The organism is Pseudoalteromonas sp. NSLLW24 (assembly GCF_015864725.1).
GTDB classification, from domain to species: Bacteria; Pseudomonadota; Gammaproteobacteria; order Enterobacterales; family Alteromonadaceae; genus Pseudoalteromonas; species Pseudoalteromonas arctica.
On record NZ_JADYWQ010000006.1, the window covers coordinates 1 to 57,671 of the forward strand.

The 57,671-nt window shown below is 39.4% G+C and carries 44 protein-coding genes and 1 pseudogene; 25 read left to right on the forward strand and 20 right to left on the reverse strand.

Features of this window, described 5'->3' with window-relative positions; genetic code table 11:
• Positions 1-431 precede the first annotated feature (431 nt).
• A pseudogene (locus I6E72_RS07750) lies at positions 432-3,366 on the reverse strand (TonB-dependent receptor).
• A 492-nt stretch (positions 3,367-3,858) separates the two neighbouring features.
• On the opposite strand from I6E72_RS07750, the gene I6E72_RS07755 reads away from it, so the two are divergent.
• Entirely contained in the window at positions 3,859-6,156 is a 2,298-nt protein-coding gene (locus tag I6E72_RS07755) for a hypothetical protein (RefSeq protein WP_197111712.1), read from the forward strand.
• A 350-nt stretch (positions 6,157-6,506) separates the two neighbouring features.
• On the opposite strand, the gene I6E72_RS07760 is transcribed toward I6E72_RS07755, so the two are convergent.
• Both I6E72_RS07760 and I6E72_RS07765 read right to left on the reverse strand, forming a co-directional pair.
• Entirely contained in the window at positions 6,507-7,208 is a 702-nt protein-coding gene (locus tag I6E72_RS07760; RefSeq protein WP_197111714.1) for a metallophosphoesterase, read from the reverse strand.
• 214 nt (positions 7,209-7,422) lie between these two features.
• Positions 7,423-7,671: a YfhL family 4Fe-4S dicluster ferredoxin gene (locus tag I6E72_RS07765; RefSeq protein WP_010554958.1), complete on the reverse strand. Its 249-nt coding sequence runs from the start codon at positions 7,669-7,671 to the stop codon at positions 7,423-7,425.
• 217 nt (positions 7,672-7,888) lie between these two features.
• Between I6E72_RS07765 and I6E72_RS07770 the strand changes: the two genes are divergently transcribed.
• On the forward strand, positions 7,889-8,782 hold the full coding sequence (locus tag I6E72_RS07770) for a LysR family transcriptional regulator (protein ID WP_197111716.1): 894 nt from the start codon (positions 7,889-7,891) through the stop codon (positions 8,780-8,782).
• 44 nt (positions 8,783-8,826) lie between these two features.
• On the opposite strand, the gene I6E72_RS07775 is transcribed toward I6E72_RS07770, so the two are convergent.
• Entirely contained in the window at positions 8,827-9,699 is an 873-nt protein-coding gene (locus I6E72_RS07775; protein WP_197111718.1) for an EamA family transporter, read from the reverse strand.
• A gap of 625 nt (positions 9,700-10,324) precedes the next feature.
• On the opposite strand from I6E72_RS07775, the gene I6E72_RS07780 reads away from it, so the two are divergent.
• A complete protein-coding gene (locus tag I6E72_RS07780; RefSeq protein ID WP_197111720.1) occupies positions 10,325-10,705 on the forward strand; it encodes a GreA/GreB family elongation factor in 381 nt (126 codons plus the stop codon).
• Positions 10,706-10,935: 230 nt separating this feature from the next.
• Here the strand turns inward: I6E72_RS07780 and trhP are convergent, their stop codons facing one another.
• Positions 10,936-12,321 carry a prephenate-dependent tRNA uridine(34) hydroxylase TrhP gene (gene trhP, locus I6E72_RS07785; RefSeq protein ID WP_197111722.1) on the reverse strand — a complete coding sequence of 462 codons (1,386 nt, stop codon included), beginning with the start codon at positions 12,319-12,321 and terminating at the stop codon, positions 10,936-10,938.
• A gap of 229 nt (positions 12,322-12,550) precedes the next feature.
• On the opposite strand from trhP, the gene ndk reads away from it, so the two are divergent.
• From ndk to der, 9 genes are all read left to right on the forward strand, one after another.
• Entirely contained in the window at positions 12,551-12,982 is a 432-nt protein-coding gene (ndk, locus tag I6E72_RS07790; protein ID WP_007377442.1) for a nucleoside-diphosphate kinase, read from the forward strand.
• Positions 12,983-13,149: 167 nt separating this feature from the next.
• Entirely contained in the window at positions 13,150-14,280 is a 1,131-nt protein-coding gene (locus tag I6E72_RS07795; protein WP_007583420.1) for a bifunctional tRNA (adenosine(37)-C2)-methyltransferase TrmG/ribosomal RNA large subunit methyltransferase RlmN, read from the forward strand.
• A gap of 126 nt (positions 14,281-14,406) precedes the next feature.
• Positions 14,407-16,245, forward strand: coding sequence for a type IV pilus biogenesis/stability protein PilW (gene pilW, locus I6E72_RS07800; RefSeq protein ID WP_165736002.1), 1,839 nt, complete (start codon positions 14,407-14,409; stop codon positions 16,243-16,245).
• The gene (locus I6E72_RS07805; RefSeq protein WP_197111724.1) at positions 16,242-17,111 is read left to right on the forward strand and encodes a RodZ domain-containing protein; all 870 of its coding nucleotides are present in this window, start codon (positions 16,242-16,244) and stop codon (positions 17,109-17,111) included. Before pilW ends, I6E72_RS07805 begins: the two co-directional genes overlap by 4 nt.
• 5 nt (positions 17,112-17,116) lie before the next feature.
• A complete protein-coding gene (gene ispG, locus I6E72_RS07810) occupies positions 17,117-18,235 on the forward strand; it encodes a flavodoxin-dependent (E)-4-hydroxy-3-methylbut-2-enyl-diphosphate synthase (RefSeq protein WP_007583427.1) in 1,119 nt (372 codons plus the stop codon).
• Between the two features lie 398 nt (positions 18,236-18,633).
• Complete coding sequence (gene hisS, locus I6E72_RS07815) at positions 18,634-19,914, forward strand: histidine--tRNA ligase (RefSeq protein WP_007583429.1); 1,281 nt, start codon at positions 18,634-18,636, stop codon at positions 19,912-19,914.
• Positions 19,915-19,933: 19 nt separating this feature from the next.
• On the forward strand, positions 19,934-20,554 hold the full coding sequence (locus I6E72_RS07820; RefSeq protein WP_007583431.1) for a YfgM family protein: 621 nt from the start codon (positions 19,934-19,936) through the stop codon (positions 20,552-20,554).
• A gap of 10 nt (positions 20,555-20,564) precedes the next feature.
• A complete protein-coding gene (bamB, locus tag I6E72_RS07825) occupies positions 20,565-21,743 on the forward strand; it encodes an outer membrane protein assembly factor BamB (protein WP_007583433.1) in 1,179 nt (392 codons plus the stop codon).
• A 74-nt stretch (positions 21,744-21,817) separates the two neighbouring features.
• Complete coding sequence (gene der, locus I6E72_RS07830) at positions 21,818-23,284, forward strand: ribosome biogenesis GTPase Der (protein WP_024592997.1); 1,467 nt, start codon at positions 21,818-21,820, stop codon at positions 23,282-23,284.
• Positions 23,285-23,557: 273 nt separating this feature from the next.
• Here der and I6E72_RS07835 read toward each other — a convergent pair whose 3' ends face one another.
• From I6E72_RS07835 to I6E72_RS07850, 4 genes are all read right to left on the reverse strand, one after another.
• A complete protein-coding gene (locus tag I6E72_RS07835) occupies positions 23,558-24,316 on the reverse strand; it encodes a hypothetical protein (protein WP_010554973.1) in 759 nt (252 codons plus the stop codon).
• A complete protein-coding gene (locus I6E72_RS07840; protein ID WP_010554974.1) occupies positions 24,303-25,061 on the reverse strand; it encodes a hypothetical protein in 759 nt (252 codons plus the stop codon). The genes I6E72_RS07835 and I6E72_RS07840 overlap by 14 nt, the downstream gene beginning before the upstream one ends.
• A gap of 100 nt (positions 25,062-25,161) precedes the next feature.
• Complete coding sequence (locus I6E72_RS07845) at positions 25,162-25,665, reverse strand: TFIIB-type zinc ribbon-containing protein (protein WP_197111726.1); 504 nt, start codon at positions 25,663-25,665, stop codon at positions 25,162-25,164.
• A 40-nt stretch (positions 25,666-25,705) separates the two neighbouring features.
• The gene (locus tag I6E72_RS07850) at positions 25,706-26,293 is read right to left on the reverse strand and encodes a DUF4202 domain-containing protein (protein ID WP_197111729.1); all 588 of its coding nucleotides are present in this window, start codon (positions 26,291-26,293) and stop codon (positions 25,706-25,708) included.
• 226 nt (positions 26,294-26,519) lie between these two features.
• Here I6E72_RS07850 and I6E72_RS07855 point away from each other — a divergent pair, with 226 nt between their 5' ends.
• Positions 26,520-28,247, forward strand: coding sequence for a DUF885 domain-containing protein (locus tag I6E72_RS07855; RefSeq protein WP_197111731.1), 1,728 nt, complete (start codon positions 26,520-26,522; stop codon positions 28,245-28,247).
• Positions 28,248-28,379: 132 nt separating this feature from the next.
• Positions 28,380-29,699 carry a DASH family cryptochrome gene (locus tag I6E72_RS07860; RefSeq protein WP_197111733.1) on the forward strand — a complete coding sequence of 440 codons (1,320 nt, stop codon included), beginning with the start codon at positions 28,380-28,382 and terminating at the stop codon, positions 29,697-29,699.
• A gap of 29 nt (positions 29,700-29,728) precedes the next feature.
• On the opposite strand, the gene I6E72_RS07865 is transcribed toward I6E72_RS07860, so the two are convergent.
• Positions 29,729-30,811, reverse strand: a complete 1,083-nt coding sequence (locus I6E72_RS07865; protein ID WP_197111735.1) for a YeiH family protein — start codon at positions 30,809-30,811, stop codon at positions 29,729-29,731.
• A 121-nt stretch (positions 30,812-30,932) separates the two neighbouring features.
• Between I6E72_RS07865 and I6E72_RS07870 the strand changes: the two genes are divergently transcribed.
• The gene (locus I6E72_RS07870) at positions 30,933-31,811 is read left to right on the forward strand and encodes a LysR family transcriptional regulator (RefSeq protein ID WP_197111737.1); all 879 of its coding nucleotides are present in this window, start codon (positions 30,933-30,935) and stop codon (positions 31,809-31,811) included.
• 326 nt (positions 31,812-32,137) lie between these two features.
• Here I6E72_RS07870 and I6E72_RS07875 read toward each other — a convergent pair whose 3' ends face one another.
• The 4 genes from I6E72_RS07875 to I6E72_RS07890 form a co-directional block, all read right to left on the reverse strand.
• Positions 32,138-32,629 carry a hypothetical protein gene (locus I6E72_RS07875; RefSeq protein ID WP_197111739.1) on the reverse strand — a complete coding sequence of 164 codons (492 nt, stop codon included), beginning with the start codon at positions 32,627-32,629 and terminating at the stop codon, positions 32,138-32,140.
• Between the two features lie 423 nt (positions 32,630-33,052).
• Positions 33,053-33,511, reverse strand: coding sequence for a thioredoxin family protein (locus I6E72_RS07880; protein WP_197111741.1), 459 nt, complete (start codon positions 33,509-33,511; stop codon positions 33,053-33,055).
• A gap of 71 nt (positions 33,512-33,582) precedes the next feature.
• The gene (locus I6E72_RS07885; RefSeq protein WP_197111743.1) at positions 33,583-35,541 is read right to left on the reverse strand and encodes a hypothetical protein; all 1,959 of its coding nucleotides are present in this window, start codon (positions 35,539-35,541) and stop codon (positions 33,583-33,585) included.
• A 159-nt stretch (positions 35,542-35,700) separates the two neighbouring features.
• Positions 35,701-36,627 (reverse strand): LysR family transcriptional regulator, encoded by a 927-nt coding sequence (locus I6E72_RS07890; protein ID WP_197111745.1) that lies wholly within the window; start codon positions 36,625-36,627, stop codon positions 35,701-35,703.
• A gap of 174 nt (positions 36,628-36,801) precedes the next feature.
• Here I6E72_RS07890 and I6E72_RS07895 point away from each other — a divergent pair, with 174 nt between their 5' ends.
• The 3 genes from I6E72_RS07895 (at position 36,802) to I6E72_RS07905 (ending at position 39,612) form a co-directional block, all read left to right on the forward strand.
• Positions 36,802-37,479, forward strand: coding sequence for a glutathione S-transferase family protein (locus I6E72_RS07895; RefSeq protein ID WP_197111747.1), 678 nt, complete (start codon positions 36,802-36,804; stop codon positions 37,477-37,479).
• A gap of 107 nt (positions 37,480-37,586) precedes the next feature.
• Positions 37,587-38,714 (forward strand): zinc-binding dehydrogenase, encoded by a 1,128-nt coding sequence (locus tag I6E72_RS07900; RefSeq protein WP_197111749.1) that lies wholly within the window; start codon positions 37,587-37,589, stop codon positions 38,712-38,714.
• Positions 38,715-39,126: 412 nt separating this feature from the next.
• Positions 39,127-39,612, forward strand: a complete 486-nt coding sequence (locus tag I6E72_RS07905; RefSeq protein ID WP_197103418.1) for a hypothetical protein — start codon at positions 39,127-39,129, stop codon at positions 39,610-39,612.
• Positions 39,613-39,649: 37 nt separating this feature from the next.
• Here the strand turns inward: I6E72_RS07905 and I6E72_RS07910 are convergent, their stop codons facing one another.
• Entirely contained in the window at positions 39,650-40,855 is a 1,206-nt protein-coding gene (locus I6E72_RS07910; RefSeq protein WP_197111751.1) for an anhydro-N-acetylmuramic acid kinase, read from the reverse strand.
• Between the two features lie 149 nt (positions 40,856-41,004).
• Here I6E72_RS07910 and I6E72_RS07915 point away from each other — a divergent pair, with 149 nt between their 5' ends.
• The 4 genes from I6E72_RS07915 (at position 41,005) to I6E72_RS07930 (ending at position 45,216) form a co-directional block, all read left to right on the forward strand.
• Complete coding sequence (locus tag I6E72_RS07915) at positions 41,005-41,505, forward strand: GNAT family N-acetyltransferase (RefSeq protein WP_197111752.1); 501 nt, start codon at positions 41,005-41,007, stop codon at positions 41,503-41,505.
• Between the two features lie 181 nt (positions 41,506-41,686).
• On the forward strand, positions 41,687-42,715 hold the full coding sequence (locus I6E72_RS07920; RefSeq protein ID WP_007377416.1) for an NADP-dependent oxidoreductase: 1,029 nt from the start codon (positions 41,687-41,689) through the stop codon (positions 42,713-42,715).
• Positions 42,716-42,765: 50 nt separating this feature from the next.
• Positions 42,766-43,383: a glutathione S-transferase family protein gene (locus I6E72_RS07925; RefSeq protein WP_010554991.1), complete on the forward strand. Its 618-nt coding sequence runs from the start codon at positions 42,766-42,768 to the stop codon at positions 43,381-43,383.
• A gap of 213 nt (positions 43,384-43,596) precedes the next feature.
• The gene (locus tag I6E72_RS07930) at positions 43,597-45,216 is read left to right on the forward strand and encodes a methyl-accepting chemotaxis protein (protein ID WP_197111753.1); all 1,620 of its coding nucleotides are present in this window, start codon (positions 43,597-43,599) and stop codon (positions 45,214-45,216) included.
• A gap of 71 nt (positions 45,217-45,287) precedes the next feature.
• On the opposite strand, the gene I6E72_RS07935 is transcribed toward I6E72_RS07930, so the two are convergent.
• Positions 45,288-45,596 (reverse strand): YkgJ family cysteine cluster protein, encoded by a 309-nt coding sequence (locus I6E72_RS07935; protein ID WP_010554993.1) that lies wholly within the window; start codon positions 45,594-45,596, stop codon positions 45,288-45,290.
• Between the two features lie 45 nt (positions 45,597-45,641).
• Entirely contained in the window at positions 45,642-47,570 is a 1,929-nt protein-coding gene (locus I6E72_RS07940; protein ID WP_197111754.1) for a RecQ family ATP-dependent DNA helicase, read from the reverse strand.
• A gap of 514 nt (positions 47,571-48,084) precedes the next feature.
• On the opposite strand from I6E72_RS07940, the gene I6E72_RS07945 reads away from it, so the two are divergent.
• From I6E72_RS07945 to I6E72_RS07955, 3 genes are all read left to right on the forward strand, one after another.
• The gene (locus I6E72_RS07945; protein WP_007583476.1) at positions 48,085-49,389 is read left to right on the forward strand and encodes an NAD(P)/FAD-dependent oxidoreductase; all 1,305 of its coding nucleotides are present in this window, start codon (positions 48,085-48,087) and stop codon (positions 49,387-49,389) included.
• Between the two features lie 131 nt (positions 49,390-49,520).
• Positions 49,521-51,617: a cupric reductase gene (locus I6E72_RS07950; RefSeq protein ID WP_197111755.1), complete on the forward strand. Its 2,097-nt coding sequence runs from the start codon at positions 49,521-49,523 to the stop codon at positions 51,615-51,617.
• A gap of 110 nt (positions 51,618-51,727) precedes the next feature.
• Positions 51,728-53,227 (forward strand): phospholipase effector Tle1 domain-containing protein, encoded by a 1,500-nt coding sequence (locus tag I6E72_RS07955; protein ID WP_197111756.1) that lies wholly within the window; start codon positions 51,728-51,730, stop codon positions 53,225-53,227.
• Positions 53,228-53,606: 379 nt separating this feature from the next.
• On the opposite strand, the gene I6E72_RS07960 is transcribed toward I6E72_RS07955, so the two are convergent.
• The 3 genes from I6E72_RS07960 to I6E72_RS07970 all read right to left on the reverse strand — a co-directional run bounded on the left by I6E72_RS07960 (position 53,607) and on the right by I6E72_RS07970 (position 56,636).
• On the reverse strand, positions 53,607-54,701 hold the full coding sequence (locus tag I6E72_RS07960; protein WP_197111757.1) for a Fic family protein: 1,095 nt from the start codon (positions 54,699-54,701) through the stop codon (positions 53,607-53,609).
• 313 nt (positions 54,702-55,014) lie between these two features.
• Entirely contained in the window at positions 55,015-56,148 is a 1,134-nt protein-coding gene (locus tag I6E72_RS07965) for a DUF1570 domain-containing protein (protein WP_197111758.1), read from the reverse strand.
• Between the two features lie 2 nt (positions 56,149-56,150).
• Entirely contained in the window at positions 56,151-56,636 is a 486-nt protein-coding gene (locus I6E72_RS07970; protein ID WP_197111760.1) for a hypothetical protein, read from the reverse strand.
• Positions 56,637-57,671: the final 1,035 nt, after the last annotated feature.

A 57,671-nucleotide genomic window follows, 5' to 3' on the forward strand; every position in this document is an offset into this window, starting at 1 on the left:
ATTGCTTTATATTGTTAAAGAACGTTTTGAGTCGCTTTAGCGTCTCAAGGGATGCGAATAATACACCCTTTATTTTTCGAGTCAACACTTAGTTTTAAACTTTCTTTTTAGATAATTTAAAACCGAAGTTTTATTTAACTCTCTGATTAGTTCGTGCCTCGCTATGCGTTGGCGTTTCCTGTCTCAGTGGGGTCGCATTATAGGGAGATTCGAGCGGGGGTCAATGTTTTATTTCAGCTTTTTGACAATTAAATGAATTTAGTATGAAAGCTATACAAACAAAGGGCTACAGAGCTTTTATTGCCTATTAAACAACCAACACATGAGCAGTTAAACTATGTGCATAGATAAAACTACAATATTAGGTGCGTTAGGCTAAGCCAACTACAGTTTTTAGTTGGCGTTTAATAAAGTCTTACGTATGCCGTTAATTAAAAACTATAATTAAAGCCTGCGTAATAGCGTCGCCCTGAATAGCTTGAATTAAGTAATCGTGCATCTGTATCATCACCTAAACGCGTTACCGATTCCGACTTAGTTAAATTAATAACAGCAGCGGTTAAGCTTAGTCCTTCGTATAAGTTAACCGATGCATTAACATCAATCTGTTCGTATGGATCTTGATATACATTTAACCCACTATTAAGGCCTAATACTGTCTCCCCTCGTTTGTTATATGAAGCGCGCACATTAAAAGCGTCACCTTCATAATAAACAGAGGTGTTATACTGGTACTTTGCACTACCTATTAATGCCGACTGACCAAACTCTTCACCATTTACTGTTACATCTGCTTTATTGGTTTTGTTATAGGTGTAGTTTGCATAAAAACCAAAGCCATTATCAAACGCATGCTGGATAAATACTTCCGCGCCTTTAGATACTGCATCGGTACCATTACCTACAGTACTGTACGGAGCTATATTAATGGTTCCTGCATCTACTATATTATTTTTACCGGCAAAGTTTTGCTCTACATCAATTATCAGTGGCACAACAAAGTTATCTACTTTCTTATGAAAAAGTGCCAATCCAACCGCAGAACCCTTTGCATAATAATACTCAATAGATAAATCAGCTTGCACCGATTCAAATGGCTTCAAGTTTTTATTACCACCACTACCGCTAAAACCTGGCTGTTCATTAAATGCAGCTCTATCATTTGCCCATTCATCCGATACGAACGTAATACGCTGCTGCGCACCTAAATCGCTGTAATCAGGACGAGACATTACTTTTGCTATTGCCCCACGAATAACTAAATCGTCAGTTGCATCCCACGCTATATTAAAGCTTGAGTATTTGAGTGTCTTCGTTTTGCTGAGTGACTAATTGATAGTCTTCTACAAAGCGTGCGTCACCAGTTACTGGCTCGCCTGTTTCGTCATTTGTGTGGTCTAATTGGTAGGTATATAAGTCAGTAGATGAAGTAAGTGTTTTTGTTTGCACAACACGCACGCCCAAATTACCTCTTACTTCACTAAACTCAAAATCGCCTTGAATATAAAAAGCAGATATTTTCTCTTCAATGTCGTAAACAAAGTTATCTTCAATACGTGTATAAGGTACATAGCTAGCAGTGACCATATCGCGATATTTATCCCAGTCGATACTTGGCATTTGGTTTATATCAAAACCACCAACAATATTACTCTCACTAGTAAATACATTTTGAGCTAATGGCATTCCACCATTCCATTGGTAGCTGTCGAAACGCGTAATACCTTGCTCGCTTGCTTCGCCCGCAGCAATATCAAAATTAGGATCTAAAAAGAATGTATTGCCAGTTTCACGATGAAGCGTGGAGTTACGGTATTTAACACCGGTTCTAATTGTTTTTAAAAAGCCCCAATCAACATAAAAATCCACATCAGCCTGGTAGTAATCTTCCTCAAGCTCACTGCGTACAAAACTTGAGTTTGAAGAGCCCGCATCACGACCGCCTCCAATTCCACTTTGCAAGTTAGCTAGTGTATTTGGGTCAATATTAAGTGATACATTATTTTGATTGAGTGACCAGCCAGCCGTTTGAGCAGCATTTTGAATAGCAATGGCGTTTTCGCCCGCGTTTGAACTTTTATATGCAGCTTCCCAACTTTCTTCTGGTCCTCCTTCTGATTTTGTATTACCCACGACAAAACGCGCTTTAAAATTATCGCCTTCATAAGTTAAATTAAAATCAAAGGTATCGGAGGTGGATTCTTCACGTACATAACTGCCGCGCATCCACGGAAACTGCATATCACTTTCAATACCGCTTGTCATCGCATCGTATTGCATACCAGTAACAATACTCCCCGACTCATCAAGATTTACATCAGTTAAAAAATCAGAATTTAAAGACCACTCAGGTATATCAATCACAGATTCAGTTCTGTCTTGGCCGAGTGTAAAGCCAAAGTAATTAAATCCAAGCTCTAAACGATTTGTTGGTCGCCACTGCGTACTAAATTGAATTCCTTCGCGCTCACGTTTTTCGTTAAGGACTGAACCTCGCACAACTTGTGGAAACCAAACGCCATCGTAACTGTTACCGTTTGCATCATTAATAGCATCCCACCCATTATTGTTATCAACTGCGTTACCGTTTATATCTGTAGGTTGCCCAGTACCAGTATAGCGCCATATATTTGCATCAGTTCCGCCCGAAAGTGTTCTGTTTGTTCGCTCCTGATACGTATAGCCAACTAATACACCAAAGTTTTCGTTGTCGTTTTTCCATGAATATAAACCCGTAAACTGCGGTTCGTACTCTTTTGTAACATCAGCGTAAGTACTCTCTACATTAAATACACCTGAGTTTGCATCCATACTCAAAGGCTTTCGGCTGTGCATTAATACAGTACCACCAACCCCTCCTTCATCTAAGCGTGCCTCTGGCGATTTATAAACCTCTACACTTTCAATCATCGAAGACGGTAACAAAGCATAATCAAACGAACGCGAAGGCTCCCCTGGAGAAGACGCAATAAAATTACCATTAAGCTGTGTAAAAGTTAGCGCCGACGACAAACCACGAATACTGACTGATGAACCTTCTCCGCCGTCACGCTCAATTACCACACCAGGTACACGCTGAAGAGAGTCGGCAACGTTTTTATCAGGGAATTTTCCAATATCTTCAGCGGTAATTGCATCAACCACAGAGCCTGACATACGTTTTACATCTAAGTTTTCGGCCATGCTTGAACGGATACCACGTACTTCTATTACTTCTATATCTTTTTTTATTTTTGCTTCCTCGGTTATTTCTGCACTAAATGCATTGGCGCAACCTATCGCGGATAAAATAGAAAGACACAATGTTGATTTTGAAAGTTTAGACGAAGCGTGTACTGAGTTATTATTATAGCTAAGTGCTGTCATAGGAAGTGCTATTCCGTTTAAAGCTGCTTATGTTGATTCAAGCAAGTTAGTTAATCATTCTGCAGCAATCAAATTGACGCAAAGAAAAAAATTTTGCTAATTTTATACAACCAAACTTAATCTTTTATTAACGAGAGCTTAAAATTAGATGAGCTGCTTTCAGGCAACAGTGAATAAAAAGCTCATGTAGACAGCACCTTTAATACCTAAGCTAATATTTATTTTTAAGGTGTATTAGGTAGATTTTCAAAGAATATAGACTAAAGTTATTTAAAGAACTTTATAACTATAAAAAATATTTAACGCAACCATAAAGAATTAGTTGGTGACAGAGGGAGATATTTACTTTTAATTATCGTATAAATCTAGTCATATGCTAAAACACCACTAAATATAACTGGTTTATATATCGTTGTTTATTCAATATTTTGTATTTTAATACTCGCTTGGATGAATATTCCTAATAAATTAACCTTGAATAGGAGCTTATTTATGAAAAGTAATATTAAATTAATCATTGCTGTATGTTTTATTATTTGGTTTATCAATGACAGCAACGCCCACAGTGCAAAATCTAACTTTGATCTAGATGACAATGGCTTATATGATGACTACGAACGTAAATTGTTACTTGATTTTCTTGGGGGAAAATATCCAGAAATCAACGCTAATTACGACACTAATGATGATGGTAAGGTAACAGTACTAGAGCAAACCACTGGTCGACTTCCATTATCGCTGCGTATTCCCAAACGCGCAATTGATAGCACAACCAAAGTTCCTTGGGCTTTAAACCTTTTTCCTGAGTGGCTTATGTCTGCTTATTTTCAAGAAGACACTGTAATAGGTAATGTAATAAATCATTCTTCTCGCGGAACTATTATAGCTAATGCAACACAAGCAAATCTCTCCCTTCAACCAGCCAAAACAAGAAAAAATAATGGTATTGAATTTACGGAGAATTCTGGGCAATATTTAATAATGCCTGGTCAGCGCGATGCTAGATGGAATTACAGATGGATGCTTTTTACTTTTAGGATCGATGCTAATACAGGTAATAATTCTGAAACGGTTTTATTAGATATTAACCATGGTAAAGGTTCAAATAAGTCATCTCCTAAAATCTGGTATAACAAAACAAACGGTCTAAGTATTCAGTATGTCGGTCTAAATAATAATGGTCTTGATAAACGAATTATGACCACTAAAAATGGCGTGGTCGCAGATGGTAAAACATGGAATGTTATTGTTGCCGGGATCCGCTATGGTCAGATGTTCGCCTCCGTAAATGGTACATTAATATCTAGTGAAACAGTCCAACCAGATCGCTTTTCAGGCGAGTGGATTAGTAATACTTCCTCATACATTGGCGATAAAGATATTGGTAATATGGCTTGGGCATATGATTCATTAGTATTTGGTTTAACTGAACCATCAGAAGCTATGGTTCAAAAAATGACTGGCTGGGCTGCTTATCGTCTTAGTACTAATAAAGCGTTATTTAGTAATGGAATATCTTCAATTGATCTGCCAAACAAGCATCCATATAAAAATATTAGACCTATAATGGATGCTGAAGACTTCCCTTATCGTTATATTCATAATGAAAAAGAATGGACGGCTTGGGGGAGCTCTATTAATAGCTCTGAAGTACGCATTAATGGTGGTGGGGAACGTGTATCTACAGACGACTTTGAAAGAGTATTTTATGATGACTTTCGTAATAATCGAGTAAAAGCGAGTTTTAGTGGTGAATCTGACCTTTGGTCTGCACCTGGGTTTAATCCGGCAGTTGGCGCGAGTGCTCAGCTGATGCCTCCTAGTGAAACATTTAATGTTTATCCCCATGATGAAGATGAAAAAAAACAATCTCTTTTGCTACGAAAACAAAACGAAAGATGGAAAGCGAGTGCTTTTTATAGCGTGAATGATCTTGGACATGGATATACTTGGACTGGGCCAAAAATTTTTCGAATTCGTAGTATGCTTCCTAAAATAAACAAAAATGATTTGCCTGGGGGGTTATTTCCAGCATTTTGGTCTTATAATCCTGATTTTTTGTTTTGGCGAACAGCAAACCGCATCGAAGTAGATTGGTTTGAATTCGATGGAAAAAATGGAGCTTGGTTGAACGGGCTTTCTTCTCATTACCACTATGCTCATGTACCAAACATATTTGCAAAAGATGACTCTAGTTATAAAAGTTACAAAGCATATTGGGGAGAACTGACGGAGCAAAAAAGTAAAATTGAAGGTGGTCTTGAATTTTGGGATGGGCAATACCACACCTGGGAATTTGTTATTGATAATGACATGACTTATATAAATGTGACTATTAAAGATGAAGCTGGGAATGAAAAGTGGGTTGAAGTTGGTCGTGTACCAACCGCACCAACTTATCTTGAAAGGCTTGATTTGCAACTTGACTATGCGCTCAGATCTTACGATGGCAATCCGACGAGCGATCAAGAAAGCTTCACCATAGACTCTATTGAAGTACTACAAAAAACATCAAACATAATAAAAATCCCAAAATCCTTTATCAGTAAACCAATTATTACAGGAGAAAAAGTAGTTGGTGGCACCATAATCTGCCAAGCTAATTTACAAGATATTACAGATATTCGTTATTATTGGTTTGCTGATGGTTATCCGTTAACATACACCGCAACTAATACCTACGATATTACGAGTGAAGAATCTGGGAAAGAAATTCGCTGTATGGTAAAAGCGGTTGGCGCACTTAACATGCCAGAAGCTTGGACTGAGAAAGTAGCTATAGCAGAATAATATAGATGATCTATGGGTTATAACGGAGCTTGTATATTTACTTACACAAAATAAACAGCTATTTACTCCGTAATTTAAAATCTACATAGCTCCTTCAGTAAAATTTAACCATTAAAGAACTGCTATTCTTTAATGGTTAAATTTTTCAAACTGGGGATAATTTAATCTCTGTAAAAAGTAGAAATCGCCCCAAAAAAGTTTATACCGCAGCTATTCAGTATTTATATAGTTATAATTTTCTGATCATTTGTTTAAAGCACATATCCACGCTTAGCATCCTTAGTATTGTGCAAAAAAAGTACTTTACTGAAAATTAACTTATATGAGGTCAACAACCAACGAACTTTATACTACTTCTCTAATTTATTAATAACATCAGAGAGTTCTAAGAGTGTAGGCTTTCCACCATAATAATTGGTATCTATATGATAGCTATTACCCACCCAGAAAGGTACTTTAGTTGAGTTATGTCCATGTATTGAAAAGTCGACTCCATGACTTTTAACTACCTTATTTTGTTTAACTACTTCGCGATCCCACAATAGAGATTGCACAATCACCGATTTATCATCAGGGTAATTTTCCCAATCCCACGATTGGGCAAATGTATGAGACAACCCAATTTTATAACCGCGATATTCAAGTACTATTGAAAGAGGTTTAGTTAGTAACTCATCGCACATAACATTGAGCTTTTCACTCGATACCGACTTGTGCCAATTGCCACCATTGTCAGTCCATAATTTAAAAGCCGCTTTATCATTACTTAATAATGATTCCAACATTAAATGCTCATGATTACCTAATATCATACATGCCCTAATGGCTTGTAAGTATGTAAATAAGTCATATGTTTTATCCCCGCGATCAACAAAATCGCCTAGGCAAAACAAAGTATCTCTTTCAGGGTTAAAATTTACGTTATTAAGTGCGTTTTTTAAGGCAGGTAAATCACCATCAAGATCGCCAATTACAAATACTCGGCACTCATCATTAATAAATATTGCTTGTTTTGAAGATACAGCCTGAATAGCGTTAATACCTATATGCAAAATAGACTCCTATAGAATGCAATCTAAAACTTAGATTAATACTTGAGTTTATAAAGCCTTAAGGTAACACAATATAATTGATAATTAATGAAGGTAATAAGATTTGATTGAAACTAAAAATGTATGACAGCGGACTTTAACTACAAGCTAAATAAGTAATGTAGATAGTTTTTAACCAATAGTAAAAAGCGGCTTAGCAAAATACCTGAACAAGTTATAAGTTCGTTAGCAGCACAAACTTATCAGCCAGCTCATCTAAACTTTCACGCTTATTAGGATCGGGCTTTATACAGTCAATAGGGCATACACTTACACAAGTAGGTTTATCATAATGCCCTACACACTCAGTACATTTATTCGCATCTATTTGGTATATCTTCGCGCCCATATAAATAGCCTCATTAGGGCACTCTGGGTCACACATATCGCAGTTAATGCATTTACTATTTATGAGTAGAGCCACTTTTTAGCCTTTCTAATTAAAGTCCTATAAAACAAAAAATGAAAAAATAGAGCATTTACTGCTTTATTTTAAATTATATGATTAACAGCGTTAGATTATGCATTTTATTGACTTTTTCTTTGTTGATCTTTATCAATAAAAACTTCTGGCTTCTCTAATGAAATTTTAAAGCGTCGCTGTTAATATTGTCTACATCCTAAACAATAAAGTAGTTCTGATGGCAGCTAGTTATTCTCTCGATGATTTACGTTACTTTTGCACCATAGTAAAATTAGGTAGCTTTAAAAAAGCATCAATAAGCCTTGATATGTCACTATCAACTTTAAGCCGTAGAATACGTTTATTAGAGCAAGCACTTCAATTAACGTTACTAAATCGAGATGCCCATCGAGTTACACTTACGCATACTGGCGAGTTATATTACGATCGCTATCGTAAACTGTTCGATAAAGTAGAGTGTATAGAGCAAGCACTTTGTGATGAGAAAGACCAACCTAAAGGGAAAATTAGGATCTGCGCACCCATTTACATGGGTAAACATTTTTTAAGTGCTATTTTTTGTAATTTTTTACTGCAGTATCCCGATATTCAACTAGATTTACGCTTTTCAAATAACCTTATTGATATTGAAAAAGAAGGGATTGATATAGCGTTTAGAGTAAGAAACCCTGCTATTGATAATTGGGTTATTAGAGAACTAAAGCTTACTCATAATGTATTGTGTGCTCATCCTGACTATGATTATCAATCCATCACTCATCCTGAGCAATTAGAAGAGCAATCAAAAGTTACGTGCGTTGGGTTGGTACCGTGGCAATTAAAAAATCAGCAAACGAGTGAAGAGTACAGTTTTAATCCAAACACACATGTTCGATTAGAAGTTGATGAAATTCAAATGATGAAACAAGCAGTTGAGTCTGGTGTGGGTATTAGCTACATCCCTGATTATATAGCATTACCACTTATTAAAGCCGGAAAGCTTAAACACATTCTTCCTGATTGGCAAAGCAAAGGGCAGCCATTTTCTATGCTTTATCGCGACAGAAAACAAATCCCTTATCGAGTGCGATTACTTATAGAGCATACACTGCAACACTTTACTAAAATGTAGCAGTGTGGGTTTTTATCATTGAAATAATTAAGCTAATTCGACCGTTAAAAACTAAGCCTTAGTACAATTACACCTAAAAACGCCGTTGTTAATCCTATAACCTCTTGGCGTGTAAAAGACTCTTTTAGAACGATGCGTGAGTACAACAAAATAATTAAAATATTCATACCTGAAATCGCTGAAATTAGCCCTGTATTACCAATTGCAAAAGCCGATATTATTGCAACCATGCCTGCTACATTTGTTAAACCAATAAGTAACCCGCATGAAAATGTTTTACTCGCAGACCAATACCCTTGAGAAGTGCCTTGCTCTGCTAACATTTTTTTACGTTTTACTAACCAACTAACAGCAAAAAGAAAACTACCAAACCCGAACATAGACGTTAGCGTTGCAAACGTATCAGCTTCAAGAAGTGTTGATTGCTTACCCATTAAATCATTAAATGCAAAGGCAAGTGCAGCGAGTAATCCCCATTGTGCACCTTGTAGGTTATTCAACGAAATATCGCTTGAATAACGAATGATATAAAGGCCACCAAAAATAATAAAAAAGCCAATTAATTGAATAGCAGTTAAGGTTTCTTGCCATAATAAAAAGGCAAATAAAAGTACAAATAAAGGCGTTAACCCCGACAGGATGCTAATTAAAGACGCTTTCCCAACCGAAAACCCTTTGTGCAAAAACCCATTAGCCGCAAAAGATCCAAAACCTAAAGCGAGCCCAACAGTAATATCAGCCCAGCCGTACCACGTGTGCTCAAACACCACAGTACCTAGCGCACTAATTATAAACCCCACAAAAAAAACACCGAATAATAATAGATTACGATTAATCTTTTTTTGTGACGTCCATTGGTACATTATTCCTCGCGCACCAAAAAAAATAGTGGCGAGTAATGCAAAAATTATCCACATATAAATGAGACCCTTTATAATTTACTTTGATAAACCCGAATGAAAAGTGGTTATTTAACATTGTTGAATGCAATGACTATTACATAAAGGTTCAGCTGTAAAACACGTAGCCACTACAAAAGCGTTACCCGATACCTAGCTTCTACTCTATAAAATAAACAGCTTAAGCTTCACATAATAAAATACTAGCCACACAATTACACTTTAATAAACAACAACACCAGTATATTTAATCTATAAATATTATAAATAGGCATAAATGGCACTATAGTTCCCATAAATAGTATTTAACTATTTAGTCGTTTAAATTTAATCACATAGTGACCAACTAACACACAGAAATAACAACAACTTAGTGAAAAAAACGAATTTATAAAAACATAAAAAACATTTTTAAACTGTAATTTTATCGCCAATATATTTTTAACCTAAAACTCAATTGACTTTATTTTTAAACTCAATATGATTGATTTAAACAAAGAGGATAATATGTTTACTTTAATCACATACCTGCTAAAAACAAATACCACCTTCGGAATTTAAGCCGAGTGTAACCCTTACACTCGGCAGTTACACTGTACCTTTATATATTTAAATTCGATTCAGTTTTTGTGGGGATAAGTCCATGCTTTCTTTTATGTTCGAGCGTAAAAAACCTTTCCTGTCTAAAAATGACTTCACAGACGCAGCGATACTATTACAACCGCTGAAGCTTGCGTATTTACTACAAGAAGTCGAGTATTCACAGCGGCCTTGGTCAAAATTCAATCCGCATGTACAAATTAATAGCACGGTGGTTATTAAAAATATAACCACCGGTTTTAAGCGCCGTATAACTTTAGTGCCTCCAAGCCAACGAAAGCACTTTATTAGTGACGTATCATTTCACTCTTCTCTTGGGGTCGCTCTTTTAGGGCATAAAATAAATCATATTATTGAATATAAAGAAGCTGGGGAATCCCACCTTTGGGAAATAATAGCCATTAATATTAAGGAGAAAATATAGAGTAAATTATTTCAATTTTTATTTATTAATTTTATATATTTAATTGGAGTTATTTGTAATGAGTAAAGAAAAACCTAAAAAACATGCAAGCAAAACATTAAAACAAAAACGTAAAGAGCGAAGAGATAAGCTAAAGCAACTTGAAAAATAATCAATATTATTTTAAATAAAGTCGTAAACTCGGGGTTTTATAACCCCGAGTTTTTTGAAAAAACTATATTCAGCTGTAGCTAAACAGCTTGTTTAAATGGATTACGTGTATCTTGGTGCTCATCAAGGTTACGCATTAAAATAGCGTGTTCTAAGTTAATCCCCTCATCTAGTCCGATTTTTACAATGTGGCCAGAGCCCTTAGCATCGCTAATAATTTCACCCTTTTTGTTTTCCATATATTCAAGCTTAAAAGTAAAGTTACCTTGTGGTGTCATAAGCTCTAAAGAGTGGCCTGTACAAAATTTATTTTTAACGTCTATTTCAACTAATCCATTTTCGCAGCGCCCAAGTACTTCACCTACAAATTGCTGTTTAGTTGATACAGAATGACCGTACTCATAGTTTTGATAATCTTGATGGGCATGGCGTTTTAAAAAACCTTCGGTATAACCACGATGCGCTAGATTTTCGAGAGTTTTAAATAAGTTAGTATCAAATGGTTTACCCGCAGCTGCGTCGTCTATTGCTTTGCGATAAACTTGTGCTGTGCGCGCTACATAATAAAATGACTTAGTACGCCCTTCTATTTTTAAACTATGTACACCCATTTTTGTTAACTGCTCTACGTATTGCACTGCGCGTAAATCTTTTGAGTTCATAATATACGTGCCGTGTTCATCCTCAAATGCAGGCATATACTCACCAGGGCGACCTTGTTCCTCTAGCATAAATACATCGTTGCTTGGCGCGCCTTCACCCAGTGTAGGAATCACCTGTTTGGGGTCGATTTTATGCACCATTTCTCCGGTTTCGTTCTCAACACCAGGTTTTACATCGTAATCCCAACGACATGCATTAGTACACGTACCTTGGTTGGGATCGCGCTTGTTAATATAACCCGAAAGCAAACAACGCCCTGAATACGCCATACAAAGCGCACCATGTACAAACACTTCAAGTTGGGTGTCTGGGCAGAGTGTGCGTATTTCAGTTATTTCTTCGAGCGACAGCTCCCGTGATAAAATAACGCGTTCAATTCCCTGCTTTGCCCAAAATTGTACACTCGCGTAATTTACCGCATTTGCTTGTACCGATAAGTGAATTGGCATGGCAGGCCACTTTTCACGAACAAGCATAATCAAACCAGGATCAGACATAATCAGCGCATCAGGTTTCATCGCTATAACTGGTTCTATATCACGTAAATACGATTTAACTTTGGCATTATGCGGCGCAATATTAGACACCACATAAAACTTTTTATTTTGCGCATGGGCTTCACTAATCCCGACTTGCAGCGTGTCTAGGTCAAACTCATTATTACGTACACGCAAGCTATAACGAGGTTGTCCAGCATAAACCGCATCAGCCCCATAAGCGAAAGCGTAGCGCATGTTTTTTAAACTGCCTGCTGGGCATAATAATTCAGGAATAAATAGCGTTGAAGAAGTAGCTGGTATCATGTGCGCTCCATACATCGAACTGGGTTTAAACCAGTTGCATGACTTGTCATTAACAAATAAGTAAACAGAAGCGCGGCAGTATAAATGCGGTTAATAATTTACATTTGATCGAGATCACAAAACTGCAATCAAATTGGTTTTTAATATAATTAGGATTTTTTACGTAAAACGCGTATAATTCGCGCCCGTTAATATTCACACTTTTACTTAAAATTATTGGAGCATAAAGATGGCTTTAGAACGTACTTTTTCAATCGTAAAACCTGATGCAGTTGCTAAAAACCACATTGGCGCTATCTACAACCGTTTCGAATCTGCTGGCCTTAAAATCGTTGCAGCTAAAATGGTTCACCTTTCACAAGAGAAAGCTGAAGGTTTCTACGCTGAACATAGCGAACGTCCTTTCTTCGGTGCTTTAGTATCTTTCATGACATCTGGTCCAGTAATGGTTACAGTTCTTGAAGGCGAAAACGCTGTTCTTAAAAACCGTGAAATCATGGGTGCTACTAACCCTGCTGAAGCACTAGCTGGTACTTTACGTGCAGACTACGCTGATAGCATCGACGAAAATGCTGTTCACGGTTCTGACGCTGTTGAATCTGCTGCTCGCGAAATCGCGTACTTCTTCGCTGACGAAGAGCTTTGTTCACGTACTCGTTAATTCGAATTCGTTAACATATTGAAAAGGGCTTTCGGGCCCTTTTTTAGTCATTACGTAAAGTATTAATCAGAAACTCATGATGTTTTACTTAATGATTAAAGTGAGTGAATTGTGTACAATTCGTCCTCGTAAATTTTATCTCCACCGTCACCGATTGAGGTTGTTTCATGACCGAGCAAAAAAAGATTAACTTATTAGATTTAAACCGAGAAGCAATGCGCGAGCTATTTGCATCGTTCGGTGAAAAGCCGTTTCGTAGTGACCAGGTGATGAAATGGATTTATCATTTTGGCGTAGATAACTTCGACGATATGAGCAACGTAAACAAAAAGCTTAAAGAAAAACTTAAAGCTGAGTGCGAAATTGTAGCGCCAGAAATCACTGTGCGCCAACAAGCAAGCGACGGTACTATTAAGTACGCACTTATTCTGGAAGGCGGCCAAGAAGTAGAAGCCGTTTGGATCCCTGAAAAAGAGCGCGCTACGTTATGTGTATCATCACAAGTGGGTTGTGCTCTTGAATGTACTTTTTGTTCTACTGCTCAACAAGGCTTTAACCGTAACTTAAAAGTATCTGAAATTATTGGTCAAGTTTGGCGTGTAGCTAAAGATATAGGCCTTGATGGTCATAGCGAAAAGCGCCCAGTAACTAACGTTGTAATGATGGGTATGGGCGAGCCTTTACTTAATCTTAAAAACGTAGTGCCAGCAATGGAACTAATGATGGACGATTGGGGCTTTGGTTTATCTAAGCGCCGCGTAACATTAAGTACTTCAGGCGTTGTACCTGCTCTTGATTTACTAAAAGAGAAAATTGACGTAGCACTGGCTATTTCACTTCACGCACCCGATAACGCACTGCGTGACATTTTAGTGCCAGTTAATAAAAAGTACCCTATTGAAGAATTTTTAGCCTCATGTCGTCGTTATATCGATGGCTCAAAAGCAAATAAAGATGTAACGGTTGAATACGTGATGCTTAACGGTATTAACGACAGCACCGATCAGGCGCATGCATTAGTGCAAACGTTAAAAGGCACACCTTGTAAGGTAAACCTTATTCCGTTTAACCCGTTCCCGGGTAATGAATACACGCGCTCAAGCAATAGCCGTATTGACCGTTTTTCAAAAGTATTACAAGCAGCAGGCGTTACCTGTATTGTGCGCCGAACTCGCGGTGACGATATTGACGCTGCTTGCGGACAGTTAGTAGGTGATGTAGTTGACCGTACTAAACGTTTAGCTAAAAAGAAAATGCGTGACGATAACGCAATTAGCGTTAATATCCACCAAGCATAATCTGTAACCACCCTATGTTAATTAGTCATGTAGGGTGGTTAAGTTGTTTATTTTTAAATAAATGATGCAACAACAAAGGTTTTAGGTAAGATAGGCGCCATGGACTAAAAATAAAGAGATAAGGTAATGCGATCTATACTTGCTATAACACTATCAACACTTGCCTTAAGTGGCTGTGTTAGCGAAAGTAGTTATAACGGCAGTAATAAGCCCGTCGTCGAAAATAAAATTAATAATACTGGCGCAGCACGAACACGAATTGCTTTAGCCCTACAGTATTTAAAAACGGGTAATAACTCTCAAGCCAAATACAATTTAGAACGTGCAGCTGCATTTGCTCCTGACCTACCTGAAGTACATTACTCTCTTGCTTATTACTATCAACAAGTAGGCGAAAACCCGCTAGCTGATAAAGCCTACCAAAAAGCACTCGAAATAAAGCCTGACGATCCTAATACCCTTAATAACTACGGCGTGTTTTTATGTGGTATTGATGAATACGATCGTGCAACTGATCAATTTTTAAAAGCCATTGAAGTACCAAGTTATATTCGCGTTGCCGAAAGTTACGAAAATTTAGCCTTGTGTGCTATTGAATTTGATGATTTTGAAAATGCAGAAAGTTACTTTCAACAGGCACTTAATCACAGCTCTCAGCGTACATCTACGTTAATTAGTTTAGCAGCGCTGTATTACGCAAAAAGTGACTTATACAAAGCCAGTGAACTTTTAAAACGCTACGAAAGCACAGGTCGAGTATCTTCTCGCGCATTAATGCTTAGCTACCTTGTAAAAAACAGAATGGGCAGAATAGAAGAGGCTGAAAAAATTTCCAGCACTATTTTACAAACTTACTCTAGCAGTAACGAAGCCTATGCATTAAAAGAGAAAAGAACACGTTTTAATGAGTTTGAAATACTGCGAGAAAAATACCGCAAAGCGCAGTTAAAAGAACTAAAAAATGACGAAAGCGGCGCGCACGTTAGTTCAAAACCAAAAATAAAAGTAATCAGAAAGAAACGTTCACCACAAGACGGTTCAACAAGCTTGGTAACAAACAACGAACAAAAAACAGATAAAAAGATCGCAACAGCAAATAACCAAGATGTAAATCCAGTTATAGTAAGAGAAAAGCAAGCTAAGGCGGTACAAAACACGGCCAGTAAGCAAGCCGACGAAGCAACCGTAATAGCAAAACAAATAACAACTCAAAAAGAAGAAGTTCCTAAAGTCGTAGCGCCAAGCAAACCTACCGATACATCGGCTGTTATGCTTGCACTTACTACTGAGCACGACTCTGCAGATTCCGTAGTAGCTGCACCTAAAAAAGCTAAGCCCGTTTACGAACCTCAAAAAGAAGCTATAGCAGCAAAGCAACCAACTAAAGCTGATGACGAAGTTACAATAATTTCGTTTGGCGCACCTAAAACAGGCCAGTTTAATTCGCAGCAAACTAGTAACTATAGTAATTCAGTTCCTGCAGTTACCGCTCAAAAAAATAATAGTGACGTGGTATTCTACGAAGCGACTAAAAATACAACTGTATTTGAAAATAGCAGCTATCAAAATGATGCAGATATTGAATTTAAAAGTTACGAAGCAGTACAAAAAACAGAGCTCCCAATGCTTAACCCTAAAGTATCGCCTTTACGCGTGCCATTTCACGTAATTGCTGTTGGCGAAAACCTATTTAGCATTTCGGTGCGATACAATGTTAAACTACAAAAGCTCCTGCAATGGAATGGTCTAAAAGAGTCGGATCGGGTAATGAATGGAAGTAAAATATACCTAAACGATCCAAATATTTATTACGAAATTAAAGCTGGTGATTCCCTTTACGATATAGCTACCCAGCGGCATGTATTAATTGATGAATTAATGCGATGGAATAAATTAAGTCCTGATATAGCACTAAAACCAGGGCACAAACTTTTACTAGTGGATCCAGACTCATACACATTATGAATGAAGAAAATACGCAAACACAGAGCGAACAGCCAACTGTAGGCCAAATATTAAAAAATCACAGAGAACAAGCGAACGTTAGCATAGCGACTATTGCTGCACCGTTAAAGCTGTCTGAACTTCAAATTAAACGCCTTGAAAATGATGAATTTACATTACTCGGCCCTATTACTTTTGTTAAAGGCTATATAAAAAACTATTGCCGTGAATTAAAAGTAGATAGCGCACCTATATTAGCAATGATGCCAGCCCCACCGGAGCCGGCTAAACCCGCTAATATGCAGAGTTTTTCACGCCGTACAGAAAAAGAAGCAAACGACAGTCGTTTAATGTTTTTTAGCTATTTAATTTTAGCGATTGTTATTGGCTCATCTGCTTTATGGTTTTGGCAAAACGCGACACCTATTGAAGAGCAAACGAGTAACATAAACGTTGCCAACTCAAAAATGAGCGAGCGCCAAGCCGCTCAACCCAGTATTTCAGAGCAACAGCAACAAGCCGAAATTGACGATGAATCATTATTAGAATCACAAAGCACGTCTAGTGAAACATCAACAAGCCCAGAAATAGTTAAAGAAACGGCTCCTATTGTTTCTAACAGCGCAAGTCAAGAAGATGCTAGCAGTACAATTGTCATGAACTTTACTGGCGAAAGTTGGGTTGAAATTTACGACGGCGAAGGCGAAAAAATAGCATTCGGCGTTAAAAAAGCAGGCTATATTATGACCGTAAGCGGTACGCCTCCTTTTTCAGTTGTGCTTGGTAAGCATGACGCTGTAGACATTACTTTAAACGGTGAACCTGTAGATGTTTCTGCATTTCCTCAAAACCGTTTAGCCAAATTTACATTACCACTAGCAGAGTAGTCGCTATGTTTTCAGAATCTCCAATTAAACGCAGAAAATCCACCCGAATCAATGTAGGTAACGTCCCTATTGGTGATGGTGCCCCTATTGCAGTGCAATCAATGACCAACACCGACACCATGGATGTTGATGCAACTGTTGCACAAATACAGGCAATACAAGATGCAGGTGCCGACATAGTCCGTGTATCAGTACCAACAATGGATGCAGCCGAAGCGTTTAAAAGTATAAAAGAGCAAGTAACGATTCCGCTAGTTGCAGATATTCATTTTGATTATCGTATTGCCTTAAAAGTAGCAAAATACGGTGTAGATTGCCTGCGTATAAACCCGGGTAATATAGGTAGTGAAGAGCGTATTAGAGCCGTAGTAGACTCAGCACGCGAGCACAACATTCCTATTCGTATTGGTGTAAATGGCGGTTCACTAGAGCGCGACTTACAAGAAAAATACGGCGAACCAACACCAGAAGCCTTATTAGAATCAGCAATGCGCCATGTAGATATATTGCGCCGCCTTGATTTTGACCAATTTAAAATATCAGTAAAAGCGTCTGACGTATTTTTAGCTGTAGGTGCATATCGCTTACTCGCTAAAGAAATAGACCAACCACTGCATTTAGGTATTACCGAAGCGGGCGGCATGCGCTCAGGCTCTGTTAAATCTGCAGTAGGTTTAGGTATGCTTCTTGCCGAAGGTATTGGCGATACCCTGCGTGTATCACTTGCTGCCGACCCGGTACAAGAAATTAAAGTAGGCTTTGATATCTTAAATTCATTGCGCATTCGTTCGCGTGGAATTAACTTTATTGCCTGCCCTAGCTGCTCACGCCAAGAGTTTGATGTAGTAAGCACCATGAACCAACTTGAAGAGCGCTTAGAGGATATTATCGAACCTATGTCAGTTTCGGTAATTGGTTGCGTTGTAAATGGACCAGGTGAAGCGCTTGTGAGTGATATAGGGCTTGCCGGTGCAAATCGTCGTTCTGGTTTGTATATAAATGGCGAACGCCAAAAAGCGCGCATTGATAACAACAACATTGTTGACCAGCTTGAAGGTTATGTACGCGACTTTATAGAAAAAAAGCAGAGCCAAACACCGATTGACATAAAAATAGTCGAATAAATACCGCATAAAGCGCCAAACAGCGGTGTTTGGCGTTTACCTTTATAGCTAGTGGATACCCAAACGACCCCAAGATACAGAATTCAGCGTTTCACAGGCTCTTAATATCAAGGCGTTACTTTGCAAGAATGGCAATCCCTTTTAAAAAGTAACAACGATGAGAGTAAGTGTCTGTGAAACACCCAACGGGTTGGTTTAAAAGCGATTTATACTGCGTTATTGATTTTAACAATAGAACCACTATTACTTTCAATCAATGCCTTGCCTAAATCGCTTTTAATTCCAACTGAAACTCGCATCTTGGGGTGGTTTGGGTATATAATGGCGGGTCAATTTTTAGCATTCTTGTTGTGTAAGCATTTTTCATTACACAAAAAAACAGCATTTAGGATTTATCAGTGGCAAAACAAATTCAGGCAGTTCGCGGTATGAACGATTGTCTGCCGGGCGATACACAAGTTTGGCAGAAAGTAGAAAACATTTTACGCGAGACAGTAGCATCGTTCGGTTATCAAGAAATTCGTTTTCCTATTGTAGAATCAACCGACTTATTTAAACGCTCTATTGGTGAAGTTACCGATATAGTAGAAAAAGAAATGTACACCTTTGCCGATCGCAATGGCGACTTATTAACACTTCGCCCAGAAGGCACCGCAGTATGCGTACGTGCTGGCAACCAAAATGGCTTACTATACAACCAAGAACAACGCCTTTGGTACATGGGTCCAATGTTTCGTCACGAGCGTCCGCAAAAAGGTCGTTACCGTCAGTTTCACCAATTTGGTTTAGAAACATTTGGTATTGCTACAGCAGATATAGACGCAGAAGTTATTTTATTAACAGCGCAACTATGGGAAGCCTTTGGTATTACTGACCACGTTCGTTTAGAGCTAAATTCTTTAGGGTCTAACGAAGCGCGTGCAGATTACCGTGATGCGTTAGTAGCCTACCTTGAGCAACACATTGATGTGCTTGATGAAGACTCAAAACGTCGTATGTATTCAAACCCATTACGCGTACTTGATAGCAAAAACCCAGACGTACAAGCAATTTTAACTGATGCGCCTAAATTGTCTGAAAATTTAGATGCTGAATCAAAAGAACATTTTGCAAATTTATGTGAACGTTTAGACGCTGCTGGCGTCTCATATACGGTTAATGAAAAGTTAGTACGTGGTTTAGACTACTACAACCGCACTGTATTTGAATGGGTAACCGACAGTTTAGGTGCACAAGGCACTGTATGTGCTGGCGGACGTTACGATGGCTTAGTTGAACAACTTGGCGGCAAAGCAACGCCAGCAGTTGGTTTTGCAATGGGTCTAGAGCGCTTAGTATTATTACTACAAGCACTTGAGTGTGTAGGTGACATTCGTCGTAATGCTGATGTATATTTAGCAGCAATGGGCGACAAAGCAAGCATTCAAGCTCCTGCAATTGCAGCGCAACTACGTAAAGACGTACCGGGTTTACGCGTTATGGTACATGCGGGCGGCGGCAACTTTAAAAAACAATTAAAACGTGCTGATAAAAGCGATGCACTTGTTGCAGTGATTATTGGTGAAGATGAATTAGAAAAAGGCGTTGTGACCATCAAGTATTTACGCGAGCGTAAAGAACAAGTCACATTAGAATTAGAACAAGCTAAAGCGCTATTAGCTGAGCTTATTAACGGCTAAGCGAACATTAGAGGTAAGAATGGATATTTATTCAACAGAAGAACAACAAGCAGAAGCCATTAAACGCTTTTTCCGTGAAAACGGCATTTCACTTGCGCTAGGTATACTTGTTGGCCTAGGTGGCTTATATGGCTGGAAAGCATATAACCAAAACCAAATTACTACCGCTGAAAAAGCATCAGATTCATATACAGCGCTTGTTGAAAGCGACGATGTATTATCTTCAGCTGATGCGTTTATTAGCGAAAATAAAGACACAAACTACGCAACACTTGCTGCATTCGTTGCTGCAAAAGACGCAGTAGAAGCGAAAAAACTAGACGTAGCAAGCGAAAAGCTAAGCTGGGTTGTGTCTAATACGCCAAATACAGAATTAAAAGCAATTGCGATTACACGTTTAGCACGTGTTCAAATTGCGCAAACTAAATATGACGATGCATTAACAACATTAAATGCACCATTACCTGAAGCGTTCAATGCAAACGTGGCCGAGCTTAAAGGCGATATTTACACTGAGCAAGGTAATAAAGATCAAGCACGTACTGCATACCAAGCAGCAATAGATGCGGGTGGATTAACAAGTAACCCACTATTACAAATTAAGTTAGATGACCTAGCAGTAACTAGCCCAGCGGCATAAGGTTTTAGGCATGAAAAAATTTACAACAGCAGCCCTTGCCCTATGTATGGCAACATTGATGGGTTGTTCATCAAGTGATGATGAAGATGAACTAGTACTTCCTGAAATTGTAAACCAATTTGAAACTGACGTTGTTTGGCAAGAATCTGTAGGTGATGGCGTAGAGCATTATTTTTCTCGTTTAACACCCGCAGTTTACAAAGATACTGTGTATGTTGCTAGCCGCGAAGGCCAAGTAGAAGCGCTTTCGCTTGATAATGGCGATACAAAATGGGAAACCGATGTACGCCAAGATTTATCGTTTTGGCCTTGGGCTGACAACGGTAATGCAAAATTATCAGGTGGTATTTTGCAAGCCTATGGTAAAATTTATATTGGTTCTGAACACGGCTTTATTATTGCTCTTGATCGCGAAACTGGTGAAGAAGTTTGGCGTAAAAACGTACCAGGCGAATCTCTGTCTAAACCAACAGCAGGCGATGGCTTAATATTTGTAAATTTAGGCTCTGGTAAATTGTTAGCACTTCACCCAGATACAGGCGAAGAGCGTTGGAGCTTTGAACAAGAAGTTCCACCACTAACATTACGCGGACAAAGCTCGCCAACCGTTGCTAACGGTGGTGTATTAGTAGGCCTTGAAACAGGCAAGCTAAGCGTATTAATTTCAGACAGTGGTTACTCAGCATGGAGCGCAGAAATTGCGGTTGCTAAAGGCGCATCAGAATTTGAACGCCTAGTTGACGTAGACACTCAACCACTTATTAGCGGTCCATACGCTTACGCTATAGCTTACAACGGCAACTTAGCCGCTGTAGATATTCGCTCTGGCAATGTTGTATGGAAACGTGAATACAGCAGCTACCGCGAAATTGCGATGGATGCACAAACAATTTATTTAGTAGATAGCGATGGTGTTATTTACGCATTAGATAAAAATTCAGGTATTGAACGTTGGAGCCAACCCGCTCTACGCGGTTGGTACCTAACAGGCCCTGCAGTTGCAGGTAGCCACTTAGCTTTAGGCGACCAAGAAGGTAACCTACATTGGCTAAATAAAGAAACTGGCGAGCTAGTATCTCGTGAAGACTTTGACAGCTCGGGCTTTTTTGTTGAGCCAGTTGTTGCCGACGATAAGCTAATTTTATACACCCGTGATGGTGAAGTTAGTATGGTAAAAATACCAAACTAAGTTACTAATAGTCATATGGTTTTTTTAAGGCTTCGCACTGCGAAGCCTTTTGTTGTTTTTTAAAGAGGTAGTTTATGCTTCCCGTGATCGCTCTAGTTGGGCGACCCAATGTGGGCAAATCCACATTATTTAACCGTTTAACACGTACTCGTGATGCACTCGTAGCCGATTTTCCAGGTTTAACACGAGATAGAAAATATGGCCAAGCTAGTTACGATGGCTATGAATTTATCGTGGTAGACACGGGCGGTATTGATGGCTCAGAAGAAGGCATCGAAATCGAAATGGCAGATCAATCTCTGCTAGCTATTGAAGAAGCTGACATTGTTCTGTTTTTAGTAGATGCTCGTGTAGGTATGACCGTAGCTGACCAAGCAATTGCTAATCACTTACGCAAACAAGATAAAAAGTGTTTTGTTGTTGCCAATAAAACCGATGGTATTGATGCAGATTCAAACTGTGCTGAATTTTACCAATTATCATTAGGTGAAATTCATCATATTGCTGCATCGCATGGCCGTGGTATTACGTTATTACTTGAGCAAACACTTCAGCCGCTTATTGCTGAATTAGCTGCACAAGACGAAGACGTAACAGGCGATGACGAAGAGCTTATTAATCTTTACGAAGAAGATGAAGACAGCGATACCGATCACCAGGCATTTGCAGACAAACCTGTAAAGCTTGCGATTATTGGTCGTCCTAACGTTGGTAAGTCAACGCTTACAAACCGTATACTGGGTGAAGATCGCGTAATTGTATACGACATGCCAGGTACAACACGTGACTCTATCTACATTCCGATGACTCGAAATGAAAAAGAGTATGTGTTAATTGACACCGCAGGTGTTCGTAAGCGTAAAAAAGTAAGCGACGTAGTTGAAAAGTTCTCTGTAATTAAAACGCTTCAAGCAATCGAAGATTGTAACGTTGTGTTATTGATTGTTGATGCTCGCGATGGTATTTCAGATCAAGATTTAAGCTTATTAGGCTTTGCTCTTAACTCAGGTCGTTCATTGGTAATTGCAGTGAACAAATGGGATGGCTTAGACGATTACGTTAAAGATCGTATTAAATCAGAGCTCGATCGCCGTTTAGGCTTTATTGACTTTGCACGCCTACACTTTATATCTGCACTACACGGTACAGGTGTTGGTCATTTGTTTGAGTCTGTTGACGAAGCGTATGAATCAGCGACTAAACGTATAAGTACTGCAATGTTACGTCGTATTATGGACATGGCTCAAGCCGATCATCAGCCACCACTTGTTCGTGGTCGTCGTGTTAAGCTTAAATATGCACATGCCGGTGGTTATAACCCACCACGTATTGTTATTCACGGTAACCAAGTTAAAGATTTACCAGATAGTTATAAACGCTACCTGATGAACTACTACCGTAAAGCGCTTAAAATTATGGGCACCCCAATCAAAATTGAATTTAGAGAAGGTGAAAACCCATTTGCTGGTCGTGTTAATAAAGTAACACTGTCGCAAAAGCGTAAAATACGTGCATTTGCTAAAGAAAACCGTAATAAATAAATTTGTTAAAAATTAGTTTATTGCAATAAAAACGGCGTACTTTTTAGTACGCCGTTTTTTATGATGTATACCAATTCGCTTAATTAAATGATCTATTTTCAGGCTTGAAAAACGTGTTGATAGGCAAAAATTTGATATTTAGTTGTTCTCCGCAATTGCTCCTGCATTGCTCTACCTTCTGCATCCATGCTGTCGTAAATGAGAATTTTTTAACGCAGGTAGCGACACGTTTAGCTCCGCAAAATGATTAAGTATTATTGCAGATAAGTACGCTTATAATCCTTCATACTCAGCCTTCCTTGGTTTTAAAATTTGCTTTCTACAGTCAACCATATCCCAACAATCCGTTTCAGGTACGCCGTAATACCAGACTCTAAAAATCGGTTGATACTTTTCAATCACCCGTTGTTGCATACGTTTTGAAAAATGAGGTAAGTAAATAGTTTTGATCGTCGTAATGTGTCTTGTGATCATATTTCCTAAATTAAAGCGCGCTTGGCGATACCGAATGTCTGCTTTTTTATATTCCCTGCTATCAGGTGTAAAGTTTTGCATGTTTTGTTTAGGACCAGTCGCCCAGCCAGCTACTTTATTCATTTGTTCAGCAAACGGCTTAACGGTAAACGTGATATGAATGGGGTCATCGGCATCGGTGGGCCCAAAGCCTCGCGTAAATACATTGTAGTGATAATTAGGATGAGTAACCTTAAAAAGAATTGTTGCATAGGCATTGGGTTGTAATAAATCCAAACGATCCCGTGGGAAGGTAATTGGCTTATTAGCATAGGCAGTTTTAAAGTATCTATAACCTGAGTCTATGCCACAACTACTATGACCACATGACTCTGTGTACACAGACTCTATCAAAAAAGGGAATTCTGGCACTGAGCCATCTTCTGTTTCAATCGTCACAATAATGGGCCCACGATAGCCATGCGCCTTATCAAATACCCTAGTGCAACTTGTTGTCAAAAAACACGCCAGTAGCACACAGTAAAATTGCAGTGCAGTTTTACGCTTATAATCCTTCATATTCAGCTTCCCTTGGTTTTAAAATTTGCTTTCTACAGTCAACCATATCCCAACAATCCGTTTCAGGTACGCCGTAATACCAGGCTCTAAAAATCGGTTGATATTTTTCAATAACCCGTTGTTGCATACGTTTTGAAAAATGAGGTAAGTAAAAAGTTTTGATCACCGTAATGTGCCTTTTAATCGTCTTTCCTAAATTAAAGCGCTCTTGCCAAAGCTGCATTTTTCCATTGAAATGCTCATTACTATCTGGTGCCGCGTTCTGCATCATCACTTTGCCTTGCTCGGCCCACCCAGCTACTTTATTCATTTGTTCAGTAAACGGCTTAACGGTAAACGTGACATGAATAGGGTCATCAGCATCGGTGGGCGCAAAGCCTCGCGGAAATCCGCGGTGGTGATAATTAGGATGAGTAACAGTAAACTCAATCGATGCATAGGCGTTGGGCTGTAATAAATCCAAACGCTCCCGTGGGAAGGTAATTGGCTCATTAGCATAGGCCGTTTTAAAATATTTATAACCAAAGTCAATACCACAACTACTATGACCACACGACTCTGAATAGGCCGACTTTATCAAAAAAGGAAATTCTGGCACTGAGCCATCCTCAGTTTCAATCGTCACAATAATGGGCCCACGATAACCATGTGCCTTATCAAATAGCGTAGTGCAACTTGTTGTCAAAAAACACGCCAGTAGCACACAGTAAAATTGCAGTGCAGTTTTACGCTTATAATCCTTCATACTCAGCTTCCCTTGGTTTTAAAATTTGTTCTTGGCAAGTCATGCTTTTATTAGCAGCACTTGCGAGCTTAAAATTAATGTAGCATTCAAGACTACTTTATTATTCAAAGTTAAGTAATGCTAATTGCACCAGCCGTTCAACTGTCGTGTCTTGAACATTTTTAGGCGCTTTGGGGTAATACTTTGATTTTGGCGGCTTAATAGTTATAAACCCATGATTGGTTGCCATTTCATGTGCTAACAACTTACGCTCTCGGGGCGTTAGGTGGTTTTCGTGTATTTTTGCCAGCTCGCCACTATCAAGCCATATTCCTGCACAGCCTGGGCATTCATCTATTTCGACGGCCTTTACTGGCGAAAAATACCTGCGCATCATCACAATGCTTATGCACTTTGGACAATTAATTCGTAGCGATACATCGTATTCACTCTCGATATGATCACTTAAATGTTTAAGTAATACCTGACCATGCTTTAACTCTGGTGAGCTAAATTTAAAAATTTGGCTGTTATCAAAAAATACACCACCTTGCGTTGAAGTGTAAACAGTAATACCACCAATTAATAATGGCTCAAGAGAGGTATTTGTACGTGGGCATAACATTCTGAAAATCCTTTTTATTTTAATACCTAGCTACACTACTTTACTCAAGTGCTTTATGAATAAGCCCAACAAGCGGCGTTGGTAATGTAATATTACCTGTAAGTACAAACTCATGGGCTTCATCTGACATTTTTTGCCATGTGCGGCGAATAATACCAATCCATTTTTCTTCATTGTAATCTGGTTTTGCACTGGCAAACCCAAGCATGTAGTGTTCAATAAACACCAAACTTGCTACATCTTCAACTAATTGGCTATCTGGATTGCGCTTAATATCTTTTTTAGCAACCGCGTTATAAACACGGTTTTGGTCCGTATCGTTAAACCCAGCTTGTTTCATTAATTCAACGGCTAGTGACGCATGAAAAATATAAAGTGCGCTACGCCATTGATGATAACCCTGCTTGTTCATTTCAAAGTCGCTACGTGGCGATTTCCAACGCTGAATATGCTGTGCACGCACTGCAATTTGCATAAGTTCATCGGCATCAGGTTTAAAGCGAGTTAGCATTTCGCTCATACGCTGTGAGTATAAATACTCTTTTGGAAAACTTTCTCCATTGTGCTGCTCAGTATTAGGGTCTTGGTTATTAGCTTCATCAATCAGCGTTATTACTTTATTAAACATGACGGTCTTTTATTGTAATTAGTTTTAATCATTCTAAACGCTGATAAAACAATAAACTAGTGGCCCACTCACTTCAGCGGTGAAATTTGTTCAATCAAAAAGTAAAACCAATAATACAGGTATAAAATTAAGCGCATTAATAAAGTTAACTTGTTATTATCTTAGAAACAAAAATGACACATGTGCGTAAACTAATAAAAATTAACGCGCTAAAAATGAGAATAATATGTTTAAAAAAACAATTTTAGCTATTTGCTTAGCTGTAGCATCACTGCCGAGCGCAGCCGATAGCAATGCAGATTTAAAAACCATTATTGATAACCATTGGCAAAATGCAAAAGCCGAAAAAATATTCTTTCGTACCGACCCTGATGGTTGGAAACCCAGTGGTACATTACCAAATTGGACCGAACAAGCCATTGCAAAGCGCCAAGCTTATAATAACAGTGTATTAAAAAGCTTAAGTAAAATAGATTCTAAAACGCTGAGCAGCTCGCAATTAATGAACTACCGTTTATTTAAATACGAGCGAGAAACAGAGCAGCAAAGTTACCTTTTTCAAGATAAGTATTTTCAGGTTAACTTTTTAAGTGGCTGGCATACCTACTTTGCCGAAGCACCGGCTAATATGGCATTTTTAACACCTGATGATTACAACGCATTTTTAGTAAGCCTTGCCGACTACCCTCGCTTTAATCAAGAAAACATTAACTTGATGAAGGAAGGAATTGAACTGGGGTATACGCACTACTGCAAAACATTTGAAAGTTACGGCCAGAGCATTAACGCTCATATAGTTAAGCAACCTGAAAACAGTGCCTTATACGAGCCCTTTACACGTATACCAAATACGTTTACAGCAGAGCAAAAGGCCACATACCAAAACAAAGCAAAAACCTTAATTAGCTCAAAAGTAGTCCCGGCTTATCAGCACTTTTACGACTTTTTTGAAAACGATTACATGCCTAACTGTAGAGCAGAGCCGAGTATTTCAAGCGTTAAAGGCGGGCTTGAGTATTACAAATATGCAGTTAATTACTACACCACAACCAATGCCACACCAAAGCAAATTCATGAGCTTGGCTTAAAAGAAGTGGCGCGTATAAAAACGCAAATGCAAAACATCATTGATAAAGTAGGTTTTGATGGCACGTATGCTGAGTTTTTAGAATTTTTAGCGACCGACGAGCAATTTTACGCAACAGACGCGCAAGACTTACTTGAAAAAACAGCTTTTATTACGCAAAAAATGTATGGCAAGTTACCAACCTACTTTAATCATTTACCGCGTAACACCTTTACAATAAAAGGCTCAGCGAGTCGCGGCGCGTTTTATATGCCACCTGCTGATAACCGTTCCCCTGGCACTTACTTTTTAGCCTCAACACCTAATCTACAGCCTTTGTATAATTTAGAAGCACTTAGCTTACATGAAGCAATACCAGGGCACCATTTACAAAACGCTATTGCAATGGAGTTAGATGTACCTCAGTTTAGACGCACACTTAGCCACTCAGCATTTGGCGAAGGTTGGGCACTTTACACCGAACGTTTAGGTAAAGAAGCCGGCTTTTATCAAGACCCATACAGCGACTTTGGTCGTTTAGGTTACGAAATGTGGCGTGCCGTGAGACTCGTTGTTGATACCGGTATTCATGCATTTGGCTGGAGCCGCCAAAAGGCAATTGACTACTTGGCAGATCACACTGCTTTGCCACAAAGTGCGGTGGAGGATCAAATAGATCGTTATATATCATGGCCAGGCCAAGCGCTCTCTTACAAAATGGGCGAAATAAAAATACGCGAACTGCGTGCAAAAGCCGAAAAAGAACTCGGGGCTAAGTTTGATATTCGCAGCTTTCACGATACAGTTATTGGACAAGGCTCGCTCCCTATGTCGGTACTTGAAGATGTAATAAACGATTGGATTGCAGAGCAAAAATCAGCGAGTTAAAACAATACTTTTACAAACTAAGGGGCGGTAAGTTTACCGCCCCCTTTTTAAAACTCTATTAAACACCTCAAAACTAATCCCTACCCGCTTTTGCTTCGTAAACTTAATGATTACAAAAACCAGAGCAAACCTATGAGCAAACGTATTTTATATTGGCTACAAAACGATTTACGAATAGACGACAACCCTATTTTAAGCGAACTTGCTACTGAGCAATGTGCGCTCGATATTGTATTTGTAATAAACACACACTGGTTTAAAAATAATAACTACCAACAAAAGCCATATGGCGTGCACAAACAACAGTTTTTAATGCAAAGCTTATTTGAGCTGCAACAAGAGCTTATTGAGCGCGGGCAAACACTGCACGTACTTGAGGGCGAACCTGTTAGTGTTTTAAAGCAGCGCATAGCTGAGCAACACATTGATGAAGTAGTGTGCAGTGAACATGTTGGAACCTATGAGCAGCGCCAACTCGCGCGACTAAAAGCACATTGCCCACATGTCATATTTAAAACAACTCAACAAGACACTTTATTTCAACAAAGCGACCTCCCTTTTGATTTAGACGAGCTGCCTAAAAGCTTTACCCCATTTAGAAAAAAGGTAGAGGCGATGAACATACCTATAACAACCTCAACTCTGCCTAAAGGTTTACTTCCCCAGCCTATAACATTATGTGCTGCAAACCCAATTGAGCTTAATGAGCATACTAATTATAACAACGCAGTAATGAATGGCGGGCTTAAAAGTGCGCAAACACATTTAAAGCAATACTTTTCAGACTTGCTACCAAGTACTTATAAAATAACTCGAAACGAGTTTGATGGCTTTAATAACACCACAAAATTTAGTACCTGGCTTGCTTTTGGCTGTGTAAGTGCGCGGCAAGTTTATAAAGCCGTTGAGGCGTACGAACATAACCAAATAACAAACGAGTCTACCTACTGGATTAAGTTTGAGCTGCTGTGGCGAGAATATTTTAAATGGCATGCACTTAAGGCAGGTAAAAGCCTGTTTAGTTTTAAAGGTCAAAAGCAAACAAAACCCCTTACTACCTTTATGCCAAACCGATTTGCTGCGTGGCGTAATGGCTCAACGCCCTATCCATTAGTCAATGCGATTATGAACGAGCTTAATGCGACCGGTTATATATCAAATAGATCAAGGCAAATTGCCGCAAGCTGCTTAGTTAACGAACTTGGCCTTGATTGGCGCTATGGCGCGGCTTATTTTGAACAACTGTTAATTGATTACGATGTAGCCGCTAACTGGGGTAATTGGCAATATATAGCAGGTGTAGGGGTCGACCCGCGTGGCGGACGCCACTTTAATATACAAAAGCAAACCGCGCAGTTTGATCCGCACGCTGCTTACACTAATAAGTGGCAAGGCAATGAAAATACCAGCACGCAGCTAGATACCTTAAACGAAGTTGATTGGCCAATTTAAGCCGCCAATCAACTTTTACCAAGTAACGTTTAAAACAGCTTAGCAATGCCTATATTAATTACGTAACCGCCTAACGTTAAAAACAAAAACAAGCACAGCGCCAGTAACAGCGGTTTAATACCCGCTTGGCGAATTGCCCCAACATGTGTGCGTAAACCCAAAGCCACCATCGCAATGGTTAGTAATATATTATCAAACCAAACAACTGCGCTTGTAGCCACTTGAGAAATAATAGAGAGTGAATGCACACCACTTGCCACAATAAATAACACTGCAAACCAAGGCATGCTAATACCTGATTTATTATCCTCATTACTTATAGTATTACCTGCCTTTGCTCTTTTTTTACTTTGCCAAAACGACAAAGCAACTAAAAATGGCGCAAGCATCATTACACGTAGCATTTTTTCTATAACGGCGGTATCTGCTGCATTGGCGCTTACAGCTGTGCCCGCTGCAACCACTTGCGCTACTTCATGAATGGTTGAGCCTACAAAAATACCATATGCGTGCTCACTCAGCCCTATATACTCAAACATGATTGGGTAGGCAAACATACTCAACGTACCAAATACCACCACCGTTGCTACAGCTACCGATACTTTATGTGCCTGCGCTTTTATTACAGGCTCGGTTGCCATTACAGCTGCTGCGCCACAAATAGAGCTACCTGCGCCAATTAATATTACTGTTTGCTCATCAAGCTTAAATACTCGTTTGCCAAGCTGTATTGCTAATATAAACGTACCACTGAGCATAACAATGTCGGTTAGTAAGCCATGCCAGCCAACGCCTGCTACCTGTGCAAAGGTAATTCTAAAACCAAATAAAATAATACCTGCTTTGAGTAAAATACTTTTAGCGTAATCAACACCTATATCGGTTTGCGTAGCAATACGCGAAAACACACTGTTACCCACAATAATGCCAAGCACAATACCAATAGTTAAGGAGCTAAACTGCGCGCTTTGCATTACCGGTAACTTACTCATGGCAACAGCAACACCCGCTAAAACAATAACCAATAGCATTCCTAGCCACCAACGCGAGTTGGTATACTGCTTAGTATTAATACTAAAAAGCTGTGGCATATCTTTAATTGCACTAAGCATAGTCATCCCTTAATAAAGTCATCGTAATTAATTGACTTCATTTTAAGAAAGCGCAAAATATAACTCCAATACATTAAAATCATGATTCGATAACTTAAGGTTATGTGATTTGAGAGGCACAATGAACTTGCATGCACTTCGGGTGTTTTATACGGTTGCTAAATTAGGCAGTTTTTCAGCAGCAGCTGAGGCGCTTTTTATAAGCCAACCAGCTGTGTCTAAAGCTTTAAAAGAGCTTGAGTATCAGCTAAATATACAACTTATTGAGCGTGCATCTAAGGGTAAGAAACTCACCTTAAGTGAAGGCGGACAAGCACTTTTTGAACATGCTCGTAGTATTTTTGCTATTGAAAAGGCAGCCATTGAAGATATTAAATCACGCACAGGGCTTAAGCGCGGCACACTCGTTATAGGCACCAGTACAACTATTGCCAGTTATTGGCTACCGCCTTATTTAGCCAAATTTTGTGCGCAGTACCCGCATATAAAAGTAGAAGTACAAGTTGCTAATACCGCGCAAATTGAGCATGCCTTACTTGAATGCACTATAGATTTAGCACTGGTTGAAGGCACACCTACCGAGCCGCATATAATAAGTAAGCACTGGCAAAACGATTTAATGAGTATCGTTATACCCAGTAACTTTAAGCTCACTAAAGACTTAAAAGCATGGTTAAACGAGCAGTTTTGGCTACTGCGCGAGCCAGGCTCTGGCACTTTAGAAATGTCGGTAAAGTTATTAGCAGAGCATGGCGTACAAACAGAGCAAAGTATGCAATTAGGCAGCAACGAAGCCATAGCAAGGGCCGTCGCTCAAGGTATGGGGGTCGCTTTATTGCCAAATGTAGTTACTGAGGATTTGGTGCAGCTTGGTAAATTAACACGGCTAGAACAGCCAAATAACGTCGAGTTATCAAGACCATTATACCAATTACACTACAAAGACAGACCGTCTTCACATGCCGCACAAGCATTCGAAAAAAGCCTGTTTAGTGAATAATGTTTATATGCGTAAATTTAACCGTTATATGTATGCTACGTATGTGCCAATTGCGAACGCTATTGACTTAAGATGCATGGAATCAAGATTTAATCCCTTTAGCTGAAGCCTCAATTGACGACTTTTGTATCTAAGATCACTTTCAAACAATGAATAAAGACCCCCTAGTAAGCATGCTATGGGTGTTATCTGACAAACTAAAGAAGATTAAGTGTAGTGTAAGAAAAATTTAGTCATATAAAAACCCGCTAAATTAGCGGGTTCTAGTAAAACAGATTTAAAGACCTGCTGTGGATATTGAGCGATGATAGGGTGGAAAACTGCACCTACTGACTTAAACTTATTAAGCCCGCATGAACTTTTTTGCTATATTCTTTATCTCTAATGCAAAATACAAATTCAGCACTGGAAAAAAAATTAATTATAATTAAAGTGTCGGTATTTTTCATATCTAAAAAAGTATAATTAACTGTCTGACCATTTACACTAAACCATTTCGCATCCTTAAGCCTATTTTCTACCTCTACTTTATCTTTTTCATAAACAAAAGGGGTTGGAACAAATGAAATTGACTTACTCTTGATTAGTACCTCGCCAAACTCCCTAAAATAAAGCCCTTTCGCACATTTTTCCGCTGAATCTAAAACTATTTGTGTATGCTCTCTAGCATTCCATAGCCTAACTTTCTGTCCATTACGTTCCTCTATCTGTAAGTTATGTATAAAACTTCTTTTTAACTTACCATTATTATCAAATGTTTTACTGACACTATATAAGAGCTCATTTCCATCCTGCTGCGCTACCAAACCAATAAACACTTTAAAAATTTCATCTTGCCATTATTACAAGACTCACAAGCTTTTAAAGTATGTAAGTTTGGAATGATTTTCCTTGTCTCTTTAGGGTATAGACCTTTTTGTGGTAGGTGCTCTTTTGTTAACTTTTCCGTAAAACGACCACATAATGCGCACTCTAGAGCAGCCATAGAGACTTTCCTTAATAAGACATAACACAATAAAACTCAGTTCCCTCATGTATATAAATTGGTGACGGTACTATTTATATGATTATTCAAAACAGATATACATCAGATAAATATCACGCAACATATAGAAGGAATCCAAAAGAGTAAATTTTTGGCTTCACACATTAAAGTATCAGGAGACTACTCATAGCAGCCCAACAGCTAACTTATAAACCTATTTGCTAAATCGTTAACCCCAAATACGAACAAGCTCTATTTACAAACCCTGAGTTAAGTCTTGCGCTAACGTACCCGTTGGCTTTTCAATTACACGCACTAACTCTTTACCATCGTCTTTTACTATAAACGTTGGCGTGTATTGTAAATCGTGAGCTTCTGCAATGCCTGCATCGTCTTGCTTGTTGTAACCTACGGCCACGTATTCAATGCTTGCAAGTTTTACCTTTGATGCATCAATTAACTTAATGAGTTTTGGCACTTCGCGCTCACTGTCGTGGCACCATGTTCCAAATAATACAATTAGATCTTTGCCTTCTAGCTTTTGCATTAGGGCAATGTCTTGTGCTGTTGGCGTAAACGCTTTGTATTGTTCGTTAAACTTGTCGTAGTCGCTTAGCAGTACATCAGTGCTAATTCCGCCCGAAAACGGTGCATCAGCAGCGCAGCTTACAAGCGGCATGCTTAAAGCGCACAGTAAAATTAATTGTTTAAACATAAGGTTGCTCTTAATTTAGGTATTAAACGACTATACCCAATATTGAGTGTGGAGTGAACAACTCAAGACCGTTACTTTTTATCCATAAAAAAGTTAACTTGCGATAAGTTAGTTAAATATTCTCGCCTTACGTCTTTATTCCCAGCTAGCTTGTCTAAATCACCAATCAAGGTAACTAGTTTATTATGAGAATGGCTGCTTGTTTTTTTAAACTCATCTTGTTTTTCGTCGCTCTCAACACGCTCTTTTTTGTTCATGTTGTAGCTGTTTTCGTTTTCTTCAAGCCAAATATCGTCAATTAAGCGAATGTCGCTTTTACTAACTGTTTGCTCTTGCATCGCCATGTGCAGCTCGTATTGATTAGTTTGCGGATTAAACTCAAACATTTTTGTATCAACATCAACCTCGTGAGACTGATCAAGCCCCACAAGCTCTTTATTTTTAACGGCGGTGTTTACGTTATAACTCTCTTCTTTGTTGTAGTAATCAGGGCGACTATATTGATAATCAAAGTGGCTACTTACATTTTTACTTTGCGTTACACCGCTAAGATCCCCTAATTGGCTTTGATCAGTCGCTTGGCTTAGTTCAATGGTACTTTTAGGCTGATAGTCGCCGTTATCCAGCGCATAAGAAAATGTAGCATCAAAATCAGCGAGCTTAGAAATACCCGCTCCTAATGTATTCGGCGCTTTATTACCTAGCCCTTGGTAACGGCTATCGTTTGTAATCATGTTATCAACTAAATCGGCTACCATAGCGCGCCCGTCATTAAAGTGCTGATCTGCAAGCGACTCCAAATTGCTATAACGCTCAGCCGCTGACGACATACTCGCAAAAGCGCCTTTAAATAATGCAAAACCTTGCTGCATTGCCTCATCGCCTTTGCGCCCAAATGCCGACTCTTTATCGTCCTGGGTGCTGTTTACTCGGCTATCTTCTAGGCTTTGATCGAGCGACGCTAAATACTGCTGCATTTGCTGCGTGTCTTTAGCGCCAATGGTTGACATATCAAGTGCAAAATCAATGTCGTTTTGCCCACCTGCGGCTTTAAACACAAGTGCTTGCTGGTTTGATGCTTCATCAATGGAGTAACTTAAATCAAGCGTGTTCTCTTTCGAATCAAGATCTTTATTTTGCGTTGTTGAAAACGACACATCAAAGCCTGTTAGCTGCTCACTATTAAACCCTGCTAAAAAATCTAAACTCATGTCTGTTTGGTTTGGCACTATAAGAGGATTAAATGAGTTTTCACTCACTTTAAAAAATTCATCGGCCATTTCGCCAACACCACTGAGCACCTGCGTAAGTGCTTTATGCTCAGCCTCAGATAAATCGCCATTTACTTCGTAACTTAAACTAAAGCCATCAACGGCTTCGCCTGTGTTTTCATCGTACCCTTGCGATGAGTTAAAGGTAATGTTTATAACATCGCCCTCTTTGGTTTTTACCGAGAGCTCAAACAGGTAGTTATCGTCATCCTCGTATTTTGCGCGATTAAGGCTTTCCATATATGGATTAAGTGAGCGCTCTACACGTTGCTGGCTTGAGGCTAAAAACGTTTTTTGCTCATGTCCAAGCTGACCTAAACTCGATAAAATATCGCTGGTATTAGCATAAGCACCCTGAATATTTTTAACCGACGTATTTAATCGCTCAATTAATTGGGTACTGTTTTCGTTTTTTAATAACCCCTCATGCTGAGAACTTATTACGGTGCGCAGGGCGAGTTCTTCATCGGAGAGTTTATAGTTAAGCGTGCTTGAAATAGTAAATAACGAGGTAAGTTGCTGCTTTAACACGTCCCCTGCTTTTTGATTACTGGCTAGTGCTTCGTCAATAGTTTCGTTATTTAGCTGGCTTAATAATTCATCGGATATTTTGGGGGCGTTAGTTTGTAAATCATTAATAGCTTGAAGGTCGCTACCGGTTAGTAGTGAAGGACTCACAGAGGTTTGGTTAGCGTTATTAACTGATTGGGCAAGTAAAGTGCTTAAATTAGACTGGCTGCCAAGTACATTATTAACCATGATTATCCTTAATCGCTAAACCCTATTAAGTAATGTATCGGTCGCAGCATTAAAAGCTTTAGCTTAAGGAGACGTTTTTTACCTATTATTTATACAAACAACCCATTAATAAATCGGATAAGTGTAGGTCGGATAAGCACAACGCCATCCGACAATTCACTATTCTATTCGCTTAACACTTCCATCTGTTTCTTTAATTCTTTTTACTAAAAAGTCGACCGCCGCTTTTACCTTTGGTACTAAATAACGCTGCTTTTGATACAACAAATAAACCGCCATAGTCGCATTTTGGCTTATCGCTAATTCATGCTCAAACTTAAGCTCTTGCAACTGGCCAGACTCAAGGTATGAGTCGAGCGCCCACCGAGTTGACATTAAAATGCCCTCACCATTACATGCTTTTTTAGCTAGCCACGATCCGTTATTTGAAATAGCGACCGCAGGCCCAGAAACGTCGTGCCATTGCTCATCCACTTTACATAACCAAGGCGTTGGTCCCGCTGGCGTTTTAAAATAAAGGCCACTGTGGCCCTTTAATTCCATAACATTAGTGGGCATACCGTATTTTTGTAAATAGCAGGGTGACGCAACAGGAATAAAGCCGTTATCCATCAGTTTTATTGCCAACACGCGCTCATTTGGCGCATAGCCACCGCGAATAGCAATATCAACATCGTCACGCCCAAGTGTCGACAGCTCATCACTTAAGCTAACATCTAATATAATTTCGGGGTATAGCGCGCTAAATTCATCAAGCAGTGGCAGTAATATTTTGTCACCAAAACTCACCATTGAGCTTATACATAATCGCCCCATTGGTGTTGTTTGATAACTGCGCACAGTTTCGTGGCTTTGCTCTAGCTGATTTAATATTTGCTGAACATCGTTATAGTAAATTTGCCCAACTTCGGTCAATTTAACTATGCGGGTAGAACGCTTTAAAAGCGTCGCCCCTAGGCTTTTTTCTAAATCAGCAACTCGCCTCGACAACGACGAGGGCGGCACATCAAATGCTTTGGCGGCTTTGGTAAAACTGCCCGTTTCAACCACCTTAATAAAATACCGTATGGCTTTTAGTTGATCCAAGTCGCTTCTCCATTACATAAAATGCTTTATTGTCTTAAAGACAAAAGTGATTCGCATTTTCCCCTATATATAAGCAAATTAAAACAAGTAATAATGTACTCAACCTAAAGACAGGGACTTAAATTGCATTTTTTGGCAATTAAACACCTTCACTTAATGATGGAAAGCTGACTTATGATTACTTTGCACGGTTTTGCTGCTAGCAACTATTACAACCTAGTTAAACATGTACTTTTACACAAACAACTGCCATTTAAAGAACACCTTGTTTACGGCGGTAGTGAAGAGTTACTAGCAATCAGCCCTGCAGGCAAAGTGCCTGCAATCACAACAGCTAACGGGCTTAATATTTCAGAGTCGAGTGTTATTTGCGACTTTTTAGAAGAGTCGTACCCACAAACCCCGCTATATCCTGAAGATGCAGGTGAGCGCGCAGTTGTACGTCAAATTATGAAAATGGCAGAGCTTTATTTTGAACTGCCAAGCAGACGATTCATCCCTTATGTATTTTCAGGCGCTGAAGTACCTGAAACAACTAAAGCCGAAGTACGCCAAGTATTAACGCGTGGCGTAACCGCCTTGAGTAGCGTGTGTAAGTTTTCGCCTTGGATTGCAGGCGAGCAATTTACCATGGCAGACATTTACGTTTATTACGTAAACACCATAGTTAGCGCCTTTGGCTCAAGCCAGCTTGATTGGGATGTACTTGAACAAGTACCCGGCATGAAAGAGTGGAACGAATCAATGAGCCAATTAGCTATTACCCAAAGTATAGAGGCCGATCGCCAAGCGAATATGGCTGAATTTATGCAAAAAGTGAAAGCGCAAATTCAAGCAGCAAACGCTAAATAAAGCGTAGCTATAAAAGTAATCTATTCTAAATTTCAATTACTAACTCAGTATCGCCAATACAATAATGTGATTGGCTTAACAAATTTAATTCTTTGCAGGAGACACCTATGACAGATAAAAATATCCAACTTACTTCAACTATCAGCGAAGACAATAAACTAACACTTGCCTTAAAAAACATCGAGATGCCAAAACCAAGTGCCGATGAAGTGGTTATTCGCATTGAAGCTGCACCATTGAACCCATCAGACTTAGGCGTTTTATTCAGCGCAGCTGGTATGTCTACTGCAAAGCAATCGGGTACTGATGAAGACCCAGTAATTACTGCCGATGTTCCAGCGCAATTTATGCCATCACTTAAAACCCGTGTAGGTAAAGCAACACCAGTAGGTAATGAAGGCGCGGGCACCGTAGTAGCAGCAGGCTCATCACCAGCCGCACAAGCATTAATGGGTAAAACCGTTGCAGTAATTGGCGGCGGTACGTATCGTCAATTTATATGTGCCAATGTACAAAGTTGCCTAGAGTTAAAAGAAGGGACTACCGCTAAAGAAGGTGCATCATCTTTTGTTAACCCACTTACCGCACTAGCAATGGTAGAAACCATGCGCGCTGAAGGCCATAAAGCCATTATTCATGCCGCAGCGGCCTCTAACCTTGGCCAAATGCTAAACCGTATTTGTATTGCCGATGGCATTGATTTAATTAATATAGTTCGCAAACCAGAACAAGAAAAATTACTGCGCGATATGGGTGCAAAATATATTGTTAACTCAAGCAAGGACTCTTTTCTTGCTGACCTAACAGCTGCAATAATCGAAACCGGTGCAACTATCGCGTTTGATCCTATTGGTGGCGGCCAGCTAACAAGTGACATACTTAACTGCATGGAAGTTGCAGCTGCTCGCGATATGAAAGAGCACACAATTTATGGCTCTGATACATTTAAACAAGTGTATATTTATGGCGCGCTAGATCGAGGCCCTATTACACTTAATCGTAACTTTGGCTTTGCTTGGGCTGTAAACGGGTTCTTGTTATTTAATGCTTTAGGTAAATTAGGCACAGATACAGTAATGAAAATGCGCAAACGCGTTGCTAATGAAATCACTACTACTTTTGCGAGCAACTACACGCACGAAGTGTCATTAGCTGAGGTATTACATTTACAATCAATTGCCGCTTATTCTAAACAAGCTACAGGCGAGAAGTACTTAATTAAACCTCAAGCTTAATTAAATATTCTTCGTTAAAAATTAAAAAGCACAGCGCTTAGCACTGTGGTTTTACAATTAAAAAGCAGATGCTAATTAGGTATCTGCTTTTTTGTCGTAATAAAAACTTAAAAATATAATGAATGCGCAATAGGCTCGCTAATTGTTATTGAATTTATAATTTTTAATACACTCAAGCCATCAATGAAATTCTGGTATAAATGAATATCTAAATTACTTAACGCATTTAAGAACGTATCTTTAGAAATATCACCTGGAATCACCTTCTAGCATTATAAAACTTCAACAAAGATCCTCTTTGATCAAACTACTCAATAATTATACTAATTAATGCAATTAGTCATAAATCTGTAACTTTGATCCGCGATAATCTCTATCCGATAAATGAATAAACTCAAGAAGACTAAGTAAGATGAGTACACCCTTAGTGCAACTAACATTTGCACAGCAATCATTTGATGATTCTATGTCTGCGGCGATGAGCCACGCTATGGAATATGAAAAGCTATCGCTAAAAGCCAATGCTGCGCATAACATTACGCTGCAGTGTGTGTTGCCTGATGGCGCAAATGAGAGCGATGTTATTTCACTAAGTGCAACGCAGCCCAGTGCGCGTGGGGCGCAGTATTTTACTGAAAAAACGCTGAGCAATGCAGACCTTGAATCTGGTACTGTAAACCTAACTTTAAATAACATTACACAAAGCCAGTGTTTTGTAGTGCAAATGATGCTGCACGGAAAAAACACGACCTTAAAAGAAAGCCAGCAACTCGATGTGTACATTAAAGCATTTGAGCAAGGCTATATTCCTGAGCAAATAAAAACTGAACATACCAAGTCACAGGGCGTTCGTAGCTACTTTGCGAGTATGGGTTCTACGTTTTTATCGCTGTTTTAGTGCTGACTGCACTTAAATTACGCGATGCGACAAGTTATTAGTCTGCAAAACTTACTTTACCCATAGTAACTCCCGCAATACCTTGTGCAGTATTACTTAGGTGTTGCTGCTCTCCTGCTAGGCATTCGTTTGCTAAAATAGCAAATAACACAGCCTCTTTTGCATCGGGATTTATACCTAAATCGTCGGTGTTTTTAAAAGCCTTAATACGTGGGCAAAGCACTGTAAGTTGCGCCATTAGTAACGGGTTATGAATACCGCCACCACTTGCATACACCACACAATTTTGTACGCGCTCTGCACACTCGTTTAATGCATTTGCTATAACGGTTGCAGTAAAGGTATTTAAGGTGGCCATTACATCTTCATGGCTTAAATGGTGAGTATTTGTAAGCTGCTGTGCGGCGTTTAAATACGCTAAGTTAAATACCTCAGGCCCTGTGGTTTTAGGCATTGGAAGTTTAAAAAATGCGTTATTACATAATGCATTTAGTAATGGTGTATTTACCTTGCCTGCTTTTGCTATTTTTGCGCCATCGTCATAATGTAGCCCAGTAAAATGTTGCTGTACGTAGGCATCCATAATGGTATTACCGGGGCCAATATCGGAGCTAAACACGCCGTTTGCATCACCATTTTTGGGTAAAAACGTTAAGTTAGCAATGCCGCCCATATTTAGCAAAATCCGACTCTCAGCAGCGCTCGAAAAATACAAATAATCGCCATACACAGCAAGTGGTGCGCCCTCGCCCCCTGCGGCTATGTGTTTTTGCCTAAAATCACCAATGGTTGTAATACCCGTAGTAACGGCTATTTGGTCGCTATCGCCAATTTGTAAGGTGCCATTAGTAAAGCTTTTGTGGTTATGCTGCGACTGCGGGCAGTGGTAAATGGTTTGCCCGTGACTTGCTATTACATCAATACTTGCCGGGTTTATTTGCCAAGTATGTAAGCACTGATTAACCATATTGCCATGGAGTTTACCTACCCACGGGTGCAATAAAGTAACAAGTTCTAAATCGCATTCTCGCTTAGCAAATACCTGCTTTATTTTAGTTTTATAATCGTCGTTGTAGTCAACAGTGGTAAAATTTAAAACCTCAATGTGTGTATTTAAGCCTGCGCCCGTTACTTTACACAGTGCAACATCAAGCCCGTCCAACGAAGTACCGCTCATTAAACCAATAATTAAACGGCTTGGTTTTTGGGCGCTGTTATAAAGAGCTTTAATGTGAGGGTGCATAATGGCATCTAAAATAGGTGTAATATTTTGCTTATATTAGAGGACTTTAAAACAAAGTAATAGCCGTAAACCGTTTAATTTAGGTTCTGATTGTTTAACGTTAAAATGATTGTTAAGTTAGTGTGCATACTAAAAATTTATGAAAAAATATGATCACCCTCAGAGAGTTTAAAGCCCAAGACGCGCCTTTTATTATTAGCACCCTAAATGATGAACAGGTAACGCGTTATTTATCGTCAAAAATTCCGTTTCCGTATACGCAAGCCGATGCTGATTGGTGGATAAACCAAGGCTCAAAAAACGGCGTAATTGACGCAACGGCTAAGGCCATTGAGGTTAATGGGCAATTTGCCGGCTGTATTGGCATAACTCCCGGCGAATTTGAATACAGCCACAGTGGCGAAATTGGTTATTGGCTAAATAAAGCCTATTGGGGGCAAGGCATTATTACTCGCGCTATTGAACTTATATGCAATGAAGCGTTTGCAAACTCACACATAAACAGAATTTTTGGCGCTGTGTTTGCTGGTAATACCGGCTCTATGAAAGCACTTATTAAAAGTGGCTTTGAGCAAGAGGTTGTGCTTAAACAGGCCATTTATAAAAACGGGGTGTTTTACAATAGCCATATTTTTAGCAAGCTAAAATAAACCATTTAGAATAAATACTCTGCAAAGCTTGAATTATCAACCACCCGCCCAAAACTCCTTTATTAAGGTACGCATTGTACATATTCATACTGCTTAGCCGCGCATTATTGTTTAGCTGAACACGATTTTTAAAGCGTAAACATTCGGTAAGTAGTTTATTTATATTAATAGGAGATCTTATATGTCTACGACTAGTCGCCAACTTACTCTTGAATCACGCCCTAATGGCGCTCCAACAGATGAAAACTTTAAATTAAAAACGGTAGAGCTTCCTGCATTAAAAGACGGCGAAGTTTTACTACGTACTATTTACCTATCACTAGACCCGTATATGCGTGGTCGTATGAGTGATGCTAAGTCGTACGCTGACCCAGTTAATATTGGCGATGTAATGGTTGGCGCAACAGTGTGCCAAGTAGAAGAGTCTAAAAACGATAAGTTTAGGATCGGTGAATGGGTACTTGCCTACACAGGTTGGCAAGACTACGCCATTACCGATGGTGAAGGCTTAATGCAGTTAGGTAAAGAGCCTGCAAACCCTTCATACGCATTAGGTATTATGGGTATGCCTGGCTTTACTGCTTACATGGGTTTACTTGATATTGGCCAGCCTAAAGAAGGCGAAACCGTAGTTGTTGCAGCAGCAACAGGCCCAGTAGGTGCAACGGTTGGTCAAATAGCTAAAATTAAAGGCTGTAAAGTAGTGGGTGTTGCTGGTGGTAGCGAAAAATGTGCACACGCAGTTGAAAAACTAGGGTTTGATGCCTGTATTGATCACAAAGCTGATGACTTTGCAGAGCAGTTAGAAAAAGCCTGCGATAAAGGCATTGATGTTTACTACGAAAATGTGGGCGGTAAAGTATTCGACGCCGTATTACCACTATTAAATACCGCAGCACGCGTACCATTGTGTGGTTTAGTATCGCAATATAACGCTACTAGCTTGCCAGAAGGCCCAGACCGTTTAGGTATGCTAATGGGTCAATTGCTTACTAAGCGTATTAAAATGCAAGGCTTTATCATTTTTGATGATTACGGCGACCGTTACGACGAGTTTGCACAAGACATGCAAAAATGGCTGCAAGACGGAAAAATTCAATACCGTGAGCACATGGTAGAAGGCATCGAAAATACAGTAGGCGCGTTCAACGACATGATATGCGGTAAAAACTTTGGTAAAACTGTGGTTAAAATTAATAACCCACTTTAATTTTAAACGGCTTGTAAGGCCAAGTCCTTACAAGCCAAAAAAGGACTGACATGATCAAACTACACCATTTAAATAAATCACGTTCTAAACGCGTAATTTGGCTTTTAGAAGAGCTAAATGTTGACTACGAAATTGTGGCTTATCAGCGTAATAAAGACACCTTCCTAGCTCCTGACGAACTAAAGCATATTCATCAACTTGGTAAGTCACCGGTAATTGAAGATGGCGGTTTAATTATTGCTGAATCAGGCGCTATTACCGATTACCTTATTACTAAATACGGCAACGGTAAATTTGCACCAAAAGTAGATACCGCTGAATATGTTGACTACCAGCAATGGCTGCACTTTGCAGAAAGCTCAGCAATTTTACCGCTTTTACTTAAAATGTTTGTACTAAAAGACGGCGCTAAAACGCAGTTTTTAGAAGGCTATGCTGACGCTGAAACAGCTAAAGTAATTAGCTACTTTAACGACCGCCTTGAAGGTAAACGTTATTTAGTGGGCGATACCCTAACGGGCGCTGACTTTATGATGTCGTTTATTGTTGAAATAGTTAAAAACTCAGGTCAACTAGCGCACTTTAAAAACCTCGTTAAATACGACGAGCAATTACAAAGCCATGAGAAGTTTCATACAGCTAATGAGCTAGAAGCAAAGTACGACTAACTACTTTTATATAACATTAAGGGGCATTTAGCCCCTTTTTTAATGCCTGAAAAACACTCCTTATTAAAGTTACGCTTGTAAACTAAATTAACAAACAATCCCTTATTGCTAATAAAACTTTAATTAATAAGGCATAATGCTGCTATTGTTTTAGAATAATCACTAATAATACAAGCTGCTCTTGCGCGTATTGACTCACACTTGGGATCAACCATGACCATAAACATGCGTTTAACGACCGGTTTTGGCGTAATTTTATCAATGATGCTTATTTTAACCATTATTGGCATTTCGCGCGTTAGCCTCATTAATAATAACATTACCCACATGACCGACGTAAATTCGGTAAAGCAACGTTACGCAATTAACTTTAGAGGCAGCGTACACGACAGAGCAATAGCCGTGCGCGATGTAGTGCTAATTACCGATCAAAGCAGTTTAAGCTCCGTGTTAAAGAGCATAAAAGAGCTAAACGCATTTTACCAAACGTCAAGCCGGTCTATGGCCGAGCTAATGGGTAATATGAATAGTGAAGAACGCGCTTTAATTAATAAAATAAATCAAATAGAGCAGCGCACTCAGCCTTTTATTCAAAGTGTTATAAACGCTAAAAATGCAGGAAACCTAAACGAAGCTGAACGTATTTTATTAACCGATGCGCGCCCTGCGTTTACCCAGTGGCTAAATGTTATAAACCAATTTATAAACCTACAAGAGCAAGCAAATCAAACCACCACTATCGATACTCTAGATATTGCCAGCTCGTTTAAAATTTGGATGATTTCGCTCACCGCATTTGCCTTTTTAATAGGTATAAGCGTTGCGTATGTTATTAGCCAACTGATCAGAAATTCAGTAGGTGGCGAACCACAAGAAGCCGCTGAAGTAATTGCCCTTATTGCGCAAGGCGACTTAAGAGGTGATGTACAGTCGTGTTGCCCAAATAGCATGATGGCTTCTGTAGGGGTGATGCAATCTAAATTAAAAACCATTGTAGATAGCATTATTAACTCATCTGAAGAGCTTTCTACGCACTCTGCAAGCGTAGCGTCTGGCTCGCAGCAAGCACTTAGTGCCGCTGACGCACAAGTAACTTATACAAACTCGGCAGTAAGCAGCCTAGAAGAAATGAGCCGTAGTATCCATGCTGTAGCCGACTCAGTTAGGCAAACAGAAGATAACTCAAAAATAACCGCGCAATTATCGCAGCAAGGTAGTATTGCAGTGCAAAAAGTAGCGGCCGAAATTGAGCAAATTTCAGTAACCGTAAAAGCCACAGTTACCCAAGTAAACGTGCTGCAAGAACATGTAAAACACATTGGCGATATTTTAAGTGTGATCCGCAGTATTTCTGATCAAACAAACTTGCTTGCACTAAATGCAGCAATAGAAGCTGCAAGAGCAGGCGAAACAGGCCGAGGGTTTGCTGTTGTTGCTGACGAGGTAAGACAACTTGCCCAGCGTACTGGTGATGCAACTGGCGATATTGAAAAGATGATTTTGCAAGTACAAGAAAACACGCAAGCGTCGGTAACAGCTATGGAAACCACAGTACCACAAGTAGAAAATGGCCTAACGCTTACTCACGAAGCAAACGAGTTACTGCATCAAATACAGCAACAAGCTAACGATTCATTAAGTAACGTGCTTGAAATTGTTGAATCAACATCAAACCAAGTAGCCACCGTGGCGCAAATTAGTACCGGCGTTGAAGAAATTGCCAGTATGTCCAAAGAAACCAGCATGTCGCTTAACAGTAACGCACAAGAAGCCGTTGCATTAGCTGACCTTTCAAATACACTTAAAAAGTATATTAGCTACTTTAAAGTTTAATTTTTATAGTAAGCAATAAACAAAGGGGCTTTTAAGCCCCTTTGTCGTTTATGTACTTTAATAATAGCGGACTATATACCCGCTAAATCGCGCTCGGTAATACACTCACCCGACGCCATTTCAAACTCGCGGCAAACTAATGGGCGGTTTTCGTAAATAGAGCACATAAGCGTATTGCGGTCGAGTGCTTGGCACCAACCGTCGTCAGCGCGTTTCATTACTTCGCTGCCCCATTTATCGTATTCAATGTAGTTAAAAGGCACGCCGGTGTCGGTTACTATGCGCACTTCTAATTGGCAACAACAGGCTTGGCAGTTAGCACACGTAACGGGCTCTGGGGTAGTAGAAATATTTTCAACGGGAATAACAATATGAGGCATAGTGGCTTACTTTTTTGAATAAGCCACTAGGATACAGTAACTAATTTAACGCGCTAGTAGTTTTGCTTTAATATCGCTGTAACGCATTTGCTCGCACAGCGCAAAACCACTCAGCTGGCGCACTTTATTACGCGCAAATAACGGCACACTCATCCCTGCTAAAAAGCGGCATTGGGTTTCAATACCCACATTATGATTACCCTTGCCTGCCATATGCGCTAAAAACTCATCTACCTTTTGATAAATAAGTTGCTCGTCAATATATGCAGGCTCTATAGAATATTCAAGCTTAACCGCATGGCCTCTACACACACTACAATGCCCACATTGCTCAGGTGCATTTTGATCGTCAAAATAGCGCGCTAAGTTATAGCTTAAGCAACTTTGTAGCTCAAAAAATCGTACCAGTGCAGCAATACGTTTAATTTCGGCCTGTTCTTTGTCGGTAAAGTAATCGTGAAGTTGCTGGGCAAGTTCTGGGTTATTTACAACCTCTCCATGCACTTTGTATACTTGAGTAATACGTTTGGTTTCAAGCGTTATTAGGTTTTTTTCGGCTAGGTAATCAAGAGCAGCCACTACACGTTTTCGATCAACCTGCGCTGCTTGCGTAAGGGAGTCAAAATTTAGTGTGCCCCATATTTTTTTAAAGTCAGTATGGCTAAATATTTGCGTTAAAAACGCTTGGCGTTGCTCATCAAAATGACCAAGTAGCTCGTTTTTATCAACCAAAAATTTATATTTAAAATCGGCGTAGTAAGCATATTGCGGCGTTATAGCGCCTTGCATTTCAAGCTGTACGAGTAAGGTTTTTAGTGCCAGTTGCCTAATATTACTTTCACTCGATAAGCTGTATTCTTGCATTTCCCATTGCTGGTGGCTTTGGCGAATATCGTTAATTACGTATTCAATACCGCTAAGCTCAGGGGTGTCGCCATATACAAAGTTTTCAACCGTATTTAGGCCGTCTAGGTTAGCAAGCGTGTAACAATTTGATGGATTGCCATCGCGCCCTGCTCGGCCAATTTCTTGGCTGTAGTTTTCTATCGATTTTGGTAAGTCGTAATGTATAACAAAGCGAATATCAGATTTATCAACGCCCATACCAAAGGCTATGGTTGCCACAACAACGTTAATTTTACCGCCCATAAAGTCATCTTGAATTTGCCAGCGTAGCGTATCTTCAAGCCCTGCATGATAAGCAACCGCATGAATACCTTGCGCACTTAGCACATTAGCAACTTGCTCGGCGCTTTGCTGTAGCGTTACATACACAATGCCTGGGCCACTTTGCGCACGCACAATGTTGGTAAGCTCGGTGTTTTTATCGGCGGTTTTAACGCTCAGTACACTTAAATCTAAATTAGCGCGGTAAAAGCCCGTTTGCACAATGCACTCAGGCGATATAGCAAAGCGCTCTGCCATATCGCGTTTTACTTTTTTAGTGGCCGTTGCCGTAAGTAACAACACTAAAGGAATATTAAGCTCTTCGCGGTAACGCGGTAGTTTAAGGTAGTCGGGTCTAAAGTTATGGCCCCATTCTGATATACAGTGCGCTTCGTCTACCACTAACATCGAAAGCGCCACTTGGCTTATAAACTCTCTAAAACGCTCGTTTTTAAAGCGCTCAACCGACACCATTAGTACTTTAATTTTACCATTTCGCACATCATTCATTACGGTGCTGCTTTGCATTTGATCTTGGCTCGAATCAAGGCTGGCAGCATAAATACCTTTGCTATTTAAAAAGCTAATTTGATCTTTCATCAATGCAAGTAAAGGCGAAACCACTAAGGTTAAATTTGGTAAATGCAACGCAGTTAATTGATAGCACAACGATTTACCCGAGCCGGTCGGAAATATAGCCAACGACGATTGACCATTTAAAAGCTGCTCTATAGTTTGTTGTTGCCCTGTTCTAAATTGGCTAAAACCAAAGTGCTGCTCAAGTGATTGAATTAGTGGCGTGGTCATAAATGTCCTTTTGATGGCTAAACAATAGTCATGCTTATAAAAATGCGGTGTAGATGAAATATTTGCATGTATACCCAAACCATCTCAAGATGAGAGTTTCAGTTGGAGTTAAAAGCGATTTAGGCAAGGCATTGATTGCAAATAATAGTGGTTCTATTGTTAAAATCAATAACGCAGTATAAATCGCTTTTAAACCAACCCATTGGGCGTTTCACAGGCACTTACTCTCATCGTTGTTACTTCTTAAAAGGGGGCTGCCATTCTTGCAAAGTAACGCCTTGATATTAAGCCCCTGTGAAACGCTGAATTCTGCATATTGAGACGGTTTGGGTATAAGTATACAACAAATAACATTATTTATTGCTGACATCGGTTTTATTTAGGCGCAAACTAGGCACCCATAAAATGAGTAGTAACTACTTGTTGCCAAAATAATTTATTGATACCCAAGTCACCTTAAAAAACTAATAAAAAATACAGATCACTTGGGTATATTATTTTTAAGGGCAACGTTATGAGTATTACAATACCTAAAATCGTCGTTATTGGCGGTGGTGCTGGCGGATTAGAACTTGCAACCCAACTGGGGCATAAGCTAGGGAAAAAAAAACAAGCAGATATACTGTTAATAGACAAAAACCGTACCCACATATGGAAGCCGTTACTGCACGAAGTAGCGACAGGCTCTATTGACCCTGATTTAGATGGCGTTGTGTATTCAGCCCATGCCGCAAAACATCATTATCGTTTTCAACTTGGCACCTTTTGCAATATAGACCAAAGCAATAAAACAATTACCCTCTCCCCATTAAACGACGAGTTAGGCCACACTATTTTACCTGGCCGTACAGTTCGTTACGATCACCTTGTTATTGCCATTGGCAGCGTAAGTAACGACTTTAATACCCCAGGTATAAAAGAGCATTGCTACTTTTTAGATTCAAGCCAACAAGCAGAGCGCTTTCAGCACTCATTACTAGATAGCTTTACGCGCCTTCACCAAGACGACAACCAACAGCAATCACTTAATATTGCCATTGTAGGCGGCGGTGCTACGGGTGTTGAACTCTCAGCTGAGCTTTATCATGTGTCTGAGCTATTAAAGCTTTATGGCTTAACAAATATGTCGTCTAAGCGTTTACACATTCATTTAATTGAAGCTGGCCCGCGTATTTTACCTGCATTACCTGAGCGTATTGCCGTAAGTGCCAAGCGTGAGCTATTAAAGCTTGGCGTAAACGTGCGCGAACAAACGCAAGTGAAAGAAGGCACTGCGCAAGGCTTTATCACCAAAGATGAAGAACACATTGATGCCGATATTATGGTGTGGGCAGCTGGCGTAAAAGCACCTGACTTTATTAAAGATTTAGGTGTTTTTGAGCTTACTCGTAGCAACCAAATTCAAGTAAACGAGTTTTTACAAAGCACCGTTGACGAAAGCATTTTTGTATTAGGCGATTGCTGCGCATTTACCCAAGCCGACGGCAAGCAAGTACCACCACGCGCACAATCGGCGCATCAAATGGCGTTATGCGTCGAAAAAAATCTCATAGCAACATTAAAGCAGCAACCACTACGCGGCTTTAAATACAGCGACCATGGCTCGTTGGTTAACTTATCAAGCTACAGCACTGTAGGTAACTTAATGGGTAACCTAACCAGCAATACCTTTTTTATTGAAGGTAAAATTGCCCGCTTTATGTATATATCTTTATACCGTATGCACCAACGCGCCATACATGGCAGCGCAAAAACCTTTGCATTATGGATAAGCGAAAAAGTACTGCGTGTAGTGCGCCCAAAAATGAAATTGCATTAAAAGCAAACTGAATTAGCAGCCTATAAAATGGCTTTAATAAATTAATACTTTATTAAAGCCTCTTACACTATTAGTATCTAAAATAGTACCATGTGGATAATTGAAATAGTGAACCTAAAGGATTAACGTTTATGAAAAAAGGACCCCTGGCGCTTATTGCCATTGCTACGGTTGTATTGGCAACTTATATATTTATAGCTCAATCCAGCTCATCAGTAGTAAAGCAAAATTTAAAACCTGCCTCAAATATAGTTCAGCCCAAAATAAAACAACAAAAGCAGATCGTTCAAGCATCCCCACAACAGAAAGTAGTAAAACTAAAACACGAGATTAGCCTTTGTAAAAATAAATCGGCTGATAAAGCCCAAAAAATAAATGAAATAAATCAATCGCTTACTTCATTTTTTAAAAATGAGCTCAACAAAGGTACTTCTGTCGCCGACCTATTAATGTATTCAGGTTTGTATGAGGCATCTTATCAGTCATATACAACGCTACTTAAAGAAGCGATTAAAGATAAACAAAAAAAAGACTATAAAATAATTGAAAGCATAGCTATTTTAGCTGACTGGCAAGGCATTGAAGCTATTCAAAATTTCACCAGTGATAAAGTAAAAGAGATAGTGCAGCAGTTAGGTTCGGCTACCCAAAGCCCTGCTGGTTTAACATTTAACGTTCCACTTGATGAAAATGTAAAAAAAGAAACCCTCTATGCGCTATTAAACAATTCCGACACGTTTACCACTTATTTGCAGTCGTTTATTCGTATTGAAGGTAGTAATGTTATCTCTCCCGCCACGCTACTTATGCTCAATGCAAATAAACTTTCAATTGACGAATTTGAGCATGTAATTGCAGTAAATCAATTTACGGTAAATGAACTCGCAGTAGCTATAAATAACGGTCTACCTAATGAGTATATTTTTGCGCTAATGGAGCAAGTACCTTCACTTAATGATATGCCTATTTATGACAATTTTACCGTTTTATATAACTTAGCCGATTTAGCTATTAGCCAATTTAATTTACCCTTAGTAAAAGCATTAAAACAAGCAGGAGTCTCACCAACCAATAAGGTAGGCCTATTTACAGCGTTAGATATTGCCATAATTAATTTACCTAAAAACGGAAACTTAACTTTAGAGGATTTAGATAAAAGTAAGACTGATATGCTGGATTACTTAATCGCCGAAGGATATAAAGCCCATGGTGAGTTTAATTATAAAAATTCATCAGATAAGACTCTACTTTTTGAAAACAAATTTAAATATCAACAAGGTACCTTTATTAGTGAGCAAACAAACCCTTTAAGTTACCTCTACTTTAGCCAAATCTCTATAATTGAAAACTCTATGCTGCCTAGAGTAACTGAGCCAGATAACTCTGAAATATCTCAATTTTTACTAGAACTACAACATAAAAAAGAAGACCTAGATTCAGCCTCAAGCAATTGTAATCAATTAACAGAAAAGCTGTTTGCAACCCAAAAGCTCATACAAGATAGAGACGCTTACGCAAAAGTTCGCGAAATTGAAAAAGAATATGGCAGTAACTTTGAAGACGTATTACAAAATATAGACCCTGTTTTAGTTAATTATTGGTGGAACACTCTTGCCCGCCGTACCTCTTCAGATAGAAGCGATAGTGTATTTCGTGAATATTTAGCTAAAAAAGAATTTCAAAAAGCACATGAATACAGCCAGACAACTCCACTAAATCAAACAGAGACAAACGTGCTATTTATTAGGTTACTTAAGAATCCATATGACTTAGTGCCTATTTGGAATAGTCGAACGCTACCTATCCCTCCAACAGAGTTGGTTAGACTAAGCTGGATTCCGCTTAGTCAATGGCAAGAACTTGCACAACTTGGTTTTGATTTTTCGATTACCGATATACATGGACGCGACGTTTATACACAAGCTGCGTCGTCTTCTGTCGAAGCAGTCCAATTTCTAATTGATAACAAAATACCGACTGTTCCCAGTAAACTTGGCGTAGATATACTAGACTTAGCGCTAGAACAAAGCTACACCCAAGGTGAGTTAAGCCCAATGGTTCCTTTAGCTTTGCAGCTTGTTGAAAAATTTGAACCAAACCACTTTTCTCGCGTTGCCCGATTAAAAACATTTTATCCTGAAGTTTATCAGCAGTTAGTACAACTTAACTCTGCGCTTAAACCATTAGAGGAAACAACGTTAAATAGCTATACTTTTTATAATCACTGATCTTCATAGCAGGCGAGCCATAAATTAGCTCGTCATTACCTGATGAATATTGTCTTTAATATTTAACATTGTCTGTGTAGAGTATTTAAAACAACTAAGGGAATTGGGTTATGACAGGTAAAACGCTAATTTTTAACTTTGACGGCACAGGAAACGAGCCCCGTGACGCAGAACAATTTAGCTCAGATCATTTTAAAGAAGACTCTAATATTACCAACATTCTAAAACTGCATTTACTGCTTGGCGGTAAATTAGAAGACTCCCCTATTACTCCTTTTGCTAACCAACTCAGTTTTTATTATCAAGGTATTGGTACTAAAGGCAGCCGCCTTAAACGTATTTTAAACCAAACTCTTGCACCTCGTGGTGACGACGTAGCCAGTATTTTAAATCAAGCATTAAGCGACTTTAAAGCTCACTATCAACTAGGCGATACCATACTGCTAACGGGTTTTAGCCGAGGCGCTGCACTTGCAAGGCGTTTTGCCAAAATCCTAGAACCTTTAGTTGCTGATAATGTTTACATATGTGTGTTTGATACCGTTGCCTCTATTGGCTTATCAAAAGTAAGTAAAGCCACACGTGGCGCAGAGCACGTTATTTTTGAAAACCACACTATTGCCAACAACATTACTCACGCGCTGCACTGCGTAGCCCTTGACGAAAAACGCCGCGCCTTTGAACCCACACTAATGAACCATCAAAACAATATTACCGAGCTATGGTTTGCAGGTGCGCATTCAGACATTGGCGGTGGTTACTACCGCGATGGCCTAGCCGATATTAGCTTGCGCTATGCACTTGAGTGGTTAATAGAACAACCGCTTAATATATCTTTACTCACTAGCCACGACATAGATTACGAAACCCTACTCCCCGATAGCAACTTAGTAGCACAAGATGACGTAACAGTAACGCCCGATCCGCTCGCATTAAGTCATCAACAAAATTACTTTTGGTTTAACCCGTTTTTTAAATTAGTAGATAGGCAGTGCTATGTATTAATTAATGACGAAGCCAGCAACCTTGAGCCTTTGGTGCACTACAGCGTAGCCGAACGCATTAATAAGCTAACTAGTTACCGCCCAGAATCGCTTAAAAAACTGCATTACAAAATTAGCTATAACGACAACACCACGCTTAGTTTTATTGGTTTAAGCCAACACATAGAACTGGCTAATCAAAACATGAGTGTGCTGAGCATTAACCAAAGCCAAGATGTAATGGTATTTGCCTCTGAGCAATACAACGCAACAGGCCTCATGCTAGAGCAAGGCGCTACGTACCGCTTTACCCCATATCCAAATCAATACTGGTTTGACGATGGCATAAAGTGCACGCCATTAGGCTGGAACCGCGATAACGTACAACTTGGCGTAAAAGAAATCCCAATGGCCGTACTCGAACCATTTAGACGATTCCCTCGCGCACAGTGGTTTTCACTCATTGGTGCTATAAATAAAAACGACGACCACCTTTTTGAAATAGCCAACGGTGCCGATATTAAAATAGATAAATCAGGCGAGTTTTGCCCATTTGCAAACGACCTAAGCCGCTTTTATGGCGCTAATGCCGGTAAAATAAAAGTGAAAGTAACGCGGTTGGGATAAGAGGAAACCGAGGCTTTTAAAATGTAGGCCGAAATTTACATCGCACTTTGGCTTTATAAAGACACCCGCGAGGTATAAAACCTCACCTACAATAATTAAACCACCGCACTCAACAAACCCGTAGGTGCGATTTTACATCGCGCTTTGCCCTCTAGTAATTCAGGCTCATAACTCCCAATCAACGCTACAAAGCCCGCCTAAACTCCTGTAGGCGCAAAGCTTGCTCGCGCGAAAAGCGAAGCTTTTAAATGGTAGATGCGATTTTACATCGCGCTTTGGCTTTATAAAAACATTAAGCGAGGTATAAAACCTCACCTACAACAATTCAAACACCTATTCGCCTCACACAATGAGGCAAACAATATGTGTAATTGCCTCATTAGGCAATTTTGTAACGTGTACTACGCCCACCTGCGGCGCTTTTTGTTAAAAATCCAAGCGCTTGCAAGTCCGATAAATGGCGTGTTGCGGTTGCACGGCTAACCTTAGCCACCTTTTGATACTGACTCGCACTAATACCCTGTTCAAATTGGCCATCAAGTAACTTATTAAGCACTTTTACTTGCTGCTCACCTAGCTTTGTTTGATCTTTACTTGCCCAGTAATTGGTTTTAAAAATTGTTTGCTCAATATTATTAAGCGTATGGTGTATCGCATTATTAAGCGTACGTAAAAACCACTTAATCCACTTTGTAATACAAAGTTCTCCACGTTGAGTGGCTTCAAGCACCTCGTAATAGCTTTTTCTGTCTTCTAAAATAGCCACCGACATAGCGTAAAACCGAATTGACTCAGCATGTTCTTGCGCTAATGCCAGGTCGGTTATAAGCCGTGTAATACGCCCATTACCATCCTCAAGTGGGTGTATTGTTACAAACCATAAATGTGCGATAGCTGCCCGAATAAAAGGGTCTATTTGAGGATCGTTTTGCGTTTTGTTAAACCAGTTAAAAAATAGCGAAAGCTCTTTATTTACTCGCTCTTTAGGAGGCGCCGTAAAATGTAATACCGGTTTATCTAAGCGCCCCGATACCACTTGCATTGGCTCGTCAGCACGCAATTGCCCGCCCTCAATTTTAGTAAATAAGCTTTGCTCACCTGCAAACAATAAGCGATGCCAATTAAGCACTCGCTCTAAATTAAGCGGTGAATCTGTGTTATTTATTGCATCAAGCATAATCTCTGCAAGATTATCGCTTTGCACTGTTGTTGGGTAAGGTTGCTCATTAATATTGAGCTTTTTAGCAAGAGAAGAGCGAACCGAAAATGCATTGAGCTTTTCGCCCTCAATCGCACTGGAGTGAATAATATTTGCTAGTAAGGTATCAAGGGCCTGCTGCTTTTGTTGAGCACTTTGCGCGCCCATACACCCTACTAATAAACCTTGATTATATGTAAGCTCCCTTAGTAAAGGAGCAAGCGCCGCAGCATCCCACGTAAAGTTTGGCCAGTTTTGCTGTTGCCATATCCACATAGTCTTTAGTCCTAAAGGTAATTAGCTTCAGTCTATGTTATTTATTTGCCTCATGCAATGAGGCGAATAGAAGAGCTAATTGCCTCATTACTTTTAAGCGCTACATTGAACAGTAATTCACTTTCCTGTGGTAAAAAAATGTATTTTTAAGCGAGGTATAAAACCTCACCTACATTAATGTAAACACCACTCTTAACAAACCCGTAGGCGCGATTTTACATCGCGCTTTGCCTTTGAAATAAGGCCAAGCTAAACACCTGTAGGCACCCAGCTTGCTAGCGCGAAAAGCGTAGCTTTTAAATTTTTACCTTATTTAAAATATATGCGCTTTTAAAGGCTTTTTTAACCGCTGAGAATATTCACGATTAAGATTAGGAAATTGCTTATACATCATCGTTTTTAATTGCTTTTCAGATAGCTTATTACAGAGAAATTCTTGCTCAGCAAGCATTATATTCTTAAGTAACGATCGCCCTGCTTGAGTATCCATTAAAAAGTAAATTGCAGCCCAACTGCTTGCATACAGCTTACTGATATCACCTTTTTTCCACGAGTCATCCAAACCCACTAACGAATCAATTAAAAATACACCTTTAGTAATATTGTTATTTTTCGTCCATGAACTATTCGACTCAACAATAGCTGTTTGCATATTATTTTTAGTCAGCTCAAAGTACTCCGCAAACCCTTCATTTAACCATCTTGGTGTGTAACCTAACACAGCTTTATTAATGGCGTGCACTGCCTCATGTACCGCAGTTCGCATTGCACTGTGTGCATTATCATAATGAATAAAAGCAGAATTACTCGCGTGAAAATACATACCCGCAGTATTTGTAGGGTCAGCACTGCGTTGCTTTATTGCGGCCTCATAAGCGCGGCGCGTAGGCAATACCGTTAAATTAAGCTTTACCTTTTTAAGTGCATGCACGCCAATAATCTGCCCGTATACTTTAAATACAGTATTGAGTTTTATGCGTAACTCTTGGTTAAATGACGAAGGTAAATTAGGCGTATTTAAAGTGAGGTCAAAGTAATCTAACGGTTCAATAAAACCTGTATCGTAAGTTGCTACTGCAAAATCCGGTTTTTTATCACTAAAATGCGGCACACCGTCACTGTCTGTCCACGTAAATATATCGCCATTGCGTTTATATTTAACCTTCCCCAACGACACATCCACGCAGCGAGTATTGTTAGCTTGCGATAAGTGATTATCGGCAGATACTGATACATTTTGTAAAGTTGCCGCGCTTACATTTTTGAGCTGTTTAGTTGCTAACGGTTCAGTAGTTACCTGCGACGATAAACTATTATAAATTCGTTTAACCTCGCCTATAGGATCATGATAATTAAATACCCGCCCAGTAAAATGATTAGCAATGAGCGCCGATGCAATTAGCAGCACAAAAAATACAAACACCACGCGCAATTTTGTTTTAAACATCTTTATTGGCGCCCTTGCCACTGTGCTTCAAACAACTCTTTTTGCTTACCCCGATACTCGCTACACCATATAAAGTCGGCCGACTCCATCCCTTTTTTACGGCAACGTTTAGGCAATTTATAAAATTTTGACCAAGCATCAAGCTTAGCAGCATCTTTATAGCTATCGCTGTGCAAAGACATGTTTGATACTTTTTGATTGAGTAACCAATTGCTATTAGGCGAACGAGTTGCGGTAGAAGAAGTAGCCTGATAAGCGCTACCACTCTTTTTAGGCTTACTGCAGTGGTTAGCAAGTAAGGTAAATAGCGCTTTATCGCGCGCAGTTAAACGCTCACCTTCTTTATTACTGTAGCCACTCCTAAATTGAGAGCGAATAGCTTCGCGCTGCTTTTTAATGCTATCGCATTGGGCTTGTGTGTAAGCCTCACCAGCTTGAGGAAAAGTTGTAAATACGCTAATAAATACCAGTAAAATCCATTTAATCATTATTCATTCCCTGAATTAAAGCTTTAAAATAGTGTACCTATAAATGTGAAAAAACACATCAACATTACTAATCCAAAAAGTAAAAATTAAAGCTGTAGGTGGGAGTTCACCTTGTGTCTTGGTTTTTAAAAAGCACCCGCGAGGTATAAAACCTCACCTACAATAATTAAACCACCGCACTCAACAAAACCGTAGGTGCGATTTTATATCGCGCTTTGCCTTTTAAATAAGGCCAAGCTCAACACCTGTAGGCGCGAAGCTTGCTCGCGCGAAAAGCGTAGCTTTTAAATTGAATTCACAAATATCGCATTGGCGATGGCAACCAAGGGGCGGATACCGCCGACCGCCCCTTGGAACCCCACGGCGCCCCGAGGATCACATTATTTCCTCAATTTAAATTAATGATATGAACGTAAACGCGATGAAACACGTCCTTGTGCAAGCATCGCTTTACTCCCATTACCTAAAGGGATTTAGGTACTTGGAATTTGTCGGGAACAAAATTCCGCCATGCGCTGCTATTATTCATCATTAATTCAATTTCAGGTGTGATGACTGAGGAGCTATCTTAGCTTTTGATTTTAAATAAAGTTTGTAGGTGAATTAAGAGCTGGGAGCAATAAACTAACTCTTTAATTAAATACATCTCTACTAGGCAACTCTTCTTTTACTAGCTTCTCAGCTCTATCAATCTGGGTAGTCATATTCAAGAAGAAAAATGCGAACACGAAGCAAAAAAGCCCCAAAGTACCAATGAAAAAAGCTGAGATTCCAAACCATGAATAAAAATGAAAGCACACAGCCAGAGTGATAAACCCTATAAGAGAAAAAATAAAATATAAGATGAAAAGCTTCAGCCTTTCGAGAAACCTATTTCTCTTCCGCAAATATTTGGGTTTAAAAGCAATCACTTTTAAGTTATTACAAATCATTAAATATCTGCGACATGAAGCATACTTCTTTAATAATTTAAAAGCCCCTGGCGTATTTACGAACCACAGAAGTTCATGATGCTTTAATTCACATTTCACATAG

Bases quoted from the DNA above. Each gene is read 5' to 3' on its own strand.
- I6E72_RS07900 (WP_197111749.1), top strand. From the start codon at position 37,587: ATGACAGATAAAAATATCCAACTTACTTCAACTATCAGCGAAGACAAT.
- I6E72_RS07835 (WP_010554973.1), bottom strand. From the start codon at position 24,316: ATGAAGGATTATAAGCGTAAAACTGCACTGCAATTTTACTGTGTGCTA.
- I6E72_RS07820 (WP_007583431.1), top strand. From the start codon at position 19,934: ATGGATATTTATTCAACAGAAGAACAACAAGCAGAAGCCATTAAACGC.
- I6E72_RS07925 (WP_010554991.1), top strand. From the start codon at position 42,766: ATGATCAAACTACACCATTTAAATAAATCACGTTCTAAACGCGTAATT.
- I6E72_RS07920 (WP_007377416.1), top strand. From the start codon at position 41,687: ATGTCTACGACTAGTCGCCAACTTACTCTTGAATCACGCCCTAATGGC.
- I6E72_RS07965 (WP_197111758.1), bottom strand. From the start codon at position 56,148: ATGTTTAAAACAAAATTGCGCGTGGTGTTTGTATTTTTTGTGCTGCTA.
- I6E72_RS07945 (WP_007583476.1), top strand. From the start codon at position 48,085: ATGAGTATTACAATACCTAAAATCGTCGTTATTGGCGGTGGTGCTGGC.
- I6E72_RS07860 (WP_197111733.1), top strand. From the start codon at position 28,380: ATGAGCAAACGTATTTTATATTGGCTACAAAACGATTTACGAATAGAC.
- I6E72_RS07940 (WP_197111754.1), bottom strand. From the start codon at position 47,570: ATGACCACGCCACTAATTCAATCACTTGAGCAGCACTTTGGTTTTAGC.
- ispG (WP_007583427.1), top strand. From the start codon at position 17,117: ATGTTTTCAGAATCTCCAATTAAACGCAGAAAATCCACCCGAATCAAT.
- I6E72_RS07770 (WP_197111716.1), top strand. From the start codon at position 7,889: ATGGCAGCTAGTTATTCTCTCGATGATTTACGTTACTTTTGCACCATA.
- pilW (WP_165736002.1), top strand. From the start codon at position 14,407: ATGCGATCTATACTTGCTATAACACTATCAACACTTGCCTTAAGTGGC.
- I6E72_RS07880 (WP_197111741.1), bottom strand. From the start codon at position 33,511: ATGTTTAAACAATTAATTTTACTGTGCGCTTTAAGCATGCCGCTTGTA.
- I6E72_RS07970 (WP_197111760.1), bottom strand. From the start codon at position 56,636: ATGATTAAATGGATTTTACTGGTATTTATTAGCGTATTTACAACTTTT.
- I6E72_RS07915 (WP_197111752.1), top strand. From the start codon at position 41,005: ATGATCACCCTCAGAGAGTTTAAAGCCCAAGACGCGCCTTTTATTATT.
- I6E72_RS07865 (WP_197111735.1), bottom strand. From the start codon at position 30,811: ATGCTTAGTGCAATTAAAGATATGCCACAGCTTTTTAGTATTAATACT.
- I6E72_RS07780 (WP_197111720.1), top strand. From the start codon at position 10,325: ATGCTTTCTTTTATGTTCGAGCGTAAAAAACCTTTCCTGTCTAAAAAT.
- I6E72_RS07955 (WP_197111756.1), top strand. From the start codon at position 51,728: ATGACAGGTAAAACGCTAATTTTTAACTTTGACGGCACAGGAAACGAG.
- I6E72_RS07840 (WP_010554974.1), bottom strand. From the start codon at position 25,061: ATGAAGGATTATAAGCGTAAAACTGCACTGCAATTTTACTGTGTGCTA.
- I6E72_RS07870 (WP_197111737.1), top strand. From the start codon at position 30,933: ATGAACTTGCATGCACTTCGGGTGTTTTATACGGTTGCTAAATTAGGC.
- I6E72_RS07910 (WP_197111751.1), bottom strand. From the start codon at position 40,855: ATGCACCCTCACATTAAAGCTCTTTATAACAGCGCCCAAAAACCAAGC.
- bamB (WP_007583433.1), top strand. From the start codon at position 20,565: ATGAAAAAATTTACAACAGCAGCCCTTGCCCTATGTATGGCAACATTG.
- I6E72_RS07935 (WP_010554993.1), bottom strand. From the start codon at position 45,596: ATGCCTCATATTGTTATTCCCGTTGAAAATATTTCTACTACCCCAGAG.
- I6E72_RS07805 (WP_197111724.1), top strand. From the start codon at position 16,242: ATGAATGAAGAAAATACGCAAACACAGAGCGAACAGCCAACTGTAGGC.
- I6E72_RS07905 (WP_197103418.1), top strand. From the start codon at position 39,127: ATGAGTACACCCTTAGTGCAACTAACATTTGCACAGCAATCATTTGAT.
- I6E72_RS07850 (WP_197111729.1), bottom strand. From the start codon at position 26,293: ATGTTTAATAAAGTAATAACGCTGATTGATGAAGCTAATAACCAAGAC.
- I6E72_RS07795 (WP_007583420.1), top strand. From the start codon at position 13,150: ATGACCGAGCAAAAAAAGATTAACTTATTAGATTTAAACCGAGAAGCA.
- I6E72_RS07775 (WP_197111718.1), bottom strand. From the start codon at position 9,699: ATGTGGATAATTTTTGCATTACTCGCCACTATTTTTTTTGGTGCGCGA.
- I6E72_RS07895 (WP_197111747.1), top strand. From the start codon at position 36,802: ATGATTACTTTGCACGGTTTTGCTGCTAGCAACTATTACAACCTAGTT.
- I6E72_RS07755 (WP_197111712.1), top strand. From the start codon at position 3,859: ATGAAAAGTAATATTAAATTAATCATTGCTGTATGTTTTATTATTTGG.
- der (WP_024592997.1), top strand. From the start codon at position 21,818: ATGCTTCCCGTGATCGCTCTAGTTGGGCGACCCAATGTGGGCAAATCC.
- I6E72_RS07930 (WP_197111753.1), top strand. From the start codon at position 43,597: ATGACCATAAACATGCGTTTAACGACCGGTTTTGGCGTAATTTTATCA.
- I6E72_RS07845 (WP_197111726.1), bottom strand. From the start codon at position 25,665: ATGTTATGCCCACGTACAAATACCTCTCTTGAGCCATTATTAATTGGT.
- trhP (WP_197111722.1), bottom strand. From the start codon at position 12,321: ATGATACCAGCTACTTCTTCAACGCTATTTATTCCTGAATTATTATGC.
- I6E72_RS07960 (WP_197111757.1), bottom strand. From the start codon at position 54,701: ATGTGGATATGGCAACAGCAAAACTGGCCAAACTTTACGTGGGATGCT.
- I6E72_RS07950 (WP_197111755.1), top strand. From the start codon at position 49,521: ATGAAAAAAGGACCCCTGGCGCTTATTGCCATTGCTACGGTTGTATTG.
- I6E72_RS07855 (WP_197111731.1), top strand. From the start codon at position 26,520: ATGTTTAAAAAAACAATTTTAGCTATTTGCTTAGCTGTAGCATCACTG.
- ndk (WP_007377442.1), top strand. From the start codon at position 12,551: ATGGCTTTAGAACGTACTTTTTCAATCGTAAAACCTGATGCAGTTGCT.
- I6E72_RS07885 (WP_197111743.1), bottom strand. From the start codon at position 35,541: ATGGTTAATAATGTACTTGGCAGCCAGTCTAATTTAAGCACTTTACTT.